Here is a 57,671-nt window from a genome sequence, read left to right as displayed (position 1 = left end):
GCCAAAGGAGATCAGTGGATTGCCGGTTTTGTTCAAAATCTGCATAAAAAATATGGTTTTAATGGAAATATGCTGGTTGCCAAAAAGGGTAAAATCATTTATGAAAAAGCAATTGGATGGGCTGATTACCTGCACCGTGACAGTCTAAAAATAAACTCAGAATTTGAACTGGCCTCCATCACCAAAACTTTTACCGGTACCGCAGTTATGCAATTGGTTGAAGCGGGAAAACTAAAACTCACCGATGACGTCAAAAAGTTCTATCCAAATTTCCCCTATGACGGTATTACCGTAGAATTATTATTATCCCACCGTAGTGGAATGATGAATTACGTATATTTCATTGACGACATCTGGCGCAAAGAAAAACGCAACATGAAAAAAGGCGTATCCAATCAGGAAGTGATGCAGGTTATTGCAGATAAGAAACCCAACCCGTATACCAAACCAAACCGTCTTTTTCATTACAACAATTCCAATTTTATGGTCTTGGGTGCAATTATTGAAAAAGTTACAGGACAACGTTTTTCTCAATATATGATGGAACATGTTTTTAAACCGGCAGGATTAAAACATACCCATGTTTACTCTACTACAGAATACGAGAAAATCCCTGTTGACGTTGTTGGCCACGACCGTACCTGGCGCTATTCTGTTGCACAGAACTTTTTAGATGGGCCAGTGGGCGATAAAGGTATTTATAGTACTTTACATGATTTAGTGCTTTATGATAAATATTTAAAGAACGGCAGATTGCTGACCCAAAAAAGTTTAGACTCTGCCTACAAAGGCCGGAACAAAGCCATTAATGGTCATTTCAACTACGGTTATGGCTGGAGGATGTTTGATGGCGATAAAGGACGTAAAGTGGTATACCATACCGGCTGGTGGCATGGATTCAGACACATTTACGTACGTGATTTCCAACAAGACATTGTGGTTATATTTTTAGGTAATTTAACGAATGGGAGTCTGATGCACCTGGATGAGCTATACAGACACTTGAACATGCCAATCATACGTAAAGGAGCATATTCAGGCTCAGGATCGCTTCCTGGAAGTGACGAGGATTAATCAGGAAATTTTATCGAAAGCAATTCCCGTATTTCTCCTGGAAAGATAAGTTTTCAGGAGGCTATTTTCGGGCCGGTCTACGTGTGGATCTGCTGCAAGAATATCTATTACCGTATTCCTTGCTTCTTGTAAAATCAATTGGTCTTTGGCCAGATCGGCGACTTTCAATTCCATCACTCCACTTTGCTGTGTCCCGGTAAGATCTCCCGGCCCCCGCAGCTGCAAATCAATTTCCGAGATCTCAAATCCATTATTTGTTTTAACCATAGTTTCCAGACGCAGCCGGCCTTCTTTACTCAACTTATCCCCCGACATCAGGATACAAAAGGACTGTTCAGCCCCTCTGCCTACCCGGCCACGTAACTGATGCAGTTGAGAAAGACCAAATCGCTCTGCATTCTCAATAACCATAACAGACGCATTAGGGACATTTACCCCGACTTCTATCACTGTGGTTGCAACCATAATCTGGGTTTTACCGGCAATAAATTGTTCCATCTCATATTGCTTGTCCGCATTACTCATCTTTCCATGAACGATGCTGATCTGGTAATCGGGTCTGGGAAACTGATAACTCATCTGTTCCACACCGGCCTCTAAATGTAACAAATCAAGTTTCTCACTTTCTTTGATCAGGGGATAAACCACATATACCTGCCTGCCTTTCGCAATCTCCTGTTTCATAAAACCGAACATCCTCAAACGTTGCCCTTCAAATAAATGTTTCGTTTCAATAGGCTTACGGCCAACTGGAAGTTCGTCAATGACTGAAACGTCCAGATCACCATATAAGGTCATAGCCAATGTACGGGGAATCGGTGTCGCCGTCATCACCAGGATATGTGGCGGTATACTATTTTTACGCCACAGTTTAGCGCGCTGTTCCACACCAAAACGATGTTGCTCATCAATTACGACCAGGCCAAGGTTCTTAAAAATCACTTTGTCCTCAATGAGCGCGTGTGTTCCAACCAAAATATCGATTTCACCTGCCTCTAATGCCTGATGTAGAATGGTTCTTTGCTTTTTTGTACTACTTCCGGTAAGAATACCAACATTTACCAGATTACCATTTAAAAGTGAGGTAATTGATTCGTAGTGCTGGCGGGCCAGAATCTCAGTTGGAGCCATCATACAGGCTTGATAACCGTTATCATTAGCCAGTAGCATGCTCATCAATGCGACTGCCGTTTTACCACTACCAACATCCCCCTGCACCAATCTGTTCATTTGTATCCCACGTTGAGTATCCAATCGGATTTCCTTTACAACTCTTTTTTGAGCACCAGTCAATTCAAAAGGAAGAATTTCTCTATAAAATGTATTGAGCCGCTCACCTACCCGCTCAAACTGATGCCCTTTGAATTTCAGCTCCCTTAACTGTTTGCTGTGCAACATTTGCAACTGAATAAAAAAAAGCTCCTCGAATTTCAACCTGCGTTCAGCAGCTTTAAGCGTATGGATATCTTTCGGAAAGTGGATATTAAGTAAGGCCTCTTTCTTGGAGACCAGCTGGTATTTATCAAGGATGTAAGGAGGAATATTCTCCCTTACCTCAGAAAGATGCTGTTCGATCAGTAGTGCCTGAAGCTTTTGAATCCCTTTGCTATCGAGGAAAAACTTCTTTAACTTCTCCGTGGAATTGTATACTGGTTGTAACCTGAGGTTACCCGTCACAGTAGCTGGTCTTGGATAAGTTCCCATATCTGGATGCGATATAGAAAAGGATCCGTTAAAGGCATTGGGCTTACCAAAAACGATGTAAACTTTACCACGCATAATATGTTCATCCACCCACTTGAGGCTCTGAAACCAAACCAGCTCAATGGTACCTGTCTCATCTGTTAAACGGGCAACAATTCGCTTTTTATGCTTTTCACCAATCTGCTCTTTACTGGTAATCCGCCCCAGGACCTGCACAAAGGGCAATTCAGCATGGAGTTCATTAATTTTATAGAAACGGGTCCTGTCAATATATCGGAAAGGATAATAATTCAGCAAGTGATCGTAGGTATATATACCCAGTTCTTTCTGTAAAAGCTCTGCACGTTTAGGTCCTACGCCTTTAAGGAATTCTATTGTTGTATCTAAAGTGGAAGCAAACAAAGCTTTAAATATTTTGTATCAATATATTGTCCATTCAATTCATGCCATTCACGGCGCTATAATTAACGCCTGTAGATTTGGCTCATGATGGTTTCGTCTTAAAGATAAGGATATCTTTGATGATGCCCCAATTAAATACGATTACAGACACCAATAGCAACAGATAGGCGAATAACTTATGTGCGTCTACATGTTCTCCAAAATAAAAAATAGCGACCGTAAAAGCGATCATGGGGTTGACGTAGATGATGATGCCCAACGTTGAAGATGGAATACCAATTAAGGAATACAGACTCAGAAAGAGTGGTATAATGGTAAAAAACAAAGCGATTACGGCTATATTTCCCCAAAACCAAATACTTACTGGTACCGGGCCCGCTTTAATGAGGTATAAAGGCAGCATAATCAGCATAGCGATACCAATCTGTACGGCAAGCACATTGAACTTATCCAGGTGCTGCATTTTACGCTGGATAATGAGGTAGAAAGCGTACAACGAAGCAATAATCACAGACCATAAAACTTCGACAAATGAGCCGGTAGCTAAAAGAACAATACTAACCAGCGCTATGCCCAGAGAAATTAATTTTAAGCGCGACAGTTGTTCCTTCAAAATCAGAAATCCGCCAAAAGCTGTGATCAACGGACATACCATATAGGCAAAGGCACCAGACTGCAAACTAACATTATTAACGGCAAAAATATAAGTATACCAATTGGAAGTTAACAATACTGTTGATGCCAGCAATTGCCATAATATGACTCGCTTCTGCTTAACATGAAGCCCCTTGATATAAGCGAGATCTTTACGAAGTTCCTTTTTCCTGAAAAAAAGAATTGCAATCCACAGAAATACCACTGAAGTAAAAATGCGATAATACAAAATTTCTTCGGATGGAAATGCCTGGAGGTTTCTCAGCGGAATAGAAAAGAAACCCCAGATTGCAAATGACAAAATCCCGGCAAAAAAATACTTCAGATTAGATTTCGGCAAAACTTACTTTTTAAAAGCCGTCATTGAAATTTCTACATTGACTCCTTTAGGCAGGCCCTTTACGGCAACGGTTTCACGGGCCGGAAAGTCCTTTTCAAAATAAGAACCATAAACTTCATTTACCGCAGCAAACAAATCCATGTCAGATAGAAAAATAGTTGTTTTGATGACGTCATCAAAAGTATAGGAAGCTTCCAGCAGAACGGCTTTAATATTTCGCATAACCTGGTGTGTTTCCTCAGGTATGGAGGAAATATTTAAATCTCCCGTTTCAGGGTTAATGGCTACCTGTCCGGATAAAAACAAAAAGCCATTTGCAATTACTGCCTGGCTATAAGGGCCGATTGGGGCCGGTGCATTGTTGGTGTTAACGATTTGTTTCATACAAATAATAATTCAGCAGTGGTTAATCTTGTGTAATTACTTTAAAAGGAACCAATCCACCAGCTTCCATAAAATACCCGCAACAAACATGGTAATTGCAATTGCATTGATGACATGCATAATCTTAATGTTGATATTACTGGGGCGGTTTGGATCTTTCTTTCTAAATAAATACATGGTTTGGCAAAGTTATGAATAAAAAAAAGAGGGCTTCAAATTGAAGCCCTCTTTTCTTATCTATTTAGAAAATATTAGTTTCTAGCAGATTCAACACGACGGTTTTGGATACGACCTTCTTCAGTATCGTTAGAAGCAATTGGATTAGCTTCGCCTAAACCTTTAGTTGCAACTTGACTAGCGTTAACGCCAGAGTTAACTAAATAAGTTTTAACAGAGTTAGCTCTATCTTTAGATAATTTCAGGTTGTATGCAGTAGTACCTTCGCTTGAAGCGTAACCTTTAACAGTTACTTTACCACCGTTTTCACGCAATACTGAAGATAATTTATCTAAAGTAGGGTAAGAATCAGTTTTTAAAACTGAAGAGTTGAATTCGAACTGAATAGTTTCGAAACCAGTTAAGTTACCAGCAGTTGGAGCAGTTACTTGAGCTTCTACTTTAGGTAGAGGACATCCTGAACCATCAACAGCAGTACCAGCTGGAGTTCCTGGGCATTTGTCAAACTGATCAGCTACACCATCACCATCGCTATCTTTTTTCAAATCTTCAACAGATTTTTCAACGTTAGCAACACGGTTTTTCAAAGCATCAACTTCTTGACGTAATGAAGGATCTTTCAATTCATCATACATTAAAGCTAAAGGATTAACCCAATCCAAGTTCGGTTTAGATTTAGAACCTAATGAGAACTCAAGACCTGCAGATCCGTAAGAGAATTTATCTTTGTTAGATGCACCATTTGCATAAACTCCGTCTAAATTATCGTTATCTAAGAAGTGCATGGTATAACCTAAGTTAAATGAAACACGCTCAGAAACTTTGAATTTAACACCTACACCAACTGGGATATAAGCTTCTTTTACATAAGTTTTAGCATCATGTTTGTCATTTGCAGGACCGGTTGCTTTATCTTTCCAATCAACAACTGAACCGTTAGCGTTAGTTACTTTTGGCGCAAAAGCGATCAAACCGTAACCAGCACTTACGAAGAAGTTAACTGAATTCTGACGACGTAAGAAATCTACAGTTGCAACATTTACAACACCTCTGATGTCAGCAGCATAACCAACTTCAGTTTCGAATTCTTTAACACCATTTTGAACACCACCAACAGCATCTTTGTTAGTACCAGAGATTTTACCGCGGAAAATGTTACCTTCTAAGCCAAATGCATGACCTAATTGTTTTCTCAATGAAATGCCGTAACCTAAGTTAACATCAGCATTTTTGAAATCGTTAGTACCACCGATAGCAACAAATGGAGATAAAACACCACCGTTAACACCGATTGACCAACTTCTGTACTGGCCTCTTCCACCAAATACCTTGGCTGAAGATGTAGTCGAAGCATCCTGAGCATTAGCAAGAGTAGTTACTCCTATTAATGCTACGAAAGAGGCTGCTAGACCCTTTTTTAAAGTAGAATAATTCATAATTTTCTTTTTTAAGGTTAAACAAATCTTAAATTGTATAATTTTTTTGTGTAGCAAAATTAAACAAATTTTTAAATTCTCAAAACACTTATACAAACTCCGTTCCAAACTTTGAGCACCTTGTAAAATAGATGCATTCAGGAGCTGCAAAAGGCCTAATTTAACACCTCAGGGGCCATTTTAACAACCATTTTAAACATAAATAAATCGCTTCAATATACCGTGTACATCCAAATCGGCGAAAAGTCTACTATTTAAGACAACCTGTCGCTATCCTGTACAACTCACACTATGTCCAGCTGTCAACGAAACGGTAAACGTTAAAATCCGGAGCATTCATCGCTTCTTCCAAAGCCAAACGGAGCTTAGACTTGTCAATATCGGCCATCCGATAGTGTTGAATAATTTTAAATGCTTTTTCAGCCATCAATAGCGGCTTTAATTCATTTCGGATCGCGCTTGGCTTTAATAACCACTGACACAATTCAGCGATCCCTTCTTTTTTGTCTGCCACAGTTTTAAAAACAGGGATATGATGCGTTTGCTGATGTACCATTTTTTTAAGGTTGTTGGCAAAAGTATCCGCACCTTCTCGGTCGGCCTTATTCACAACAAAGCCCTGAGCAATTTCCATCAAGCCTGATTTGATATTCTGGATCTCATCTCCGGATTCGGGCACCAGCACTACAATGGTCTTATCTGCAAGTCCTGCAATTTCAACTTCCGATTGCCCTACACCGACTGTTTCCACAAAAATCAAATCGAAGTCTGCAGCTTTAATCACATCAACAATCTCAATTGTTTTAGCAGAAATACCCCCCAGAGCTCCACGGGTGGCCAGCGAGCGGATATATACATTTGGATTATTGAACTGCTGGGACATTCTGATCCGGTCGCCCAATAAAGAGCCGAAATTGAATGGCGAAGTCGGATCTACTGCCAGGATCGCGATTTTTTTACCTTGCTGAGTTAGATGATCCGCAATGGCATTTACCAGTGTGCTTTTACCTGCACCCGGAGGCCCCGTGATACCTATAACAGGCACAGATGAATTGGGCTTTACCGTTCTTAACAACGTTGCTGCTGGTGGGATTTCATTTTCAACCAATGTAATGGCCCTGGCTAAAGCATTAAATTTTCCTTGTTCAATTCCGGAAATGAGGGACAATGGATCGGTCATCATGATTTAATTACACAAATTAACGCAATTTATTTTATTCCGGATCATGTAGACATTGGACACAATTTGCCCATATTTTAAACAAGCCGTTAAAATAGTTACCTTTGAAAAATTTCAAAACTTTAATGAAAGATTACTTCAGATTATTATCCTTTGCGAAACCTATCGAAAAGTTCGCCATACCTTATGTAATTGCCACTTTATTATATATCCTGTTTAACACCTTAAATTTAGCGCTATTAGCCCCACTACTTGACACTTTATTTAACAGTCATGCAGCCTTAGCATCTGCCAACACCGTTACTGAAGATAAATCCTGGTGGGACGTGATGGCAAAATTCAGAGAGTTAACCAATTATTACATACAAAATTATGGTGCACAGGGTGCCCTAAAATTTGTATGTCTTGTTATTGTTGCATCCGTATTTTTATCAAATATCTTCAAGTACTTTTCTGCCAGGATTATGGAAGATCTTCGTGTTCACACGTTATTAAATTTACGTAAAAAAGTATTCAATAATGTAATGAACTTACATCTTGGATACTTTAACAGCTCACGTAAAGGAGATATTATCTCAAAAGTATCATCTGATGTACAAGTGGTACAGTTTACCGTTACCAATACCTTACAGGTCGTATTCAAAGAACCGGTAACACTGATTGTATATGTAGTATTGCTTTTCTCAATCTCCGTAAAACTAACCTTCTTTTCGCTATTGGTTATTCCGCTTTCCGGATTAATCATTGCAAAAATTGTTAAACGTTTAAGACAACAGGCCACTTTGGCTCATGAAACTTTCGCAAACATGCTGGGCTACCTGGATGAAGCCTTATCAGGAATTAAAATTGTGAAAGCATTCAATGCAACAGAATATGTTAAAAATCGTTTTCATCAGGAGAATGTGACTTATTCCAACCTCAACAGAAAGATGGCACGCCGACAACAACTGGCTTCCCCGGTATCTGAATTCCTGGGTGTAATGATGGTTGCAGGAATTGTGTACTTTGGTGGCTCTCTGGTATTAACGGGAGAATCCTCTTTAACATCTTCTGAATTTATCGCTTATATTGCTGTATTCTCACAAGTGACAAGACCAGCAAAAGCGCTATCAGATGCTTTTAGTGCCATACATACCGGCCTCGCTGCAGGTAAACGGGTACTCGATCTGATTGATATAGAGCCAGAAATTATAGATAAGCCCAATGCAATACAAATCAAAGCTTTTCAAGATAACATCACTTTCAAGGGCATTTCTTTTGCGTATGGGGAACGCCAGGTCTTAAATGGCATCAATATTAAAATTCCAAAAGGAAAAACAATAGCATTGGTTGGTCCGTCTGGTGGAGGAAAGTCAACTTTAATGGATTTAATCCCCAGGTTTATAGAACCTCAGGAAGGCGATGTATTTATTGACGGCATCAACATTAAAGATGTAAATACCGATTCATTAAGGAGCCAGATGGGATTCGTTAACCAGGAGTCGATCCTATTTAATGATACCATTTTCAACAATATAGCCTTTGCAAAGCCCAATGCTAACCCAGAAGAGGTTATAAGGGCTGCAAAAATCGCTAATGCGCATGATTTTATCCTTGAAACTGAAAGTGGCTATGACACCTTTATTGGAGATCGCGGTATTCGTTTATCAGGTGGGCAGAAGCAGCGTCTCTGTATTGCAAGAGCGATATTAGGCAATCCACCTATCATGTTATTAGATGAGGCAACTTCGGCATTGGATGCGGAATCGGAGAAATTGGTACAAGATGCTTTGTATAAACTGATGGAAAACCGCACTTCACTGATTATTGCGCACAGATTGTCTACTATACAAAATGCAGACTTCATTCTCGTGCTTGATCGTGGTAAAGTTGTTGAACAGGGATCACATAATGAACTCATGAAAAATGAAGGACTGTACAGAAGGCTAATCGATATGCAGACCTTTGAAGAATAAACAAAATATGGTAACCGTCGTTATTGTAACCTATAATGCATCTAAAACATTACAAAGATGTCTTAATAGCATTTATAGTCAAATACATCACAACAATATACAAATTGTGGTTATTGACGGTAAAAGCAATGACAGTACTATCGAAATTTTGAATAAGAACTCCGCCCAGCTCTATTATTGGGCAAGCGAACCAGATCAGGGCATTTATCATGCGATGAATAAATCTTTGCTCCAACTGAACACCCCCTGGGTATATTTTATCGGAGCAGATGATGCGCTCCTCCCAGATTTTTCCAAATTAATTGAAGAACTCGAAGACCCGTCAGCCATATATTATGGAAATGTCATGTATAAGGAAAAAAAATGTTCAGGTTTAATACCCCCTTACCAACAGGCAAAACTAGGTGTATTCCATCAATCTATCATTTATCCCACCTCCATTTTCAAAAAATACAAATACGACACACGATATCCAATAGCGGCGGATTACGCATTAAATATGCAATTACACAAAGATCCGGACTATCATTTTGAATATAGAGATTTGATTATCGCAAATTATAACCACACCGGAATTTCCGCAACGAATAAAGACCTTGCTTTTGAAAAAAACAAAAGTAAAATAATTCTTAAAAATTTCGGGTTTGGCATTTGGGCACGTTATATGTTTAGAAAAATCAAAGCGCATATAGCTTTAAAAAAATATTAAATGTCTCAACAAGTCGCTATTGTCATTCCATTTTATAAAAATTCGTTATCATATGATGACGCCTTTGCCCTAAACCAATGTTTTAAGGTCTTAAGTAATTATCCTATTATTGCAATAAAACCTAAATCGCTTAATGTAGATTTCCTAATCAAAAACACGCAGTTTCAATCCATTATATCATTTGAAGACAAGTATTTTAAAGACATACACGGTTATAACGAATTGATGTTATCGAGCATATTTTACAAAACTTTTCTTAATTTTGAATACATACTAATTTATCAACTTGACGCCTTTGTATTTTCAGATCAGCTTTCAGACTGGTGCAAGAAAGATTACGATTATATTGGCGCACCCTGGTTGTATCCTTTTGACAAAAAAAACTCGATCAGCAAGTTTTTCCTAAATATAAAAAGCTTGTTATACAAAAGGTACAACATTTCGAATAACGGCCTACCCAAATCCAAACAGCTTATTAAAGGTGTAGGTAACGGAGGATTATCATTAAGGAGGGTGAAAAAATTTCACGATCTGAGTATTAAATTCAAAGATCTCGCAAATCAATATTTAGCAGAAGGAATGTTGGAGTTTAACGAAGATATTTTCTGGTCTGTTGCGTTAAATCGAAAAAAGAAAAACCTTCATATACCCAATTACAAAATCGCCTTAAAATTCTCTGTTGAAACCTATCCAGAACTAGCTTTTAAGCTAAACCACAACCAACTACCATTTGGTTGCCACGCCTGGGATAAACACTTGGATTACTGGAAGCCTATATTATTAAAATTTAATTATAAGCCTTGACAATTATGAAATCGTATCAATTAAATTCTCCGCTGCTTTTTCTAATTTTCAATCGCCCAGACACAACTTTGGAAGTTTTTGAAATGATCAAAAAAGTAAAGCCGTCAAGGCTATATATTGCTGCGGATGGTCCAAGACGAAACAAAGCCATGGAGGCAAATTTATGTATAGAATCAAGAGCTATTTTGTCAAGAATTGACTGGGATTGCGAGGTGAAGACTCTTTTCAGAAATGAAAATCTTGGCTGTAAATTAGCAGTATCAACAGCAATAGACTGGTTCTTTGAGCAGGAAGAGGAGGGCATTATTTTAGAAGACGATTGCTTACCAGCCTTAAGCTTCTTTTATTTTTGCGACCAAATGTTAGAAAAGTATCGTAAAGATGAACGGATCAGACATATATCAGGCTGCAATTTACACAGCGGCAAAACCTGGGGTGAGGCGAGTTATTATTTCACAGAAAGCACCAATATATGGGGTTGGGCAAGCTGGAGACGTGTGTGGAAAGACTACGACAGGGACTTGGTACAATATCAGGAATCAGACGTAAGAGCACAATTAAGTAAAATTTTTTACGACGACTTTTTAGCAGAGCAGTGGATCAATATTTTTAAAGAACTGAAAGCTGATAAAATCAACACTTGGGATTTTCAACTTGCATTCTTAAATTATTTCAACCATGGGCTATCAGTAAATCCAAACGTAAATCTGATCACTAATATTGGATTTAGAGCGGATGCCACCCATACCCCCAATCCTAATGCTCCTTATTCACGCCTACCGCTTCACGAGATGACAGAAATTACCCATCCAAAATATATGCTTGCAGAAAAGCAAGCTGATTACGAAGTTTTTCAAAAGGAATTTCATTTGGAGGAAAGAAGAAAGAAACATTTTTCTTACCGCAGACGATTTAAAAGGTGGCTAAAAAAAAGATTCTAGATCGCCTTGAGCTTTCTCAACACCCAATTTATTCTATCGGGTATGGGTTGCTTCAATGCAACATAATCTCCAGATACTGCACCGATATAAGCAACCAGCTTTAAAACACTCTTAGGTTTGGAAGAAAAATGCAGTAGAAAATATCGTTTTAAAGTCTTATTGATGAATCTCGTTCGATTCACTAATTGTTTTCTTATCACTTCTTTATATTCAGGGAATACTTCTAGCATGCAGGTACTATAACATACACTAGTTCCATAAGTAAGTCGTTTTAAATACTCAAAAGTAGTCCTTTTGCCAGGAACCATATGCGTCAACTTTAAGTCGGGTGAAACACCTGCGGCAACTCCTTTACTAATACAATATAAAACCATCTGAGTGTCGCCCCCACTGCTTAACTGATTACCTTTTCTATCAGACAAACTGAATCTACCTTGTTCAACCAATGAGATATATTCTTTGAGATATGATTTATTTAAACACAAACCTGTACCAAAAGGATAACAAGCTTGCCAGCTTCTTTGATTGGCATAAGTAATATGAGTTTCATACCGCTCTTGGAAGGCTTCTCTGGCATAATCCTCAATGCCAGAGTCCATAATTCCATCAATGAAATCGACTTCAACATTTCCCGGCCCCCATGCAGCGACGTGATGGTAATCCTGATGAAGTTTACGCAAGCCTTGTAGATAGCAGACATTAGGCTCATTATCATCGTCAAAAAACACCACATAATTTCCTTTTGATTCTTGAATTCCAGCCATTCTAGCATAATTTAACCCCTGAATTTTGACATTGATCAACTTTGAATAGGGCATTTGATTTAAAAACTCACTCACATACAATAAGGTATCTAAAGGAACGTCACTATTATTGTCAACCAAAATGACCTCAGCTATAAAATTATCAACCACCAGCGATTGAACTGCAGCTAAACATCGTTTCAATAAACGATCATCCGGGTTATAAGAGCAGATTATAATAGAATATTCGATATTATAAGCTAAAGACATATATATTTGAGTTTAAATAACGAAGATACATCGATATAAATTAAAATAACAACTTATCCCTTTATCTTAGTGCCTTCGTAAAGCTAAATTCTTATTCATTTCAAATGCCAAAAGTTTCTGTTATTATCCCCAATTACAACCATGCAGATTATCTGGTACAACGTATTGAAAGTGTCCTAAATCAATCTTATCAGGATTTTGAAGTAATCATATTAGACGATTGTTCAACAGACAACAGCAGCCAGGTTATTAATCCATACAGTCAACACCCTAAAGTTAGCGAGATCATCTATAACAAGAAAAATAGTGGTAGCACATTTAAACAATGGGAAAAGGGAATAGCGCTTGCCAAGGGAGAATTTATATGGATTGCCGAAAGTGATGACTGGTGTGAATCCAATCTATTAGCAGAATTAGTCTTTGGCTTAGAGAAAGATCCCAAATGTACCTTTAGCTATTGCCAATCTTATTGTATTCAAAACACCAATGAAATTAGCTGGCAGTCACAGCATCCGCTTCTTTCAGAAGTAATAGAAGGTGACATATTTATTCGTGAATATATGTTACTTAATAATTCCGTTTTTAATGCGAGCATGGTGCTGTGGAAAAAGGAGCAGTTCAAAAATATCTCGAAGGAATTTCTAGATTATAAATTTTGCGGCGACTGGCTATTTTGGATCGAACTATCTCGGCTGGGTAAAGTTCATGTGAGTGGAAAATTATTAAACTATTTTAGAAAGCACGATCAGGATGTTAGTGGAAAAGCAACAAAAACCGGTTTAGATCTTATTGAGAATTTAAAAGTGCTACAGATATTGTATCGAGAAAATTTAATTACCGACTTAGAATATATTAAAGCCTATAAAAGTCAATTTAGAATTTATTGGAAACAAAAATCAAATCTTGATTTTAAGGTAGCAGCAGATATAAAGCTTCTTTTTAAGACTTCTCCAAAAGTGAATTACTATAAAACTTTATCAAGTACCATTTGGCAAATATCAAAAGGAAAATGATGAGATTTAAGCTATTTTTTTCTAGCATTAAAAAACTTTAAGGTAAAATAATTTATTTTAAAATACTGTTGCCAACTCATCAGTCCATAAGCTTTCAACTTCAAAAACAAGGGAAACAAATATCTTTTTGAATATCCCATATCTGTAAGTAAGTAGACTAAACTTCTATACGTTCTTTTCTCGATTAAAAACTGAGTCCTATTAGATAATTTATCTACTGACATTGGAAGCTCTGTCCTCCACTTCCAATGTAATCGGAGTGTGTCCATCCACCAATCTTTCTTAAAATTTCCTTCTGAGAAATGTTCAATCAAAATTTGAAAGGTAACTGCAACATCATATTTCTGCCGTACCTGGAAGCAAAAATCAAGATCATAACAATGAAATCCACTAAACAATTTTTCATCAAATGAGAATTCAGTAAATATTGTTTTTTTAGTACAAAACCACATGCCATCTACTGAAACAACTTTTGAAATTTGAGCATTGTCCGGATTTTCAATAAAATGAGCAGAAGGAGTATTCGTAAATTTATAGTGCTGTATGTAATTATAAAAAAGAAGTTTACTTTCAAGGCTTCTTGCCTCCCATCCGGATGGAGCCATCGATTTATATGAACAACCTACAACACCCATAATACCTAAGTTGTTGTTCTCACTGAAAGATTGAAGAACTATCTTTCCCCAATCAAATGTTTTTATATCTAAATCTTCATGCATAAAGCATAAAATATCGAATTTTGCAGCTTTTGCACCTTTATTGTAGATATTACAAATGCCAAATTCTCCCTTTGGGTTTTCATAACTCAGGATTTCAAAAGGAACACCAATTGTATTTTCTATGTTATTTATTGCTGAAGCTAGAAGCTCTCTACTGGCAGAACATATAATAATTGAAATCATATTCTCGATTTAAATGCAAACTTAGCATTTTTCAGCATTATCTATATCTTTGTCCATGAAGGCAATCCTTAAACCTCCACTGAAAGAATGGAAAAACAACCTTTAGTGTCAATTGCAGTGTGTGTTTATAACGGTGCAAAATATCTTTCCAAACAACTTGATTCCATTTTTAATCAGGATTACAATAATATTGAAGTCATCGTGGTTGACGACTGCTCAACAGATATGTCCAAACTCGTGCTCGAACAGTATGCGGATCAATATCCCAACCTAAAACTTTATTGTAATCACGAAAACTTAGGCTACGTTAAAAACTTTGAGCGAGCAATTTCATTATGTAATGGGAGATATATTGCGTTATCAGACCATGATGACATTTGGAGCCCTAGCAAAATATCAATGCAGGTAAAAGCTATACCAGGTTATGTAATGGTATATCATGATTCACAATATATCGATGAGAATGATAATGAAATGGATATAAAAATGTCAGACTTGTTAAGACTACAAGATTGGACATCTCCTATACCTTTCTTTCTTAAAAATAGTGTATCCGGCCATACAATCTTATTTGACAGAATATTACTTGAGCATGCACTACCATTCAATCCAAGATTATTCCACGATTGGTGGTTAGCCTTTGTTGCTGTAAACCTTGGCCCAATCAAATATCTCCCGATTACTTTAGTTAAATATAGACAGCATTTAAATAACACTATTGACATGTTGAATCTCAGACAAGATAAACTAGACGAAGTCCCTCCTAACCCACTATTATTAAGTAAAGAATGGATGCAACATTGCAGTAATTACAAAGGGAATTATGCCAATTATTTGAAAAAGATATCCTGTCTAATCAAAAAAGAAATCTCGTTCTTAGAAAAGTTAAGGCTGTTCTTTCTTTTGATAAAATATAAAGATGAATTTATGGCAACGAGTAAAGAACCCATGAGAAGAAATTTAAAAAAAATAAGATCGATGGTTTTCAATCTAAATAAAAAATAATGAAAATTAGTTTTGTGATTTTAACCTGGAATCGATATCAGTTCCTAGAAAAATGTTTAGAAGCTTTATTGCTTTCCATAAAAGATCCGTCTTCCTGTGAGATTCTCATTATGGACAATGGGTCAGATGACGCAACATCATCCGTTTTACAATGCTATGAAAACCATCAACAGGTTAAAATCTTCCATCTTAAAAAAAACTATGGGATAGGTGCCTATAAAAAACTGTTCGCAAAGGCTAAGGGGAAATATATAGTCATAGTAGATGATGATGTGTTGGCTTTCCCAGAAGGGCTAGATGAGATCTTTTCTGATTATATGATGACCTATCCTGATTACGGTTTCATTGCCCTTAACGTTATACAAAATGAATTTACAAATGGTGCAAAACCTGGACCTGAACATTATATTAATGATACCAGATCAAATAAATCCATAGAACTTGGCCCTACAGGAGGTTGGTGTACGAGCTTTAGAGCAACCGATTATAAAAAAATAAAATGGCGCTTTCTATTTTCAAAGCTTAGTATGAAGATGGGAGAAGATGGAATGCTTTCTGCACTTTTTGCAAAAAAGCTTCACCTTAAATCCGGAATTATAAAAGATAAATTCTGCTTTCATGCTTCCGGTCCACATTACGCCAGAGCGTATGGACATCTTGATCGTGAAATACAAAAGTACAAGCATTCTGGTTTAGACGATTTTGTAGAAGAATACAAAAAATATGGACAAAATTAGATTTGAATGAATACATGCGGTTAAAAAAGATTTCCTTATAAGTCATAACAAAACTTAAGCGATTATAAAACTTAAAAGGCTGATCAAATACACGGGCATAACCATCTAATCCCATAATTTAACAATAAGTGCCTAAACCTTTTTCCTAGCCAAAATGATTTTATGATAAGGGGGAACGTCGTATTTAAGAACAGTACTCAAATTAAAATAAGAACTGATTTCCTCTAATAAATCGAAAGAAAATACGTGTTGATGTAGCCCTCTTACCGCAAAGTTATCTTCACATCTTTCTTTAAACACCTCAAAATCCATGCCTGCTCCTGGATCCATTATTAAATCATGAAGTCGCAATATTTCCTCTAAGTGTGTTAAATCATCCTCTCCCATATTGGATTCAAAATCTGATAAAATGTGATCAAACGAAGTATAAGGCCTGTTTCTATCAAAAGTAAACCTTTTATCTGGAAGAATAAGTAGCATAAATCCACCTGGTTTTAATACCCTTACCCATTCTTTTATTGCTTTCAAAGGATTTGCAATATGCTCCAAATTATGACATGATAGTAGAAAATCATATTTTTTATCCTCAATTTCTACTAAATCAGAACCGTCCAATATATATTGTTTTCCAGATTTATCTGGATGAAATTTATACTGATCACCATCTATAGCCCCCTCCCAAATTGTATTTTTACTAAAATTACAACCATCTATTCTTTCTACCCAATTATATATTGGGAGTATCTCGGAAGAAAAGAACTTACTTGGTCCTCCAATTTCAAGTCCAATTTTATCAGCAAAAGCATATTTATACTCGATTAGCTTTTTCTTATATGTTTTATTGAATAGCAGTAACAATATTTTTGTCCTCCATTCAACCTTATTAAAGCCTAAGTCGTAAAAAAAATTCATTTTTCAATTAGTTAAGCGTCAATATGAGACATCGGCAAATATGGGTGGCAGATACTATAAAGACAACCTAAGGTAATAAAAAAACGATAAAAAGCTCAAAAACCTTTATTCATCAATAACTTGAAACCATAAGATGACAGGCTAAACCTTGTCCAATTGAATTAGACGAACTATTTTCCTTAAGGCAGAAGACAAGTTATACCTAACATTTATAGGAATATTAGCGAGGTTTGAAAATTCAACGGAGCAGTACTGACCATATTTACAAGCCCACATCTACAGGCTAAAAATTTACAATCTCAAACAATTAATATTATTACTATTTTCTCCTCAGCATCAGATTAGATCGTGCTTTTTTATTTGATTCTTTCAAAAATAAACCCTTTGTCATAAGCAACAATTTTGTTGTCTATCGACATCCTAGCTTCACCTTCAACAAATGAATGGAACTCTGCTTTAAGCGTATAAGATTCAAAATGTTTCAAAAATCTGGATTCATTAAAAAACCATGCGGGATATTTTGCTTCATAAATTTCTGGCGGAACGATCTGCAAAGTAAGTCGGTCTTCTGCATCTCCATTAATAAAAGCAGTACGATCAAATAAAAGATAATCCATTTTATAATTGTTTAATTGATCCAGGAACTCATGAGGCTTCTCAAGATACTGAACCACACTAGAAAGTAAAATCACTTGGATGGTCTTTTTAGTGGCGATACATTCATCTATTGAATAGTAAAAATCAAGCACATCATCAGCAAAGTGTTCTTTACCTTCTTTAATATAAGTCTCCTGTTCAACAATAGACCAACTCACTTCAATTTCCGCAGGAATAAAGTCACGAACCTGAAACCATGTACTACCCAGAGATCCCCCAAAATCTATTACGTTTAACTTATTGTTATTTAGGAGAGCTATGTATAATAAAGCAGAAATAATGGCATAGGGATACTCTTTTTTATCAAATAACACGGAATCTCGCTCATAGACTGCTTCCCCATTTTTAACCTTCAGTAACGACTCCTTTGTTTTCTTCAAGATGTTATCTGCATCATACCCTGGAGCAATGCGTTTGACCTCCTCCCAACTATCGAAATTCCCAAACCAACCATAACGATTTTTTTTGCTGAATTTTTTTGTTATCCAAGACATAAACAGAATTTATTTATCCGCAAAATAAATAAAATAGGGGATTTAAAATGTGTTGATTTATAAAAAATTCTACTAGATGATCCGGTGTATCATTTAGGGAAATTGATAGAATAAATAGCTGAAGAAAGGTTATGCATAATTGATTTATTATGCCCCGCATCATAGAAGATTATTTAAGTCTTGGGATTTACTACAAATTACACTACAGCACATCAGAAAGCAAAAAGACCTGCTATAAAGACAATCCTTCGGTTCAGCCGGCACACTGAAAGGAACATAAAAGTGCTGTAACAAGAGTTGGATAGGATACAAGTTCAATCGAATATTACCTCTTTCTAAAGCCCAGCTCAACTGCTAACACTATAATAATCCCCACCGTATAAGCCAATATATCCCCCCAGGCAAATGAGTTCCCAATAACAATATTAGCCAGTCTAGAATCTGATAGCCCTATTAATCCTACAAAATTAAAGTACTGCAGCGTTTCAACCAGATATGAAAACAACAATACAGCAACCGTCATTTCAAAAACCGGAGCATGGAGAAAGCTCGTCAGCAGATAATACAAAAGGATAACCACCAAAACATCCCCGATATAAGGTCTTATAAATTCGTCATGCACATAAACTGCAATGATCACCTCCACCAGAAACAAAAGGACGGCTACGATCAAATGAGCCAGATTAAATCTAAACTGTATATTCCTAAAATTCATTTTGCTCGCAATATCTAAACATTTTTTTCAATCTATAACTTAAAAGTTAGATATTGATGTCACTTATGAATTTAAACAAAGAAAATTAACGATGAACAAAAGAGAGTACACCCTGAACGAATTTATACAGGAAGCAGCAGAAGATCCAAACGAAAATGACTTTTTTGAATTGGAAAAGCCAGCCATGTTAGAGGTTAATATGCGAAATCAGAAAATTATGGCAAAAGCCGGATCTATGGTTTCTTACATTGGAAATATTGATTTTAAAAGGGAAGGCATGCTAAGCAAAGGTATTGGCGGCCTCTTAAAAAAAGCAATATCCGGCGAAGGAATGTCCTTGATGTACGCCACCGGAAGCGGTAAACTATACCTGGCCGATGAAGGTAAAAAGGTAAAGATTATAAAGCTTCAGAACGAGTCCATCTTTGTAAATGGCAATGATGTTTTAGCCATGGAAGAAAGCATCACAAATGAAATAAAAATGCTGAAGAGTGTCGCAGGAATGATGTCTGGCGGCTTGTTCCAGGTCAGGTTATCAGGCTCAGGATACATCGCAATCACTACCCATGGAGAACCCATTCTGCTCAAGGTAACACCAGGTCAGCCTGTGTTCACAGATCCTAATGCTACAGTAGCCTGGTCAGAACACCTGACGCCTCAAATCAAAACCAATTTAACCTTTGGTTCTTTCATTGGCAGAGGTAGCGGAGAATCTTTTCAGCTTGAATTTGCTGGTCAGGGCTGGGTTTTGGTACAACCCTATGAGGAAGTTAAATATGCACCAAAATCTTAAAATAACGGCTTAACAAAAAAGCCGCTTAAGATTTTACTTAAGCGGCTTTCTAATATAATTATAAGAAATTATAACTTTCTCTTCACTTCAACTTGTTCGTAAGCTTCAACGATGTCACCTACCTCAATATTATTAAAGTTCTGGATGTTCAATCCGCACTCGTAACCTCTTGATACCTCTTTTACGTCATCTTTATAACGTTTCAATGAAGCCAGCTCACCAGTGTAAACCACTACCCCGTCTCTAACAATACGAATCTTGCTGTTACGTGTAATTGTACCATCCAACACCATACATCCGGCAATTGTACCAACCTTAGTGATTTTGAAGGTATCTCTGATCTCCACATTCGCAGTGATCTTCTCTTCAAACTCAGGAGCCAACATACCTTCCATCGCTGCTTTAATCTCGTTAATTGCATCGTAGATGATCGAATACAAACGGATATCAATTTGTTCAGCTTCGGCCAGCTTACGTGCACCTGTTGAAGGACGCACCTGGAAACCGATAATGATCGCATCAGAAGCAGAAGCCAACAATACATCAGATTCAGAAATCTGACCCACTGCTTTACTAATGATGTTAATTTGAATCTCCGGAGTAGACAATTTCAACAATGAGTCAGACAATGCCTCGATAGATCCGTCCACGTCACCCTTAACAATCAGGTTAAGCTCTTTAAAGTTACCGATTGCCAAACGACGACCGATCTCATCCAAAGTAATGTGTTTCTGTGTACGAAGTCCCTGCTCACGCATCAATTGTAAACGTTTGTTTGCAATCTCTCTGGCTTCAACCTCACTTTCCAGTGCATTGAATCGATCACCTGCTGTAGGTGCGCCTTGCATACCCAATACCTGTACTGGTACTGAAGGACCTGCTTTATCTACTTTTTGTCCACGCTCATTGAATAAGGCTTTAACCTTACCACTATAACTACCAGCTAATATCGGATCACCTACTTTTAAAGTACCTGCTTGTACCAGTACAGTAGTTACAATACCACGCCCTTTATCTAAAGTAGCCTCAATTACACTACCAGTGGCGCGCTTGTTAGGATTGGCTTTCAAGTCTAACAACTCAGCTTCTAACAATACTTTCTCCAATAACAAGTCTACATTTAAACCGCTCTTACCAGAAATTTCCTGCGACTGGAAGTTACCTCCCCAATCCTCAACCAGGATATTCATAATGGACAGTTGCTCACGTATTTTATCAGAGTTTGCACCCGGTTTATCAATTTTGGTAAAGGCAAACACCAATGGTACACCCGCAGCCTGTGCGTGATTGATTGCCTCTTTAGTTTGAGGCATCACCGCATCATCCGCAGCAACCACAATGATTGCAATATCCGCCACCTTGGCACCACGGGCACGCATCGCTGTAAAGGCTTCGTGACCTGGTGTATCCAGGAAGGTTACTTTTTTACCTGTAGAGGTCGTTACCATATAAGCACCGATGTGCTGGGTAATACCACCCGCCTCACCGGCAACTACATTTGCTTTACGGATATAATCCAGCAAGGATGTTTTACCATGATCCACGTGTCCCATAATGGTCACAACGGGTGCTCTTGGCAATAAATCTTCCTCGGTATCTTCTTCTTCAATAACGATGTCACTTTCATCATCTGGTTTCACGAATTGAATCTCGTAACCAAACTCATCCGCAACAATCGTTAAAGTTTCAGCATCCAAACGCTGGTTGATGGAAACAAACATACCCAAACTCATACAAGTTGCGATAATCTTTGTCACCGGCTCGTCCATCATGGTTGCCAATTCATTTGCAGTTACAAACTCGGTTACTTTAAGTACCCTTGATTGCAACTCTTGCTCCATTGCCGCTTCATCAGCAGACATAGCAACATCATCACGTTTTTGACGACGCAATTTAGCACGCTGAGCAAATTTACCAGATTTACCAGCTCCACTTAAACGTGCAAGTGTGGCTTTGATCTGATCTTGTATTTCTTTTTCCGTAGGTTCTTCTTTCGGACCACTATGTCCAGGAGCTCCTGGTTTGTTGTTCCTGAAATTAGGCCTGTTGGCTGTATTATTAGTATTGTTCCTGAAATCAGGTCTGTTGGTAAACGTAGGCGCTGCTGGTCTTGCTGTACCACCTTGTGCAGGAGGGTTGCTTCCTTGCTGACCGGCAGGATTTTGATGTCCGCCACCAGCCTGGTTATTACCTTGCTGACCAGGATGTCCTCCCGGAGTCTTTTTACGTTTGCGTTTTTTCCTTGCATCGGCACTATCACCCGAAGAAGCAACAGGTTGCGATTTACGATCCGGAGTTACCGGCAAAGTAATTTTACCAATGATGTTTGGTCCCGAAAGTTTTACCGACCGTGCTTTAATTACTTCAACCTCATCAGGTTTCTCAACCTTAGGTTCAGCAGGGGCCTCTTTTGGAGTTTCTGCTACAGGTGCTGGTGCTTTTACCACAGGTGTTTCAGCTACCGGAGCTTTTGGCACTTCCGCTTTCGGTGCTTCTACAGGTTTAACCGGTTCTGGTTTTACCTCAGCAACAACTGGCTGTTCAACTGGTTTTTCTACTTCCTTAACCACCGGCTCAGGAGCTTTTTCCTGAACAGGCGCTGCCGGAGTTACTGGCGTTTCAGCCTTAACTTCAGCAGGTGCAGGACTTTCCTCTTTTTTCACAGGACGTGTTTTAGCGTTTAAATCATCAAGATTTATCTTGCCTACTATTTTCACTCCTGGTAAAGCACCTTCATCAGCCTTCTCTTCTTCCTTTTCTACCACTGCTGGTTTCACAGGAACTTCCTCTTTTGGTTTTTCTGCCGGAGGCGTATAAGCATGAAGGTTTTTAACTAAAATACCCTCGTTCTCGAATTCAACATTTTTTCTAGGTGCTTCCGTAACTTTCTCTGTTACTTCAGGCTCATCACGACGAATTTTACCAATAACAATTTGATTGGCTTCTTCTTTTACGATTTTATCGCCCTGAAACTCTTTCAACAATGCGTTGTACATGTCGCGAGAGAGCTTAGTAGTGGGTTTATTCTCAACAGAAAAGCCTTTCTTTTCTAAAAACTCAACGGCCGTAGCTATTCCTACGTTAAGTTCCTTAACTGCCTTAAATAAAATTATTGGTTTGTCGTCTGACATTGATTATCCTATTTTTTTTCTTAATTCTTATACAAAAGTAACGTTTATTCTTGTTTATTTCATGTGTATGTGATTTGTTTTTAATTGCCACATAGTTCGCACCTGTTCAAGATTACGTTATTCAAACTCTGATTTTAATATACTCATCACTTCTTTGATGGTTTCTTCCTCTAAATCGGTACGTTTCACCAATTCATCTACAGACAGTGTCAATACGCTTTTTGCAGTATCGCAACCGATAGCTTTCAGTTCATCAATGATCCAGCTATCAATTTCGTCCGAGAATTCTTCAATATCCACATCCTCATCTTCTTCACCGGCTTCACGGTACACATCAATTTCATAACCGGTCAATTTACCTGCCAATTTAATATTGTGCCCACCACGTCCAATGGCCAAAGATACCTGATCTGGTTTTAAATAAACCGAAGCATGTTTAGTTTCATCATCCAATTTAATGGAAGTGATTTTTGCCGGACTCAATGCCCGGGTAATGTATAATGAGATATTGTTTGTAAAGTTAATTACATCAATATTTTCATTTTTAAGCTCTCTTACGATACCGTGGATACGAGAACCTTTCATACCAACACAAGCACCCACCGGGTCAATTCTGTCGTCGTAAGATTCAACCGCAACTTTAGCACGCTCTCCTGGTTCGCGAACAATTTTCTTAATGGTAATTAAACCGTCGAAAATTTCTGGAACTTCGATTTCAAACAAACGTTGTAAAAACTCTGGAGCAATCCGTGAAATGATGATCTTAGGTGTTGCATTAATCATGTCCACCTTCAAAATCACCGCACGTACCGTATCACCTTTTTTGAAATAGTCGGCAGGAATCTGCTCGGTTTTAGGCATCATTAATTCGTTGCCTTCATCATCAAGTACCAAAGTTTCCTTTTTCCATACCTGATAAACTTCACCGGTGATAATTTCACCAACCCTGTCTTTATATTTTTTAAAGATTTCGTCTTTCTCTAACTCCAATACTTTAGAAACAAGCGTTTGACGGGCAGCTAAAATTGCCCTGCGGCCAAAGCTTTCTAACGTGATCTGCTCAATGTAGTCGTCGCCAACCTCCATATCCGGATCCAATTGTTTTACCTCTGCAAGCTCAATTTCAAGATCATCGTCTTCCGAAAAGCCATCTTCCATCACTTTTCTGGTACGCCAGATCTCCAAATCACCGTTATCCGGGTTAACAATTACGTCACAATTCTCATCAGTACCATATTTTTTACGCAACATACTGCGAAATACCTCTTCCAGCACACTAATCACTGTAGGGCGGTCGATGTTCTTGAAGTCTTTAAACTCTTGAAATGAATCGATTAAATTAATATTGCTCATTTTTATTTAAATGAAATTAAAACCTTTGTTTCTGTTATACTATTAAAGTCTATACTGGTTTCAACCAGCTGAACTTTTTTACCTTTTTCTTTAACCTTGGCTTCAATGGTAATGTTTGCATCGTTTACAGCCAGCAATTTACCTTCTTTAATTTCTCCACCGGTCTGCTTAACGCTTACTTCCCTTCCAATATTTTTAACATATTGCCTGTTCAGTCTTAACGGTTCGCCTACACCCGGTGATGATACCTCCAGATTGTATGCTTTTTCAATTGTATTTTCCTCCTCCAGATGAAAACCTACATGCCTGCTTATAGCCGCGCAATCCTGGATACTGATCCCTTCATCGCCATCTACATGCACAATAAGTTTATTGTTTGGCAGCATTTTCACCTCAACAAGAAACAATTCCGGCCTATCCGAAATCTTCTCTTCAACCAATTCTGTTACTCTTTTTTCTACTTGCATAACCAATTTGCCAATAATAGAAAAGAGGGGACATCTGCCCCCTCTTACCCCTATTACGATGCAAATGTACGAATTATTTTTACAAATTAAAAATGCTATAACACAATCAGTTCAGTAATCAATTTTGCAAATTAGAGAATAGTTGTCCGCAAGGGTCTTCTTTCCTGAGACAATTTCATATATAAGCCTCTGCTAATTCGCACTTTCTTCGGTGTTTCTTCGGACATTCTTCGGCTAAAGCCCCTTTTAACGAAGAATGTCCGAAGAAAGTACGAAGGAGGTCAGAGGAATGTATAGTCCTGATATAGCTTTACATCAGTCCTGGAATTACTTGACAGGTTTTGCAGTAAAATATTACCTGCGCAAAACCTTTTCCTCAGGCTTCACCCTATAACTCAATTCATTTTTCAGCATTTTTTTCAAGCTCCCAAACTGGACATTTAAATAAGACACTACCCGGTAATCCTGCCCTTTTACAAGCGGGTGTTCCGGAATAAATACAACAGCAGTATCATTTACGCTAACTTTTCCCACAAGCAAGCGCTCCTTTTTAACCGAATCTGCCGACAATACCTCTTCAGACACATAGACCAGTCGCGATAAAGTTGAATCCCCTGCAGGCAAATTCTGGAGTTGCAATAGCCCGGCTGCATCAATATTTTTAAAAACTACCGCATTACGATCCGCAGAAAAGTCAATTAAAAGTGGCGTATTATTTGCTGATGAACAGCTAAGCAACAGGCTTGAGAGCGCAAACACGCCAAACAAATGAATTGATTTTATAACCATAGCACTAAATTAAGCATTATGAGACTCATTATTGAAATTTTACTAACCGGCCTTGCGGTATTTCTTGGCGCCAGATACCTTGCCCCGGGTGTAAACGTAGACAGTTTTGGCACAGCTGTACTTGCTGCAATCCTCATTGCACTGGCCAATGCAACTATAGGTTTTATCCTCAGGCTGCTCACCTTTCCCATAAATTTTTTAACATTTGGATTGATGTCATTTGTCATTAGTGTACTGATGATTTTACTGGTAAGCCACTGGCTGACCGGATTCCATGTTGACAACTTCCTACATGCCGCAGTGTTTGCCATCATTGTAGCTTTAATCAAGGCGATCTTTGAAGCCATTGCCGGCGTAGAAAAAGCCTGATACACACAAAAAAAGCGGGTGTTCAGTTAACCTGAACACCCGCTTTTTAAATATATTGACAGACTGTGCTACCGAAGTACCTCTCTTGAAATTACCATTTTCTGAATTTCTGAAGTTCCTTCATAAATCTGGGTGATTTTTGCATCGCGCATCAATCGCTCTACATGGTATTCTTTAACAAAGCCATAACCTCCATGAATCTGAACCGCTTCGACCGTAACGTCCATAGCAACTTTAGAAGCATAAAGTTTTGCCATTGAGCCTGCAAGGGTATAAGACTGTCCCTGGTCTTTTAACCAGGCTGCTTTATAAACAAGCATACGTGCAGCTTCAATACTGGTAGCCATATCAGCCAGCTTAAAAGCAATAGCCTGGTGCTCTGCAATGGGCTTACCGAAAGATTTGCGCTCTTTAGCATATGCCAAAGCCAGTTCATAAGCACCTGCGGCAATACCCAAAGCCTGCGCAGCAATACCAATACGCCCACCTTCCAGGGTTTTCATGGCAAACTTAAATCCAAACCCTTCTTCACCAATCCGGTTCTCTTTCGGAACCTTTACGTCATTGAACATCAGTGAATGTGTATCTGAACCACGAATGCCCATTTTATTTTCTTTAGGACCAATGGTAAAACCTTCCATGCCCTTTTCTACAATAAAAGCATTGATGCCTTTATGCTTCAGTGAACGGTCGGTCTGAGCAATAACTAAATACGTTGAAGCAGTGCCCCCGTTGGTAATCCAGTTTTTAGTACCATTTAACAGGTAATAATCGCCTTTGTCTTCAGCGGTAGTTTGTTGCGAAGTGGCATCAGAACCCGCTTCAGGTTCAGACAAACAAAATGCACCGATCTTTTCACCTGCAGCCAGCGGCTTTAAATATTTTTCTTTTTGAAAATCGGAACCATAAGATTCCAGTCCGTAACAGACCAATGAATTATTTACTGAAACAACTACTGAAGCAGACGCATCTACTTTAGAAAGTTCTTCCATAACCAACACATAGGATAAAGCATCAAGGCCGCTCCCATTATATTTTTCTGATACCATCATCCCCAAAAAACCCAGCTCACCAAGTTTTTTAACTTGCTCAGCAGGAAATTTCTGGTGCTCATCTCTTTCGATAACGCCAGGCTTAAGTTCAGTCTGCGCAAAATCCCTTGCAGCCTGCTGGATCATCAATTGTTCTTCACTTAATTGAAATAGCATAATTATATTGTAAAATAATAAGTTATGCCAAATTTATATAAAAGTCAGACTAATTACTATGGATGCATAGCATTTTTATTTCAAAAGATGATTATTATCATCAGGAAACACTAAAATAGGGTGGTATTTTCGCGCTTCATCCATAGGCAATGAACAAAAGGACATGATGATCAGAATGTCTCCAACCTGTACTTTTCTGGCAGTAGCACCATTTAAACAAACCATTCCGCTACCGCGCTCACCCTTTATTGCATAGGTTTCAAAACGCTCGCCATTGTTGTTGTTTACAATTTGCACTTTTTCATTAGGGATAATATTAGCTGCATCCAACAGATCTTCATCTATGGTAATGCTTCCAACATAATTCAATTCTGCCTGTGTTACTTTAACACGGTGTATTTTCGATTTTAGGATCTCGATAATCATGACGCAAAGTTAGGTATTTTTATGAATGAGAGGTTCAGTTAAGTATCATATTGTCGATAAGCCGGGTTTCGCCAACCTTGGCGGCAACCAATGCAACAATATTTTGATGACTTTTATCATATTCCGGTTCAAGCGTCTCACCATTGGCCACCGTAAAATAATCCAGCGCCACACCCGGGGTATGATCAATCATATCCTGCGCGTAAGCCAACAGTTCTGCTACGGGAATGGAGTCAAAATTTGCTTTAACATAATCGAGCGCCCTACTCAAAACCAACGCATTTTTACGGTCGTCCGGACTTAAGTGAATATTTCTGGAGCTCATGGCCAAACCATCGTCCTCGCGGATAATCGGACAGGACACAATCTGAACCGGCAATTGGAAAAAGGCAACCATGTTTTTAATCATCAGCACCTGCTGAAAATCTTTCTGACCAAAGAAGGCAACGTCTGGGTTTACGGCATCAAACAGTTTTTTTACAATCTGTGTGACCCCCTGGTAATGTCCTCTGCGAAATTCCCCTTCTAATAAAAATTCAGCCGGTCCAAGATCAATGTGCCAGGTCTCCGGCCTGGGATACATCTCGGTAACAGATGGCATAAATACAACATCGCAGCCCGCCTCCAACAACATTTTCATGTCATGCTCCAGCGGCCGCGGATACTTTTCCAGGTCTTTTGGATCAGTAAACTGCGTAGGATTTACAAAAATACTGCACACCACCACATCGGCTTGCTGCTTGGCCATATCTATCAGCGATACATGCCCCTTGTGCAAAGCACCCATTGTAGGTACAAGGGCAATTTTCTGTTGAGCCAATTTAATTGGTTCAAGCAACGACTTTAATGCCGCTATTGTATTTATTACTTTCAAACTAGCGTATAAAATTTCAGGGGGCAAAGTTGGTTAATTATACATTCCCAACAAAACATCTTGCGTATTATATTGATAAATGTTATTATTTTGCTTACCTTTGCCCCTTGATAATCTTTTCTTTAACATAAATTTTTATTTAGAATATGGAGATGGCAAAAACGAAGCTACTGATTGTTACACACGAGATGTCGCCTTTCCTTGAACTCACAAAGATTTCTGAAATTACCCGTCAATTACCACAGGCAATGCAGGATAAAGGATTCGAAATCCGCATTTTAATGCCGCGGTTTGGGAATATTAATGAAAGAAGGAACAGATTGCACGAAGTTATTCGTCTCTCAGGAATGAACATCATCATTGACGACAATGATAATCCCTTAATTATTAAAGTGGCTTCTATTCCGGCTGCCCGTATGCAGGTATATTTCCTGGATAACGAAGACTATTTCCAACGCAAATATGTGTTTAGAGATAAAGAAAACAAGTTTTATGCAGACAATGACGAGCGGACTATTTTCTTTTGTAAGGGCGCATTGGAAACCGTTAAGAAACTTGGATGGGCACCAGATATTGTACATTGCCATGGCTGGATGACCGCTTTGGTACCTGCGTACATTAAAACTACCTATAAAAACGATCCTACATTTAAGAATTCTAAAGTAGTTTATTCTATTTATGAGAACTGTTTTACGGAAACCTTAAATGCAGATTTACATAAAAAGGCGGTGATGAACTCAATGACTGCTGAAGATACCAAGATGTTTGAAAATGCAGATTGTAACACTTTGCATATCGGAGCCGTAACTTACTCTGACGCAGTGGTGTTAGCAGACGAAAATATAGCAGCCAATGTGTTAAAATTTGTTAAAGATTCTAATAAACCAACTTTAGCTTATAATTTAACAGAAAATTTTGAAAACTTCTATGCTTTGTATGAGGAGATTTCAAATGAAGAATTGGCTTCAATAGCATAAACTCAGGTAATATTATATGAAATTTACAAAACAAGACTTATTAACCCTGTTGATAGGTCTTTTTCTTTTTGCTTCTTGTAAAGACGAGAACACGATTGGTTTAAACCCCGATACAGATCAGACATTTAGTGGCTCACTGATAGATACAGCAACAGTTACTTCTCAAACCCTTCTGGACGACGTAACTTCCGGCGTAGGATTAACACGTCATCCCCTGGGTTATATCACAGATCCGGTATTTGGAAAATCCTTTGCAAGCATTTCGATGTCGTTAGGCATTCCGAGCGCTGCGTTTAGGTTTGGAACCAATGCAAATATTGACTCTGCAGTATTGGTTTTACCATATGGAACGCAATTTTATGGTGATACCACAACCTCTGTATACGCACTGCAAGTAAAACAACTGGCCAGTGATCTATCTCAGGAAAAATCATTCCAGACCAATATTACCTTTCCAACAACCGGAGCAGCACTTGGAACATACAGTGGAAAAATTCAACCGAACACAAAATTCAAAATTACGAGTATTGTTGCTGGCGGACCTGACACTGCGATCACAGTTGTTCCGCAGATCAGGATCAAGCTGAACAATACCTTTGTGCAAACCAACATCATTAAAGCAGATACACTGAAGTATGATGATTTAAATTCCTTTTTCAGGTATTTTAAAGGCTTACAAGTAACAGCCAGCGCAACCAATCAGGGTGGTATCATGTTCTTTAACTTTACTGGAACCGATGCAAGAGTTGACATTTATTACAAAAGACAAAATGCAACGACAACGACCGCTATTGATACAGTAATGACCAGTTTCCCGATCTCAACCAGCACCGGACCAGTAACGGCCACAGTTGGACACGACTACACGGGTACTGTGATTAAAACTCAGTTAGACAATCCTACAGTTAAATATCAGGTAACTTATTTACAAGCTTTGGCAGGATTAAAGAACAAAATCTCGTTCCCCTATCTAAAAAGCTTTGTTGCCGATTTAAAAGCTAAAAACGGTGCAAATGCAAAAGTATTGGTTAACAAGGCGCAATTGGTTGTAGACCTGAACGACGGAACAGATGTTGCTCCTTTTAATGCCGCACAAAGATTATCTTTATACAACTATGATATCGCAGGCCAGCGCGCCAATTTAATAGACAATCCATCAGGAACCAGTACTACGTTTGGTGGTTATTTTGATTCTGTGAACAAACGGTATATCTTTTCTATAACCGACTATATTCAGTCCCTGGTTAATGGATCTACCGATTACGGTACATTTTTAGCGCCAAGCTCTTTAACTGAATTTAATTTAACGCCTTCAGTAACTTCATCGGCAAGATCGGTGATCAAAGCTTACAAAGCAGGTGCATCATCTGGAGAGAAACGACTTAAACTAAATATTTTCTATACCATAGTAAATTAATTTTTTTAAACCTCATCAATATGTCCCCCGAGATCTTTACTTTCGGGGGATTTATTTTTTTAAAGCATTTACCTTATGTGTGGAATAGTTGGTTATATTGGTCACAGGGAAGCCTGGCCCATAGTAATTAAAGGATTAAAACGATTGGAATATCGTGGATATGACAGTGCCGGAATTGCACTGATCAATGAAACAGGATTAAACATCTATAAAAAAGCTGGAAAAGTTTTGGAACTGGAGAATTTTGCCGAAGGTAAAGACCTTAGCGGAACTTCAGGGATCGGACATACCAGGTGGGCTACACACGGCGCGCCGTCAGACAGGAACTCACACCCCCACACCTCAAACAATGGCAAATTAACCATTATACATAACGGAATTATTGAAAACTACGCCACACTTAAAGAAGAACTGCAAAGCAGAGGGCATGAGTTTAAGAGTGATACGGATACAGAAGTTTTAATACACCTGATCGAAGAAATTTACAAAAACGATCAGACTGATTTACTCGAAGCTGTCAGACTGGCGCTTAGAGAAGTGAATGGCGCTTATGCGATCGTGATCATGGACGAAGATCAGCCAGATCAATTGATTGCAGCCAGAAAAGGAAGTCCGATGGTGATTGGTGTTGGTGATGGAGAATATTTCATTGCATCCGATGCAACGCCGATTGTAGAATACACTAAAAATGTAATCTACATGAACGACAATGAGATCGCTTTCATTAAAAGAGATGAACTGTTGATCAAACGCCTGGACAATGTGGTTCAAACCCCATATATCCAGGAGCTGGAATTGAAGCTGGAAATGCTGGAAAAAGGTGGCTATGAGCACTTCATGCTCAAAGAAATTTTTGAACAGGCACGCTCAATCCGCGATTGTATGCGTGGTCGTATTTATCCCAATGAAGGTAAAGTACAACTTGGTGGCATCAAAGAATATGCAGACAAACTAAAAAACATTGATCGTATTATCATTGTAGCCTGCGGAACATCATGGCATGCTGGCTTGGTTGGAGAATACCTGATTGAGGAATATGCAAGGATTCCTGTAGAAGTAGAATACGCTTCCGAATTCAGATACCGCAATCCGATCATTACAGAAAAAGACATTGTAATCGCCATATCCCAATCCGGAGAAACCGCAGACACGATGGCCGCCATTGAAATGGCCAAAGAAAAAGGAGCAACTATTTTTGGTGTTTGTAATGTTGTAGGATCTTCGATCCCTAGATTAACGCATGCTGGTGTTTATACACATGCAGGCCCGGAAATTGGTGTGGCTTCAACTAAGGCGTTTACTGCCCAGGTAACGGTACTTACGCTAATGGCCTTTTACATGGCTCAGCAAAAAGGAACTTTAACGCATTCTAAATTAAATGAACTGTTAACGGAACTGGATTGCATTCCTGAAAAGATCCAAAAGGCACTGGAGTCCAACGATATCATTAAAGAAATTGCTGCTAAATTCAAGGATTCCAGGAACTGTCTGTTCCTGGGAAGAGGTAGCGGTTTCCCTGTGGCACTGGAGGGCGCTTTAAAGCTCAAGGAAATCTCGTACATCCACGCCGAAGGTTATCCTGCCGCTGAGATGAAACACGGTCCTATCGCCTTAATTGACGAGGAAATGCCGGTAGTAGTGATTGCAACAAAAAACTCATCCTACGAAAAAGTAATCAGCAACATACAAGAAGTAAAAGCAAGAAAAGGAATTGTTTTGGCGATTGTAACTGAAGGTGATACCGAGGTGCGGAAAATGGCCGACTACTGCATAGAGATTCCTGATGCGAGCGAAGCGTTTTTACCATTATTAGCGACTATACCTTTACAACTTTTATCCTACCACATTGCTGTTTTAAGAGGTTGCAATGTAGATCAGCCAAGAAACCTGGCGAAGTCAGTTACTGTAGAATAATTTTTTATCTGCTGGAGTTCATAAACTCCAGCAGATTGATTTCTTTGAGCTTTAATTCAATCAGGAATTAAAAAGGCAAATCCCCTGCAACTTCATTAGAGTCAAGATATTCAGATTCACTTTTTGGTGTAGTATTTTCATTGCTCACCGGCGTTTGCTCAAAATCACTTTTCCTGCCCAGGATCGTAAAGTTCTCCGCAACAACTTCGGTCACATACTTCTTCACCCGTTCCCTGTCTTCAAAAGACCGCGTGCGCAGTTTACCCTCAATGTATACCAATTTCCCCTTTTGTAAATATTTAGACGCAACTTCCGCCAGACCCCGCCATAAAACAATATTATGCCATTCCGTCTGCTCTATTCTTTTGCCGTCCTTGTTATAGGTTTCTGATGTAGCCAATGGAAAGCTTGCAACGGTTACACCTCCGTCTAAATGTCTGACTTCAGGATCTTTGCCTAAATGTCCAACTAAAATAACTTTGTTAATACCTGACATGAAATATGGTTTTACTTTTTAACTGAATAAGCACTCATAAAATCGGTAATCACTTTAGGCTGCGGCAAATCGTCAAACGCCGCCAGAGTTACCCACTTTATATCTGCATTCTGATTAAAGTTAATGATATAATTATCTAAAGCAAAAAATTGAACATATATAGTTTGGTGAGTCAACAAATGTTTTTTTTGCCCCAAATCTGTAACATTACAGTCTTTACCAAAGTTTTGTTTTAATAAATCAAAAAATGTTTCGGGCACTTCGCGATAAAACTGTGCGGTTTCTATCAGGGGAAAATCATACAGCTCCTGCCAGATATCTCCAGGCCCCCTCCTTTTTACCAAAACCATATCATCTTTCATTGCCACCAGGTAATTGAAATAACGGATCCGCTTTTTTAATGTCTTCAGTTTCACAGGAAGTACATTGACCTGAGCATTTAACCTGGCATAACAGTCGGAATTTAACGGGCAAATGTCGCAATTGGGGGACTTGGGTTTACATTGTAAGGCTCCAAATTCCATAATTGCCTGGTTGTATAAAGAAGCCTGCTCACCAACAATTAAAGATTGGGCCAGGTTACTGAACGTTTTTTTGCCGGTGGTACTGTTGATCGGGGTATCAATTCCAAAATACCTGGACAATAATCGAAATACATTTCCATCAAGTACAGCCCTGGATTCATTCGAAGAAAAGGAGGAAATTGCTGCCGCTGTATACTCCCCAACTCCTTTTAACCGGATCAGATCCTCGTACTTTACAGGAAAGGTCCCTTCGTATTCGTCCTGAATTTGCAATGCTGTAAATAGCATATTCCTGCCCCTGGAGTAATACCCCAGTCCCTGCCACAATTTAAGCACCTGGGTTTCGGTAGCCGCGGCAAAATCACCTATGGTAGGAAAAGCTGCTAAGAACTTATTGAAATAAGGCATGCCCTGCTCAACCCTGGTTTGTTGCAAAATGATTTCCGATAGCCAAATGACATAGGGATCAGTCGTATTTCGCCAGGGCAGATCGCGTTTATTGGTCAGATACCAATTGATAAGTGTAGACTGGAAACTCATAGCCTGCAAAAGTACACCGATTTTTGAGTTTATCTGCGTTACATTTTATAGCCACTAAGGTTTATACATGTGTTGTTGATCGAGTTTTTGAGAAAACTTGCAATACAGTGATTATAGTTCGAACAAATAAATCATCTTTTATTTTCCTATCTCATTAAAAAGCAATACTTTTGCAACCCCAAAACATATATAATAACGTAGCACACAGTAAATAAATAAATATAAAATATGACTAAGGCAGATATTATTTCAGAAATATCAACGAAAACAGGAATTGAAAAGGTAGATGTACAAGAAACCGTTGAGGCATTTTTCAAGGTCATCAAAAACAGCATGATTGGTGGAGAAAATGTATATGTAAGAGGTTTTGGTAGTTTTGTTGTAAAAAAGAGAGCACAAAAAACTGCTAGGAATATATCAAAAAACACTGCGATTATTATCCCAGAACATTTTGTTCCAAGTTTTAAACCAGCAAAAGTTTTTGTTGATAAAGTAAAAAGCAACTCTAAGAAACTTAGCGTAGAAGCATAATCAGCTATGATAAAAAGTATCCGGAATAAACAAATAATCGTTATAGGAGCAATCGTATTGCTCATTGCATTTTTGTTTACCCGTGATATTAAGGGTTTAGTTAAGCCAAAAGAAGAAACCAGTACCACAGCAATGCCACCATCAGGGGGCGAAATGTCTGAAAAACCTGCTGTACCGGAAATTAGCTTAGTACAAGTTTCTTCTTCGGCTAAAAATGTAATCAATGCCAGCCTTGCTGCAGAAATCACCACATTAGAAAACACATATAATACCGCTTCTGAGGATAAAAAATCCGCAGCGGCAAAGTTATTGGCTCAAAAATGGGATGATATCGAACAACCGATTCCAAGTGCATTATATCTTGAAATTATTGCAAAAAAGGAGGCTTCATTGAAAAACTGGATGTCGGCAGGCGACCAGTTTATGAAAGCGTTTGACAATACCCGCGACAGTTTGATGCTGCCAGCACTGTTGCAAAAAGCGCACACTGCGTATACCAATGCAGTTGCGATTGATTCCAGTAATGCGGCCGCAAAAACCGGGTTAGGTATTACAATCGTAAACGGAATGGGCATGCCAATGCAGGGGATTGCCATGCTGCTTGATGTGGTTAAAAAAGATCCTAAGAACTTAAAAGCAAATATGAGTTTAGGTACTTTCGCCATCAAATCAGGTCAGTTTGACAAAGCGATCACCCGATTTGAGTCCATCGTTGCAACAAATCCATCGCCAGACGCCTATTTTTACCTGGCTACAGCGTACGAAAATCTTGGACGAAACCAGGAAGCTATTGATGCTTATTTAAAAAGCAAAAAACTAGCTGCAAATGCTAAACTATCTCAGTTTATTGACGAGAAAGTGATTGCATTGAAGAACAAACACTAATAAACAGATTTATCAAAATATTTAAAATTTAAAGTTATGCCAAGCGGTAAAAAAAGAAAAAGACATAAAATGGCCACCCACAAACGTAAAAAACGTTTAAGAAAGAACAGACATAAGAAAAAATAGTTTTTCTTGGAAAAAACTAACAATTAAGGCTAGGATTAAATCGTAGCCTTAATTGTTGGTTTCCAATGTTTTTATTTTGTCCATGTGTTAATAAGGCATTAGCCTTAAAATCTGTAGCTTTTGGTAAAGGAACTAATTATAGATTCATCTCCTTTGGGAGTAACCATAGCTTTAGTTGAAGATAAACAACTTGTAGAACTTCATAAGGAACAGATCAATAACAACTACGCCGTTGGCGACATTTATTTGGGCCGCATAAAGAAAATTATGCCGGGCCTGAATGCTGCGTTTGTTGATGTTGGTTATGAAAAAGATGCATTCTTGCATTACTTTGATCTTGGTCCGCAAGTCCAATCTTTAATAAAGCTTACTAAAATCAAGCGTAATGGCTCTGTTAACGGCACTTTATTAGATAATTTCAAATTAGAGGAGGACATTAACAAAGCGGGTAAGATATCTGAAGTGGTGGGCAAAAACCTTGTTTTGCCAGTTCAGATTGCGAAAGAACCCATCTCCACAAAAGGACCCAGACTAAGCTCTGATCTTTCTATTGCAGGAAGGTATATTGTATTGGTGCCTTTTTCTAACGTGATCTCTATCTCTAAAAAGATTAAGAGCAATACCGAACGTAATCGATTAAAGAAGATTATCGAAAGCATCAAACCTAAGAATTTTGGTGTAATCATCAGAACAGTTTCTGAGGGTAAAGGTGTTGCAGAGCTTCAAAAAGATTTACTTGACTCGGTAGCGAAATGGGAAAATTTCATTAAGAAATTACCTGATGCTGAGCCGTCCAAACGTGTTTGGGGAGAAATGGACCGTACATCTACGCTGATACGGGACATTTTGAGTACTGACTTTACCAATGTTTACGTAAATGACAGTGGCCTTTTCGAGGACATTCGCTCTTACGTTCACGAGATCTCTCCGGAAATGGAGAAAATTGTAAAGTTTTACAAGCATAAAGAACCGATCTTTGAACATTTCGGTATCGAAAAGCAAATCAAAAATGGCTTTGGAAAAACGGTAAACCTGGCCGGTGGTGCTTACCTCGTTGTAGAACACACCGAAGCATTACACGTTGTTGATGTAAACAGTGGAAACAGAACAGCAAGTAAGGAAAATCAGGAAGAGAATGCCTTACAGGTAAACAAAGAGGCGGCAAAGGAAATTGCCCGTCAATTGCGTTTACGTGATATGGGTGGTATCGTTGTCATCGATTTTATCGATATGCACAAGCCTGCCAATCGTAAGATGTTGTTTGATTATCTGCGCGACCTCATGCAACTGGACCGTGCCAAGCACACCATTCTGCCACCAAGTAAATTTGGTCTTGTTCAGATTACCCGTCAGCGCGTGCGCCCGGAAATGAACATCGTAACCAGTGAGAAATGCCCAACCTGTGATGGTACGGGCGAAATTAAGGCTAGCATCGTTTTGATGGATGACATCGAAAATAACCTAACCTATATTTTGCAAGAGCAAAACGAAAAAAATATTACGCTTTGTGTACATCCTTACATTGAGGCATACATTAAAAAGGGACTCATTTCTTTACATTGGAAATGGTTCTTCAAATTCGGACAACGAATTAAAGTCAAGGCAGTACCATCGTACAACCTAACTGAATTCCATTTCATTTCTTCTAAAGACGAAGAGATCAAGTTATAATAACGATCACGTTTACTTACACAAGCCTGGGTTCTGAATAGAACCCAGGCTTGTTTTTTTTACCGGGTGTTTATTTCTGGAATTTAGCCTAAATTCGTAAAATGAACCAAGCTTATAGCTCGTCATTCACTAAAATTAAATCAATTGGCTAAAACTAAATCAGCATATTTCTGTCAAAGTTGCGGATATGAATCGGCAAAATGGCTAGGTAAATGTCCTTCATGTAATGAATGGAATACATTTGTAGAGGAAATCATTGAAAAGCCGACTTCCAAAGTCCCTTCCTGGAAAACCAATTCCGGAACGCAACGCTTAAACAAGCCGGCCAAAGTAGATGAGATACAATCGATCAAAGAAGAACGAATAGCTACCGGCGACAAAGAATTAGATCGCGTTCTTGGCGGAGGTCTGGTCGCAGGTTCTGTGATCCTCATTGGCGGAGAACCGGGAATCGGCAAATCAACACTGATGCTGCAACTTGCTTTAAACATCTCCGATAAAAAAATATTATATGTATCCGGTGAAGAAAGTGAGCAGCAAATTAAAATGCGCGCAGAAAGAATTACGGAAAAGCCTAAGGCGAACTGCTATATCCTGACAGAAACATCTACCCAGAATATATTCAAACAAATTGAACAACTTGAGCCAGATATCATCATCATCGACTCCATACAAACACTGCATTCAGCTCATATAGAATCCACTCCTGGCAGTGTATCCCAGGTGAGGGAATGTACTGCAGAACTGATGCGCTTTGCCAAGGAAACCGATACACCAGTATTTCTAATCGGTCACATCACCAAAGATGGTACCATAGCCGGACCAAAGATATTGGAACACATGGTTGATACCGTATTGCAATTTGAAGGCGATCGTCACCATGTATACCGAATCTTAAGGGCCATAAAAAATAGATTTGGGGCTGCTGCCGAACTTGGTATCTACGCCATGCATGGAACTGGCCTGAGGCAGGTCTCCAATCCTTCAGAAATTTTACTGTCGCAAAGAGATGAAGAGCTGAGTGGAATTGCGATATCAGCCACACTGGAAGGTGCCAGGCCGATGTTAATCGAAACGCAGGCACTTGTTAGTGCCGCAGCCTACGGAACACCACAGCGCTCTTCTAATGGCTTCGACACAAAGAGAATGAATATGCTATTGGCCGTTCTTGAAAAGAGATGCGGATTCAGACTGAGCACCCGGGACGTATTTCTAAATATAGCGGGTGGTTTGAAGGTTGAAGATCCCGCGATTGATCTGGCTATTATGGTGGCAATCATTTCTTCCCATGAAGAAATCGCCATTTCATCAAAAATATGTTTTGCGGCGGAAGTGGGACTTTCTGGTGAAATCAGAGCAGTAAATCGCATTGAACAGCGTATTTCTGAAGCAGAAAAGCTAGGTTTTGAGAAGGTATTCATTTCCACTTACAACATGAAAGGCTTAAATCTAGAACGTTATCAGATTGAACTGGTCGCAGTTAGTAAAATTGAAGATGTCTTTTCCAGTCTATTTGGCTAAAACTGGCACAACCATCAAAGTGAGTATGTTTTTACTCACTTTTCTACAACAAGGGCATAAAATTCCCCATAAACACTAATCAAGATTGATTACGTAAAAACATAAAGCCTTCAAATAAAGACAATTACAACTATAAGTATATGATTTTAAAAACGGCCTGGTAATTGGATATGTCTAATCGTTGAGCGTCATTTATGATTCTCGACAAACAATAGGGATGATTATCCTCGTTATCGTTAGGTAACGAGGATTTTTTTTTGATATATTCGCTATATTAGGCTTAAACAAATAAATCAACATGATCATAGTCCCAATTATCGTTATCGCAATCCTTTTCTTTATTGGCCTAGGCTATTACAACGGGCTTATCGGCAAAAAAAATCAGGTTGACAATGCATTTTCAGCAATAGATGTCATGTTAAAAAAACGTTTTGACTTGTTGCCAAATTTAGTTGAGACTGTAAAACAATATATGCAATATGAGGAAAGCGTATTGACTAAAGTAGTAGAATTAAGGTCAAAAGCGATGAGTCCGGGCATTAGTAACGAACAAAAACTGGATTTAGACAGACAGCTTAGCAACAGCGTGAAAGGCTTAATGGTAAATGTAGAGAATTATCCGGATCTGAAAGCCAACCAAAACTTCCTGAACCTGCAAAGTACCTGGACCGAAAGCGAAGAGCAAATTGCCGCAGCAAGAAGAACTTATAATGCTTCGGTAACAGATTATAACAATGGAATCATGATGTTCCCGGGAAGTATTTTTGCAGGCATGCTCAACTATCAACCAATTGCTGTATTGGCCAATACAGAGGAGGAACGTAAAAACATCAGCGCAAAAGACCTATTTAACAACTAATGGATAGCAACAATCCTGTTTCAAGCTCCTTACAGCATGCACTCAACACCTTAGAACAACAAAGAAAAGAAGTCTCTTCACTGAAGATAAAAAGCTACCTGCTCCTGGCAGGAGGCGTATTATCCATTGGAACCGGGATTGCTACAGGCTTACTAATTGGGGCAGGAATAGCCGGCGGAGCTGCACTCATTGCCGGGTTTATTTTTATCGGTAAATCCAGTACTAAGTTCAACCATTACAGGTACGACTATAAACAAAATGTCATCTCACTGGTATTAAAGTCTGTTGATGATAGTTTGGAGATAGACTATATGTCTGGTCTGTCAGAAAGAGATTTTATCGACTCACAATTATTTACGCAAGAACCAGATCGGTATCGTAGTGAAGACCAGGTGCATGGAGTTGCAGGAAAGACAAGATTTTCTTTTTCAGAAGTCCATGCGGAATATAAGACCGTAACGCAGACAAAAAATGGCAGACAAGAGCATTGGCATGATATCCTTAAAGGAATCGTTTTCACCGCGGATTTCAACAAAAACTTCAATGGCATTACTGTGGTCAGACCTAAAGACATTAGCAGTAGCATTGGTGCCTGGATATCCAGTGCAATCCCATTATTTTCTGCTTCAGGTAGAAATCTTGTTCAATTGGAAAACCCTGAGTTTAGCAAAACGTTTATCACCTATTCGACAGATCAGGTAGAAGCCAGATATATCCTCACACCGAGCCTCATGGAACGTCTATGTGAACTCAATAACCGTTGCAATTACACCATTTCATTGTCTTTTATTGACTCTAGTGTATATATTGCTTTCCCATTGGATAAAGATTATTTTGAACCACCTGTACATAAAAGCCTGTTGGGAGCAGAGTTTATCAGTGAAGACCTGGAGGTCATCAGATTTATGTACAACATTATCCGTGAATTGGATCTGAATACCAGAATCTGGACTAAAACATAAAAGCAAGATGATATTAAACAACAATGGCCTCTTTTAAGGAGGCCATTGTTGTTTATGTTATTTAGATAAATACATGGATTTATCTTTAATGAGCTTTCTGAAGTAAGGATCTTCCGTGTCCTTGATAAATCTGATCGACTCACCTGTAGACTTCATTTCCGGGCCTAATTCTTTAGTTACCTCAGGGAATTTATAGAATGAGAATACAGGCTCTTTGATCGCATAGCCTTCCAGTTTACGTTCAATTGTAAAATCCTTTAGCTTGTTCACCCCTAGCATCACTTTAGCGGCAATATTAATGTAAGGAACATCATAAGCCTTAGCAATGAAAGGAACAGTTCTTGATGCTCTAGGATTCGCCTCAATTACATATACTTTCTCATCTTTAACTGCAAACTGGATGTTTAACAAACCAATTACATTCAAAGCTCTGGCAATCTTTTTAGAATAAGTTTCCATGTCGTTCATAACCTTTTCAGATAAACTGAAAGGCGGCAGTACGGCACTGGAATCTCCCGAGTGAATACCTGCTGGTTCAATGTGCTCCATTAAGCCAACAATATGTACATCTTCACCATCACTGATCGAATCTGACTCGGTTTCTTCTGCTCTGTCCAGGAAGTGATCAATCAATACACGGTTACCAGGAAGGTCACCTAGTAATTTAACAACAGCCTTTTCAAGATCTTCATCGTTAATCACGATGCTCATCCCTTGTCCACCCAACACATAACTTGGTCTAACCAATACCGGGTAACCCACTTCATTTGCCACAACAATTGCTTCTTCAGCATTTTCTGCAACACCATATTTTGGATAAGGAATATCCAATTCTTTTAGCAGGTCAGAGAAACGTCCCCTGTCTTCTGCAACATCCATATCGTTATATGAAGTACCGATGATCCTTATGCCATTCTCCTGAAGCTTTTCAGCCATTTTCAAGGCTGTTTGACCACCCAACTGAACGATAACACCTTCCGGCTTTTCTAATTCGATAATTTCGCGTACATGCTCCCAGAATACCGGCTCAAAATATAATTTATCAGCCATGTTAAAGTCGGTAGACACGGTCTCCGGATTACAATTGATCATGATCGCCTCAAAACCACTTTCTTTAGCAGCAAGCAAACCATGTACACAAGAGTAATCGAATTCGATACCCTGACCAATACGGTTAGGTCCGGATCCCAATACAATTACTTTCTTTTTATCAGATGGGTGAGACTCGTTCTCCTCCTCAAAAGTAGAGTAGTAATAAGGTGTTTGCGCAGCAAACTCAGCAGCACAAGTATCTACCATTTTATAAACACGTTTGATGCCTAATGACTTTCTGCGTTCATAAACTTCGTCCTCAGTTACATTTCCAAGCAGATAAGCAATCTGAATATCAGAGAACCCTTTTTGCTTCAAGGTAAAGAAGAAATCTTTAGGGATATTATTTAGCGAATAACGTTTCAATTCTGTTTCCAGCTGAACCAATTCATGTATTTGTGACAAGAACCATTTGTCAATGCGCGTAACTTTACGGATTGACTCTAATGGTACACCCATGCTCATGGCATCTTTAATCAGGAATAAACGATTCCAGCTTGGGTGCTCAAGGCCATGCATGATCTCTTCGATACTGCGGTTATGTTTACCATCAGCACCTAAACCAGCTCTGCCAATTTCTAAACTCTGACAAGCTTTTTGTATCGCCTCAATAAAAGTACGTCCAATTGCCATTACTTCACCTACAGATTTCATCTGTAAACCCAGCTCCATATTGGCTCCTTTGAATTTATCGAAGTTCCAGCGCGGAACTTTCACAATCACATAATCAAGTGTTGGCTCAAAATATGCAGAAGTAGTTTTTGTAATCTGGTTTTCCAGCTCATCCAGGTTATAACCGATAGCCAGTTTAGAAGCTATCTTTGCAATTGGATAACCCGTTGCCTTACTGGCCAATGCCGATGAACGTGAAACCCTTGGGTTAATCTCGATTGCAATGATCTCGTCGTTATCAGGATTTACTGAAAACTGCACATTACAACCGCCCGCGAAGTTTCCTATTGCACGCATCATTTTGATGGCCTGGTTACGCATATCCTGGTAGCAACGATCAGACAATGTCATTGCAGGTGCCACAGTGATCGAATCACCTGTGTGGATACCCATCGGATCGAAGTTTTCTATAGAGCAGATAATGATTACATTGTCATTGCTATCTCTTAACAACTCCAATTCGTATTCTTTCCAACCCAAAACAGCTTGTTCTACCAATACCTCATGTGTTGGAGAAGCCTCAAGTCCACGTTTTAAAGCCTGGTCAAATTCTTCTTTCTTGTGTACAAAACCACCACCAAAACCTCCCAATGTATAAGAAGGTCGGATTACCAGTGGGTAACCAATTTCCTGAGCAGCTTCTTTACCTTCAAGGAAAGAGTTGGCAATTTTTGAAGTTGCTACCCCTACCCCTATATCAACCATTAACTGGCGGAAGGCTTCACGGTTTTCTGTTTTCTCGATTGCAGCAACATCTACACCGATCACCCGCACTCCGTATTTCTCCCAAATTCCACGTTCAGAAGCCTCAATACAAAGATTCAAAGCCGTTTGGCCACCCATGGTAGGCAATACAGCATCAATTTGACGTTCTTGCAAGATCTGTTCGATAGAATCTACTGTCAATGGCCACAGGTAAACATGATCACCGATTACTTTATCGGTCATGATGGTTGCAGGATTGGAGTTGATGATCGAAACTTCGATTCCCTCTTCTTTTAAAGATAAGGCGGCTTGCGATCCTGAGTAGTCAAATTCACAAGCTTGTCCGATGATAATAGGACCCGATCCGATGATTAGTACCGAGCGTATGGAGGTGTCTTTAGGCATAAGGCTTTAAAAAGTCTAATGATATATGAGTAAAAAAATGCAATTTTATAGACGGAGCGTCTGAAGATTTTCCTTGCTTATAGCATGATGATCCCGACTCTTCTGTCGGGATGCAAAGATACATTTTTACTCATTAATTTTTAGGTATTTTTTTAAAAAGCCTGATAAATAAAAAAGGAAAGTATTTTTCCTTTCAATAAGCTCACAATCTGCTTTTTATTGCTGAAACTTCAACGTTCCAACATCCGTAGTCGTACTGTCAATTACAGCAACGTCTTTAACTACAATGTCCTGATAGGGCGGCTTAGCTTTCGCCAATAGGGTATAGGTTCCGGTTTTTATGTTTTTAAAAATAAAACTCCCGTTTACAGCATTCAACCTCAAGGTATCCGCACCATTTATTGCCATAACCTCAATAGCACCGTCTGCAGGCATTAATTTCCCTTGAATAGAGCCGGTTTTAATCATTGTAAATGCCGAAAGGCTAAACAGCAAACCAGTAATAAAAAACAACCTGACACTTATTTTTTTCATTAAAAAGCTTTTTAATTGTGATGCTTAACAAACACCGAAGTTGGGATATTGTTTTTTTTATCCTTATTTGCATGTACTTTTGGCCATGTTCCTACTCGAATCTACCTTTATCCGATTCTTTATCGACCAGTTTGAACACACTGGCTGGCCAGAATGGCTGGGCGTTGTCAGCGGACTCATCTGTATTTACCTTGCTGCAAAAGAGCGCGTCTTAAGCTGGCCAATCTCTATCATTAGCGTAATCGCTTATGCCTGGGTTTTCTTTTCAGCCAAAATGTATGGCGACATGTCGTTGCAGTTCTACTTTTTGTTTACGGCATGCTATGGCTGGTATTTTTGGGTCAGCAAGAAATCCCAAACCCAGCAGCCAATTACTTTGATCAAACCGCGCGACTGGCTCTACGTCATTTTTGCCGTTGCCATACTTACTGTTTTGTTGGCTCTCTTTTTAAAACATTTTACAGATACAGACGTCCCCTATGCTGATGGTTTTTGTACAGCAATGAGTTTTGTAGCGCAAATTCTGCTCACCAGAAAAGTCCTTCAAAACTGGATCGTCTGGATTATAGTAGACATTTGCTATATCCCCCTGTATATTTACAAACATTTAAATCTGAGCGCAGTATTTTACGCGGTTCTTGTTATTATCGCAATCAAGGGCTATTTAGACTGGAGGAAAACCTATCGTGGACAAACAAATTAAAAAAATAGCTGTAGTTGGGCCTGAAAGCACTGGAAAATCGACCATTACGCAACAATTGGCCAGACATTATCGTACACATTGGGTTCCGGAATATGCCCGTTATTATTGTGATGCTTTAACCAGCCCTTGTGATTTACAAGACGAAATTAACATGTTCCATGGACAACTGGCATTGGAAGAGTCGATACTTACTGTTGCAGAAAAAGATCTTATCTTCTGTGACACGACCTTCCTGACTGTAAAAATATGGAGTGATGAGGTTTTTGGAGAAACCCCACAGATTGTTCTGGACGCGCTGCCAAAGCACCACTATGATTTATATCTGCTTATGGACATCGATTTGCCATGGCAGGATGACCCCTTACGTGATTTCCCGCATAAGCGGGAGCATTTTATGCAGGTATGGCAAAACGAACTTAAATTGCTTAGTGCCAACTATCATCTGATTAGCGGAGTAGAAAACCGCCTAAGCAATGCCATTCAAGCCGTTGATAAATTCCTTGCGACGGTATAAGCAAAACACTTCTCTTGTTATTAACAAAATAAGCAGGTACCTTTGCCCCATCAAAAGGGGGTGCCTTGTTTTGTCAAAAAACACAAATACAGGCTGAGAACATACCCAATACATGCGCTAAGCGTGTATGCACCTGATCCGGATAATGCCGGCGTAGGGATGGAGTTATGGAGTTTAACTGGGCTATAAGTACCCCTTACTTATGGTGGTTTAACTAAAAAAACAATGAAAAAATTAATGATCGCAGCATTTGCTGTGCTGTTCATGCCTTTATTTCTTAAAGCGCAATTTACCATTTCAGGTACTGTTGCCGAAAATGGTAAATCTTTACCCGGTGCTTCAGTTCGATTAAAAAGCAATGGCAATGGCGTTGCTACAGATGCAAACGGAAAGTACCAGATCAACAATCTCAAAGCTGGAAAATACATCGTTTCAGTAAGCTTTATTGGTTATCAATCCATTGAAAAAACGATTAGCATTGATAAAGATCAAACCCTGGACTTTGATTTAAAACAGTCGGCATTTCTTGCAGATGAAGTTGTAGTACGGGCAACGAGGGCAACAGAAAAATCAGCCACGACTTATAAAAACTTAAGCAAGGAAGATATCGCACAAAATAATTTTGGCCAGGATCTTCCCTTCATCTTGAATAATACCCCGGGCGTAGTGGTTACCTCTGATGCTGGCGCCGGTGTAGGCTACACTGGGATTCGGATTAGAGGCAGCGATGCAAGTCGCGTCAATGTAACCATAAACGGCATTCCTTATAATGACAGTGAAAGTCAGGGGATATTCTGGGTAAACATGCCAGACTTTGCCTCTTCTGTAGATAATATTCAAATCCAACGTGGCGTAGGTACCTCTACCAACGGCGGTGGCGCCTTCGGCGGAAGCTTAAATATACAAACCAGTGCACCGGCACAACATGCTTATGCAGAAGTAAACAACACTTACGGCTCGTTTAACACCCTTAAAAACACAGTTAAAATTGGAACAGGTTTAATAGATAACAAATGGAGTTTCGATGGCCGTTTATCCCGGGTAACTTCAGATGGTTTTGTTGACCGCGCTGCATCTAAACTTAAATCCTATTTCCTTTCTGGCGCTTACTACGGAAAAACAGATTTGTTACGCATTAACGTGTTTTCCGGAACCGAACAAACCTATCAGGCCTGGAATGGCGTACCGGAAGCCAAATTACGCGGAGACCTGGAAGGATTAAAAAAACATTATGAAAATAATCTGGATTACCTGTATTATACAAAAGCAGATTCATTAAACCTGTTCAATTCAAACAACAGAAAATACAATCAGTTTACCTATAAGGATCAAAACGACAATTACGCCCAAAATCATTATCAGGCCTTATACGCCAAGCAGTTCAGTGAAAAGTTTTCATTCAACGGAGCGCTGCATTACACCGATGGAAAAGGATATTATGAGGAATACAAGAACAAGCAAAAGTTAAGTAAATATGCCCTTCCACCAGCAAACGTGGGTGGTGTTGATGTAACCAAAACGGATCTGATCCGTCGCCGTTGGTTAGACAACGACTTTTACGGATTAACTTACGCTTTCAATTATATTCCATCATCTGACTTAAACATTACCCTGGGGGGTGCATACAATCAATACCGGGGCAAGCACTTTGGCCAGGTAATCTGGGCACAATATGCTTCAACTGCAACAAATGATTACCACTATTATGACGGCAAAGGAAACAAAGACGATTTTAACAGCTATGTTAAAGTTAACTATAGCCCTGCAAGTCAATTAAGCCTATTTGCCGACCTCCAATACAGAAATGTAAACTATGACATTACTGGTCTTGATAAAAACCGCAATACGCTTGATTTCCATAACAAATACAACTTCTTTAACCCTAAAGTTGGTGCTACTTATTTCATCAATGACCAAAGTAATCTTTATGCTTCATTTAGTGTAGGTAACAAAGAGCCAAACAGGGATGACTTCACCAATCTTAAAGCGGGATTACCAGTACCAAAGTCAGAGCATTTAAACAATATCGAAGCAGGCTACCGCATTACACAGAAGGACTTCAATATAGGCATCAATGCGTATGGGATGTTCTATAAAGATCAGCTGATTTTCACCGGAGAGGTAAATGATGGTGGAGATCCTTATCGTCAGAATGTAGACAAAAGTTCTCGTTTAGGAATTGAATTAGATGGTTCATACACCATTAGTCCGAAGTTTATCATCAATGCCAATGCTGCTTTAAGCAGAAACAAAATTAAAAATTATGTAGACTACGTTTCCGTATATGACGAGAACTATGAGCTGATTAAAGTTCAGGCTACAAATTATGCCAGTCCAGACATTTCTTTTTCACCCAATACTGTACTTTTCGGAGAACTGGTTTATAAGCCACTGTCCGGGTTTGCCATTGCACTACAGGAAAAATATGTGAGCAAACAGTTTATGGACAATACCCAAAACGATACACGAAAATTAGATGCCTACTGGGTAAGTAATGCCCGAATAGGCTACGACTTCAGCCTGAAAGGCATTAAAAACATCAATATCGGATTGCTTGCAAATAATATTTTAAACAGAAAATATGAAAGTAATGGCTACACTTACAGCTCAATATATCCATGGGGCACAGTAACCGAGAACTTTTACTTCCCTCAGGCCGGAACTAATTTCTTACTTTCGCTAAATCTGAAATTTTAATACAACATGAAGAAGTTCATCGAAAAACTACATTTTATTACGCACGATATTCCACAGCATAGTCATATCGGACAGGCGCAAATTGCCTGTAGCGCTGGCGCCAAGTGGATTCAATATCGCTGTTTAACAAAAGCTGATGAACAACTTCTGGAAGATATTCATGCCATTGCAGAGATCTGTGACGATTGGGGGGCTACCCTGATCGTTACAGATCATATTCATTTAAATGGCAAAGCCGATATCCAGGGTTTTCATATCGAAGATATGGATGCTGATTTCACCAAAATACGTGAACAGTTAGGAGAAGCGGTAACCATTGGAGGTTCTGCCAATACGATTGAAAATCTAATCAGAATCGCTCAGGAAGGTGCTGATTATGCGGGATTCGGCCCATTTTATACAACGATAACAAAACCCAACGACTATCCGCTTTTAGGCATCGAAGGTTATCAACAAGCCATATCTGCATTAAAAAAACAGGGAATAGATTTTCCTATACTCGCAGTAGGCGGAGTTACCAGAAACGATATCGATCCACTGATGGCTACTGGAGTTTTCGGCATCGCGGTATCTGCTGCAGTCAACCAGGCCGAAAATATGTATGAGGCATACCTCGACTTTTATGACAGGATTATGTAATTGTAATTCCAAAAAAACAAAAAAGATATTGCCCTAAAACCTACATTTGTCTAAAATATTCTCCCTTTGGACAAGCCCGAAATCATAGAGAAACCAGATCCTTACGCGGCCTTGCGGTTCCGGGAATTCCGTTCCTACCTTGGCATGCGATTCTTTTTCACATTTGCTTACCAGATGCAGGCCGTAATCATTGGCTTTCACATTTACCATTTAACCAAAGATCCATTGGCATTGGGATTGGTTGGCCTCTGCGAAGCCATTCCGGCCATCGGCATTGCCCTATATGGAGGATATGTAGCTGATAAATCTGAAAAAAGAGGCCTGCTGATTAAAATTTTCAGTGGTGTGTTTTTATGTTCTTTGGTGATGCTCATCGTCACCATGAAACAGATGCATCCTTATATTCCTGAATCCTATATCATTCCGGTGATGTATTTCATGGTCTTTGGAATTGGACTGGCGCGCGGTTTTTTCGGCCCGACCTCCTTTTCCATTATGGCCCAGATTATTCCTAAAAAACTGTATCCAAATTCCAGCACATGGAATAGTTCATCCTATATGTTAGCCTCCATCGTTGGTCCTGCTGCAGGGGGATTGATCTATGGCTTTTTTGGAATTACAGTCACCTATATGGTGATTATCTTTTTTATACTCATTGCACTCACCTGCATCTTCTTTTTAAAAGAACATCCACCGCGATTCATTCCCAAGGAAAGCATTGTTAAAAGTCTTACAGAAGGCGTTCAGTTTGTATTTAAAAACAAAATGATGCTCGGCGCCATGAGCCTCGATTTATTTTCCGTGTTTTTTGGCGGAGCTGTGGCTTTGTTGCCCGTATTCGCCAATGACATTCTTAAAGTAGGCCCTGAAGGCCTGGGTTATATGCGTGCGGCAGCATCAGGCGGAGCTGTACTTACCATGCTTGCTATGGCAAAGATCTCTCCAATGAATAAACCCTGGAGAAACCTTTTAATTGCAGTTACAGGTTTTGGCCTCAGTATCATCTGTTATGGCTTATCCAAAAACTTTTATGTAACCTTATTTTTTCTGTTTACAGAAGGTGCGTTTGACAGCATTAGTGTATTGATCCGGTCTACCATTATGCAATTACTTACCCCCGATGAAATGCGGGGCCGTGTATCCGCAGTAAACAGTATGTTTATTGGCTCTTCTAATGAAATTGGGGCATTTGAATCGGGTCTGACAGCCAAACTCATGCGTACAGTCCCCGCAGTAGTGTTTGGAGGCGGTATGACCATTATTGTAGCTGGCATCACGTACTTAAAAACCAAAAGTCTGTTAACGTTAAGCATCCAGGAGATCAACGAACAAAAAACACAATAGCAGATTAAACTTCCTGCCTTTCTCCGATTTGCTGTCTCCACATGGCGTAATACAGCCCGTTAAGCTGTAGCAACTCATCATGCTTGCCCTGCTCAATAATGTGACCTTTCTCCAATACAAAGATTCGGTCGGCATGTTTGATCGTTGACAATCGATGTGCAATCAAAATCGTGATGTGATTGGTATGAACAGAAATGTCACGAATGGTCGCTGTAATTTCCTCTTCGGTTAAAGAGTCCAAAGAAGACGTTGCCTCATCGAAGACCAGAATATCCGGCTGTCTCAGGAGCGCTCTGGCAATCGATAAGCGCTGTTTCTCTCCACCAGATACTTTTACCCCACCTTCACCAATTACAGTATCTAGGCCGTTCTCTGCCCGGGCCATGAGGTTATGACAAGCCGCTTGTTTCAATACACGCAAACACTCTTCGTCAGTAGCTCCCGGACGCACAAACTGCAGGTTTTCCCTGATCGTTCCTGAAAACAGCTGCGTATCCTGGGTGACAAATCCGATTTTCTCTCTCAACAAATCCAAATCAATTTCTTTACTCGAAGTATTGTTATAAAAGACTTCCCCTTCAATTGGCTGATAAAGGCCAACCAAAAGCTTAACCAGGGTAGTTTTACCTGAACCAGAAGGCCCAACAAAAGCAATGGTTTCACCATTATGGGTACTGAAAGTGATGTCATTCAGCGCATTGTGCTTTCCAGTAAGGTGCTTAAAATTAACATCTTCAAAGGCCAGCTTAGTAATTTTATCAAGTTTAACAGGGTTTAAAGGTTTCTGATCAATTGGGGTACTTAAAATCGCTTTAAAATTACCCAAAGACACTTCGGCCTCTCTCCAGGCTAAAATTACGTTACCAAGCTCCTGCAGTGGTCCAAACAGGAAAAATGAGTAGAACAGGAAGGAAAAATATTGACCTGGCGAAATCGTATTTTCAAAAATAAGAATCAATAGGACAACCACCATACTACTCCGCACAAAGTTTACTGTTGTACCCTGCACAAAACTCATGCTGCGCACATATTTGACTTTTCTAAGCTCCAAGCCCAATATTTTATATGTCGTTTTATTGAGACGCTCTATTTCCTGATTGGCCAGGCCCAAACTCTTAACCAATTCAATATTTCTTAAAGATTCAGTTGTAGATCCGGCCAATGCCGTAGTTTCTGCAACGATACTTCTTTGGATGGTTTTAATCTTCCGACTTAAAAACCAGCTCACAAAGCTAATGATGGGTATCGCGGAGAAATAGATCAAGGTAACCTTATAACTTACCGTAACTGAATAAACAATGACAAAAACCATCCCGATCAGACTGACGAATAAAATACTGATGAACGAAGTAATGAACTTCTCCGAGTCTAAACGAACCTTTTGCAGTATCCCCAAAGTTTCACCGCTACGCTGATCCTCAAACACCTGGTAAGGCAACTCTAAAGAGTGCTTCAAACCATCAGCGTACATCTGGGCACCAACTTTCTGAACGATGATACTCGTAAAGTAATCCTGAAAGTTTTTGGCAATTCTGGATACCATTGCGGCGCCAACACCCAAACCAACAAGCCCAAGTACACCCCAGATAAATTCACTACGCGCTAAAACATCTTTTTTTTCAATAAACCGATCCACTATTCTTCCTGTAATGTATGGATCTAGCAGAGAGAAGCCGATATTAATGGCAGCAAGCAACAGCGCCAGAACCACTATCCACTTGTAGTTCTTCAAATATTCAATCAGTAAATTCATTAATCAGAGTTTTGTTTTGAGGGATCAAAAATAAAGAAAGGGAATGAAGCATTTGCCTCATTCCCTTTAATTGACTTATAAATTATAAATGACCAGGTTATACTGTCATGATATCTTTTTCTTTCGCTTCAGAATGTTTCTCCACCTTGATGATATAAGCATCTGTTATTTTCTGAACTTCAGCCTCACCGGTTTTGATCTCATCATCAGAAACGCTTTCTCCTTTTAGTTTTTTGATCTTTTCATTGGCATCTTTACGGATGTTACGAACCGTGATTTTACCACGCTCAGCCTCTTCTTTAACCTTTTTAACCAAATCTTTTCTACGCTCTTCAGTCAATGGTGGAACTACCAAACGGATTACAACACCATCATTTTGTGGATTAATGCCAATATTAGCCTCCATGATCGCACGTTCTATAGGAACAAGCATGTTTTTTTCCCAAGGCTGAACAAGAAGCGTCCGCGCATCCGGAGTATTGATACTCGCAACCTGAGACAGCGCAGTAGCACTACCATAATAATCTACAAATATGCCGTCTAGCATTCCTGCAGAAGCCTTTCCTGCACGAATTTTAGTCAATTCAGCTTCACAATGGTCAATTGCCTTGTCCATGTTAGCTTGGGCATCTTGTAATTGTTTCTTTATGAGGTCATTCATGTTTTGTAAAATTTAACCAAAAATATAAAATATATTAGAATCAGGCTTTAACCAGGGTGCCAATTTCTTCTCCCTGGGCTATTTTCATAAAATTGCCTGTTTTATTCATATCAAATACAATAATAGGCAGTTCGTTCTCTTCACATAAAGTAAAGGCAGTCATGTCCATGACATTTAAACCCTTGGAATAAACTTCTTTGAAAGAGATTTCCGAATACTTAACTGCTGCCGGATCTTTTTCAGGATCGGCTGTATATATACCATCTACCCGTGTTCCTTTTAAAACAACATCGGCTTTAATTTCGATCGCTCTTAAAGCTGCCGCAGAATCGGTGGTGAAATAAGGATTACCAGTACCAGCACCAAAAATCACTACACGTCCTTTTTCCAGGTGGCGAACTGCTCTTCTACGAATAAATGGTTCACAAATCTGCTCCATTTTTATTGCTGTAAGTAACCGGGTTTTCAAGCCTACTTTTTCCAGCGCATCCTGTAAAGCCATACTGTTAATTACTGTGGCCAACATCCCCATATAATCAGCCTGTGCGCGGTCCATTCCAGATTTTTCAGCGCTCAAGCCTCTAAAAATGTTACCACCACCAATTACAATTGCAATTTCAAGGCCCTTATCATGTACTGCTTTGATATCCTCAGCATATTGCCTAACACGTTCGTTATCAATACCATATTGCTTTTCGCCCATCAGCGATTCGCCGCTGAGCTTTAGTAGAATGCGCTTATACTTCATGACCTCAAAAATATTAACAATTTTTTACTTACCCGCTATCGTTTTAACAATTGATGTAAATATTTGACAACTACACTTTTTGCCCCTTCAACCAGACTTCTTTAAGGTTTAACTCATTATCCAGAACAAGCAAATCAGCGGTATAGCCTAAGGCTACTTTTCCAATCTGGTCCGATAAACCGATCAGCTTGGCTGGGTACAGAGCAGCCATCTTCAAAGCATCTGATAAACTGATCCCACAATGCGCTACACAATTTTTCACTGCTTGCAGCATGGTTAATGAAGAACCGGACAAGGTAACCGCCCCACCCGCATTGCTTACGTCAGGAACCACAAATTTATCGCCCATCTGCATATGCTGATACGGTCCATGATCACAGGCAGCCACCGCGTCAGTAATCAGGAACAAACGCTCCTTCAAAATTTTCTGACTAAACTTAACCACTTCGAAATCGACATGCTGACCGTCTGCAATAATGCTTGCCTTTGCCTCATCGTGATTAAATACAGCAGTAGGAATTCCCGGCTCACGGTGGTGTATGGGAGTCATGGCGTTAAACAGGTGGGTTGTTGTAGCAATCCCCTTGTTGTATGCCGCTGTTGCCTGTTCAAAAGTGGCATCACTGTGCCCTAACGACAGCAATACACCGTGATCAAGCAGGTATTCAATCACTACATCATCTTGTAATTCCGGTGCAATTGTCATCATTTTGATCACCCCATCTCCAAAATCCAGTAAGGCTTTGATTTCATCCAAAGTTGCTTTTCGTATGTAGGCTTCTACGTGTGCACCCCTACGTTTTGCATTCAGAAAAGGGCCCTCTAAATGTAAACCTAAAAAATTCCTTGCCTCGCCCCGATGCGCTTTCGCAGCCTCAATGCAGCTGTTAAAAACCTCAGGAGTGTTTGTCGCCATGCAGGCTAAAAAGCCTGTAGTCCCCTTGCTCAGTAGGTCATCTTCCATCATCCTAAGCGTTTCGACACTTGGTTCTGCGGAAAACAACCTACCGCCTCCCCCATAAATCTGCAGATCAACAAAGCCGGGAACCACCAGATGATGGGCGTTATCCTGTATTTCTGTAACGCTAAGTGCGCTGATCCTTCCTGCTTCGATGTGTAAGTCATGGCGCTGGGCTAGCGTGTCTTCTTCAGTATAAAATCTGGCGTTTTGAATTGTAACTGACATATGTTTTTTATAGATATTAAAGGCGAGTAAATCAAAGTTACCGAATTAGCCCATAAATAATTAAACCTGCGCAATCAAAATAATAAGAAACAAAAAGCCCGATCATGAATCATGACCGGGCTTTCCAATTTATTTAAATGCTAATTAAGCACCCAATTGTACACGTTTAAATGCAACAACTGTTAGGTCTTTTGAAACATCATTTAAGAATTTACGAACATCTTTAGATGAATCTTTAACAAACTCCTGGTTTAATAAAGTACTGTCTTTGTAGAATTTGTTCAATTTACCAGCAGCAATTTTCTCAACCATTTCTTCAGGTTTACCTTCAGCACGGATTTGTTCTTTAGCAATTTCAGTTTCACGCTCGATAGTTGTTGCGTCAACATCAGCTTTGTCTAAAGCAACAGGACTCATTGCAGCGATTTGCATAGCTACATCTTTACCTGCTTCTTCCACACCTGCACCAGCCTGGTTTAATGCAACCAAAACACCTAAACGGTAGTTACCGTGAATGTAAGGAACAACCAATTCACCAGTAACGGTTTCAAATTTAGAGATACCGATTTTCTCGCCGATTTTACCAGTGTTTTCAACAATGATATCCGCAACTTTTTGTCCGTCGATTTCTAAAGCCAATAACTCCTCTAAAGAAGCTGGATTATTTTCAATCGCTAAATCAGTGAATTTGTTAGCCAAAGCTACGAAGTCAGCATTTTTAGCAACGAAGTCAGTTTCGCAGTTTAATTCAACTACCACACCACGTTTGCCATCAGCTGTAGCTTTAGCAATTACAACACCTTCGTTAGAATCACGATCCTGACGAGAAGCTGCTACTTTAGCACCTTTTTTACGTAAATAATCAACCGCTGCTTCGAAATCACCGTTTGCTTCGATCAATGCTTTTTTGCAGTCCATCATACCAGCACCGGTTTGTTGGCGTAATTTGTTTACATCTGCTGCAGAAATTTGTACTGTAGACATTTTAATTTCTTTTTAAGTTTTTATCAAAAAATAAAGGGTTGTATACGAGTTGTTGTAGTATAACCGCAACGCATCATATACAACCCTGATTATATTATTTAAGCTTCTTCGCTAGTACCTTCTTCGGTATCAGCCTCTACTTTTTTTCTTCTTGCACCAGGAGCAGCAGCTTCAGGAGCATCAGCAGCAGCTTTCGCAGCTACAGCTTCTTTTTCAGTTTCCTCGTCTTTTTCGCGTTTGCGCTCATCTAAACCTTCTTCAATTGCTTTGATGATTACATCAGTAATTAAAGAGATCGATTTAGTAGCATCATCATTCGCTGGAATTGGGAAATCGATGTTAGAAGGATCAGAGTTGGTATCAACCATTGCAAAAGTTGGAATGTTTAATTTCAACGCTTCGCTAACAGCGATATGTTCTTTTTTAACGTCAATTAAAAAGATTGCAGCTGGTAAACGGTTTAAGTCCGCGATACCACCCAATAAGCTTTCCAATTTGATACGCTCACGTTGGATCATCAAACGCTCTTTCTTAGAAAGAATAGAGTAAGTACCGTCTTTAGTCATTTTATCGATGGTAACCATCTTTTTGATTGACTTACGTACAGTAGCAAAGTTGGTTAACATACCACCTAACCAACGCTCAGTTACGAAAGGCATGTTTACTTTTTTTGCTTGATCAGCAACGATTTCTTTAGCTTGTTTCTTAGTCGCCACAAACAGTACTTTACGTCCTGATTTTACAATCTGTTTGATTGCTGAAGCAGCTTCTTCAGTTTTAGTTAAAGTTTTATTTAAATCTATAATGTGGATACCATTGCGCTCCATGAAAATGTAAGGCGCCATTTTTGGGTTCCATTTACGGGTAAGGTGACCGAAGTGTACACCTGCATCCAATAAGTCTTGATATGTAGTTCTTGCCATTGTGTTTGTCTCCTTAGATTAACGTTTACTGAATTGGAATTTCTTACGTGCTTTCTTACGTCCTGGTTTCTTACGTTCAACCATACGCATATCACGGGTCATTAACCCTTTAGCGCGTAATGCTGGTTTTTTCTCAGCATCTAATTCAACAATAGCTTTAGCGATAGCTAAACGAACTGCTTCTGCCTGACCTTTGATACCACCACCTGCTACGTTTACATTTACATCATACTGACCAACCAATTCCGAAACTTCGAATGATTGATTAACGATGTATTGCAAAGGTAATGTTGGGAAATATACTTTATGGTCTTTACCATTTACGGTAATAGTGCCGTTGCCTTCTTTTAAATAGATACGTGCAACAGCAGTTTTTCTTCTTCCTGAAGTGTTAGTAACTGACATTTCTTCTTTAATTAAAGTTTAATGGTTTTTGGTGATTGAGCTGCATGCGGATGCTCAGCACCTGCATAAACAAAAAGGTTTGTGTACAATTTAGCACCTAATTTAGTTTTAGGTAACATACCTCGTACTGCTTTTTCAATAACACGTTTTGGATGTTTAGCCATTAACTCTTTTGGAGAAATGAAGCGTTGACCACCTGGATATCCAGTGTATGAGGTATAAACCTTATCATTGAATTTATTTCCGGTCAACTTAACCTTGTCTGCATTAATAACGATAACGTTATCACCGCAGTCTACGTGTGGGGTATACTCAGGCTTGTTTTTACCACGGATGATCATAGCGATCTTCGATGACAAGCGCCCCAAAATCTCGCCTTGTGCATCAACAACAACCCACTGTTTGTTAACAGTTTTAGCATTGGCAGAGACAGTTTTGTAACTTAACGTATTCACTTGCTTGTATTTAATTTGTTTAACAATTATTTATTACCCCTCAAATTTAGGGACTGCAAAGATAGACAGAAATATTTAATTATCAAACGGTTGAGCCAATAATAATTAAAATAAATGCAGATAAACCAGATTATGACTATAAATTCCTATATAACGGAGTGATGTTATACCGGGGCTGTGCTAAACTATAAAGGTGAAACTGTTGTAAAT

General features: G+C 39.1%; 54 protein-coding genes (1 of these 54 running past the window's edge). 24 read left to right on the top strand and 30 right to left on the bottom strand.

All coding sequences use genetic code 11. The annotated features are described in order from the left end of the window. Nucleotides 1–1,074: the 3' portion of a serine hydrolase gene (locus tag IM797_RS05870; protein ID WP_194126181.1), read on the top strand. Its footprint begins 159 nt before the window's first position; the window shows 1,074 of its 1,233 coding nt (coding positions 160–1,233); its start codon lies off the left edge, out of view; the stop codon is at nt 1,072–1,074. Here the strand turns inward: IM797_RS05870 and recG are convergent, their stop codons facing one another. From recG to meaB, 6 genes are all read right to left on the bottom strand, one after another. Further along, complete coding sequence (gene recG / locus IM797_RS05865) at nt 1,075–3,180, bottom strand: ATP-dependent DNA helicase RecG (RefSeq protein ID WP_194126180.1); 2,106 nt, start codon at nt 3,178–3,180, stop codon at nt 1,075–1,077. An 82-nt stretch (nt 3,181–3,262) separates the two neighbouring features. Then, nucleotides 3,263–4,174, bottom strand: a complete 912-nt coding sequence (locus IM797_RS05860) for an EamA family transporter (protein ID WP_194126179.1) — start codon at nt 4,172–4,174, stop codon at nt 3,263–3,265. Between the two features lie 3 nt (nt 4,175–4,177). Then, entirely contained in the window at nt 4,178–4,558 is a 381-nt protein-coding gene (locus IM797_RS05855) for a RidA family protein (RefSeq protein ID WP_194126178.1), read from the bottom strand. Nucleotides 4,559–4,594: 36 nt separating this feature from the next. Next, nucleotides 4,595–4,735: a DUF6728 family protein gene (locus IM797_RS05850; protein WP_194126177.1), complete on the bottom strand. Its 141-nt coding sequence runs from the start codon at nt 4,733–4,735 to the stop codon at nt 4,595–4,597. A 74-nt stretch (nt 4,736–4,809) separates the two neighbouring features. Next, nucleotides 4,810–6,171 (bottom strand): OmpA family protein, encoded by a 1,362-nt coding sequence (locus IM797_RS05845; RefSeq protein ID WP_194126656.1) that lies wholly within the window; start codon nt 6,169–6,171, stop codon nt 4,810–4,812. 289 nt (nt 6,172–6,460) lie between these two features. Further along, nucleotides 6,461–7,354 carry a methylmalonyl Co-A mutase-associated GTPase MeaB gene (gene meaB / locus IM797_RS05840; RefSeq protein ID WP_228098736.1) on the bottom strand — a complete coding sequence of 298 codons (894 nt, stop codon included), beginning with the start codon at nt 7,352–7,354 and terminating at the stop codon, nt 6,461–6,463. Between the two features lie 122 nt (nt 7,355–7,476). Between meaB and IM797_RS05835 the strand changes: the two genes are divergently transcribed. From IM797_RS05835 to IM797_RS05820, 4 genes are read left to right on the top strand one after another with little or no spacing between them, the layout of a single operon-like run. Continuing rightward, complete coding sequence (locus tag IM797_RS05835; RefSeq protein ID WP_194126654.1) at nt 7,477–9,306, top strand: ABC transporter ATP-binding protein; 1,830 nt, start codon at nt 7,477–7,479, stop codon at nt 9,304–9,306. After that, nucleotides 9,296–10,015 (top strand): glycosyltransferase, encoded by a 720-nt coding sequence (locus IM797_RS05830; RefSeq protein ID WP_228098735.1) that lies wholly within the window; start codon nt 9,296–9,298, stop codon nt 10,013–10,015. The genes IM797_RS05835 and IM797_RS05830 overlap by 11 nt, the downstream gene beginning before the upstream one ends. After that, nucleotides 10,016–10,819, top strand: coding sequence for a DUF5672 family protein (locus IM797_RS05825; RefSeq protein ID WP_194126176.1), 804 nt, complete (start codon nt 10,016–10,018; stop codon nt 10,817–10,819). A 5-nt stretch (nt 10,820–10,824) separates the two neighbouring features. Beyond that, nucleotides 10,825–11,760 (top strand): nucleotide-diphospho-sugar transferase, encoded by a 936-nt coding sequence (locus tag IM797_RS05820; RefSeq protein ID WP_194126175.1) that lies wholly within the window; start codon nt 10,825–10,827, stop codon nt 11,758–11,760. Here IM797_RS05820 and IM797_RS05815 read toward each other — a convergent pair. Next, complete coding sequence (locus tag IM797_RS05815) at nt 11,757–12,773, bottom strand: glycosyltransferase family A protein (protein WP_194126174.1); 1,017 nt, start codon at nt 12,771–12,773, stop codon at nt 11,757–11,759. The genes IM797_RS05820 and IM797_RS05815 overlap by 4 nt on opposite strands. 104 nt (nt 12,774–12,877) lie before the next feature. On the opposite strand from IM797_RS05815, the gene IM797_RS05810 reads away from it, so the two are divergent. Beyond that, on the top strand, nt 12,878–13,786 hold the full coding sequence (locus IM797_RS05810; RefSeq protein ID WP_194126173.1) for a glycosyltransferase: 909 nt from the start codon (nt 12,878–12,880) through the stop codon (nt 13,784–13,786). Nucleotides 13,787–13,797: 11 nt separating this feature from the next. Here IM797_RS05810 and IM797_RS05805 read toward each other — a convergent pair whose 3' ends face one another. Next, the gene (locus IM797_RS05805; protein WP_194126172.1) at nt 13,798–14,688 is read right to left on the bottom strand and encodes a glycosyltransferase; all 891 of its coding nucleotides are present in this window, start codon (nt 14,686–14,688) and stop codon (nt 13,798–13,800) included. A gap of 87 nt (nt 14,689–14,775) precedes the next feature. On the opposite strand from IM797_RS05805, the gene IM797_RS05800 reads away from it, so the two are divergent. Together IM797_RS05800 and IM797_RS05795 are read left to right on the top strand one after the other, a co-directional pair. Next, the gene (locus tag IM797_RS05800) at nt 14,776–15,693 is read left to right on the top strand and encodes a glycosyltransferase family 2 protein (RefSeq protein WP_194126171.1); all 918 of its coding nucleotides are present in this window, start codon (nt 14,776–14,778) and stop codon (nt 15,691–15,693) included. Next, complete coding sequence (locus IM797_RS05795; protein ID WP_194126170.1) at nt 15,693–16,430, top strand: glycosyltransferase; 738 nt, start codon at nt 15,693–15,695, stop codon at nt 16,428–16,430. The genes IM797_RS05800 and IM797_RS05795 overlap by 1 nt, the downstream gene beginning before the upstream one ends. 132 nt (nt 16,431–16,562) lie before the next feature. Here IM797_RS05795 and IM797_RS05790 read toward each other — a convergent pair whose 3' ends face one another. The 3 genes from IM797_RS05790 to IM797_RS05780 all read right to left on the bottom strand — a co-directional run bounded on the left by IM797_RS05790 (nt 16,563) and on the right by IM797_RS05780 (nt 19,166). Continuing rightward, complete coding sequence (locus IM797_RS05790; RefSeq protein WP_194126169.1) at nt 16,563–17,342, bottom strand: methyltransferase domain-containing protein; 780 nt, start codon at nt 17,340–17,342, stop codon at nt 16,563–16,565. 356 nt (nt 17,343–17,698) lie between these two features. Further along, the gene (locus tag IM797_RS05785; protein WP_194126168.1) at nt 17,699–18,493 is read right to left on the bottom strand and encodes a methyltransferase, TIGR04325 family; all 795 of its coding nucleotides are present in this window, start codon (nt 18,491–18,493) and stop codon (nt 17,699–17,701) included. 325 nt (nt 18,494–18,818) lie between these two features. Then, complete coding sequence (locus IM797_RS05780) at nt 18,819–19,166, bottom strand: DUF2809 domain-containing protein (protein WP_228098734.1); 348 nt, start codon at nt 19,164–19,166, stop codon at nt 18,819–18,821. A gap of 133 nt (nt 19,167–19,299) precedes the next feature. Here IM797_RS05780 and IM797_RS05775 point away from each other — a divergent pair, with 133 nt between their 5' ends. Then, on the top strand, nt 19,300–20,001 hold the full coding sequence (locus tag IM797_RS05775; protein WP_194126166.1) for an AIM24 family protein: 702 nt from the start codon (nt 19,300–19,302) through the stop codon (nt 19,999–20,001). A gap of 68 nt (nt 20,002–20,069) precedes the next feature. On the opposite strand, the gene infB is transcribed toward IM797_RS05775, so the two are convergent. From infB to IM797_RS05755, 4 genes are all read right to left on the bottom strand, one after another. Then, the gene (gene infB, locus IM797_RS05770; protein ID WP_194126165.1) at nt 20,070–23,132 is read right to left on the bottom strand and encodes a translation initiation factor IF-2; all 3,063 of its coding nucleotides are present in this window, start codon (nt 23,130–23,132) and stop codon (nt 20,070–20,072) included. A 117-nt stretch (nt 23,133–23,249) separates the two neighbouring features. After that, complete coding sequence (nusA, locus tag IM797_RS05765) at nt 23,250–24,485, bottom strand: transcription termination factor NusA (protein WP_194126164.1); 1,236 nt, start codon at nt 24,483–24,485, stop codon at nt 23,250–23,252. A gap of 2 nt (nt 24,486–24,487) precedes the next feature. Then, nucleotides 24,488–24,952: a ribosome assembly cofactor RimP gene (gene rimP, locus IM797_RS05760; protein ID WP_194126163.1), complete on the bottom strand. Its 465-nt coding sequence runs from the start codon at nt 24,950–24,952 to the stop codon at nt 24,488–24,490. A 354-nt stretch (nt 24,953–25,306) separates the two neighbouring features. After that, nucleotides 25,307–25,741 (bottom strand): hypothetical protein, encoded by a 435-nt coding sequence (locus IM797_RS05755; RefSeq protein ID WP_194126162.1) that lies wholly within the window; start codon nt 25,739–25,741, stop codon nt 25,307–25,309. Nucleotides 25,742–25,759: 18 nt separating this feature from the next. On the opposite strand from IM797_RS05755, the gene IM797_RS05750 reads away from it, so the two are divergent. Next, complete coding sequence (locus IM797_RS05750) at nt 25,760–26,110, top strand: phage holin family protein (protein ID WP_194126161.1); 351 nt, start codon at nt 25,760–25,762, stop codon at nt 26,108–26,110. 68 nt (nt 26,111–26,178) lie between these two features. Here IM797_RS05750 and IM797_RS05745 read toward each other — a convergent pair whose 3' ends face one another. From IM797_RS05745 to panC, 3 genes are all read right to left on the bottom strand, one after another. Continuing rightward, entirely contained in the window at nt 26,179–27,318 is a 1,140-nt protein-coding gene (locus IM797_RS05745; protein WP_194126160.1) for an acyl-CoA dehydrogenase, read from the bottom strand. 75 nt (nt 27,319–27,393) lie between these two features. Next, nucleotides 27,394–27,744, bottom strand: a complete 351-nt coding sequence (gene panD / locus IM797_RS05740) for an aspartate 1-decarboxylase (protein WP_194126159.1) — start codon at nt 27,742–27,744, stop codon at nt 27,394–27,396. A gap of 34 nt (nt 27,745–27,778) precedes the next feature. Beyond that, nucleotides 27,779–28,570, bottom strand: a complete 792-nt coding sequence (panC, locus tag IM797_RS05735; protein WP_370583071.1) for a pantoate--beta-alanine ligase — start codon at nt 28,568–28,570, stop codon at nt 27,779–27,781. 200 nt (nt 28,571–28,770) lie between these two features. Between panC and IM797_RS05730 the strand changes: the two genes are divergently transcribed. From IM797_RS05730 to glmS, 3 genes are all read left to right on the top strand, one after another. Next, nucleotides 28,771–29,595, top strand: coding sequence for a glycogen/starch synthase (locus IM797_RS05730; RefSeq protein WP_228098733.1), 825 nt, complete (start codon nt 28,771–28,773; stop codon nt 29,593–29,595). 16 nt (nt 29,596–29,611) lie between these two features. Next, nucleotides 29,612–31,012: a DUF4270 family protein gene (locus IM797_RS05725; RefSeq protein ID WP_194126156.1), complete on the top strand. Its 1,401-nt coding sequence runs from the start codon at nt 29,612–29,614 to the stop codon at nt 31,010–31,012. A 75-nt stretch (nt 31,013–31,087) separates the two neighbouring features. Continuing rightward, a complete protein-coding gene (glmS, locus tag IM797_RS05720) occupies nt 31,088–32,926 on the top strand; it encodes a glutamine--fructose-6-phosphate transaminase (isomerizing) (RefSeq protein WP_194126155.1) in 1,839 nt (612 codons plus the stop codon). Nucleotides 32,927–32,993: 67 nt separating this feature from the next. Here glmS and IM797_RS05715 read toward each other — a convergent pair whose 3' ends face one another. After that, the gene (locus tag IM797_RS05715; protein WP_194126154.1) at nt 32,994–33,422 is read right to left on the bottom strand and encodes a single-stranded DNA-binding protein; all 429 of its coding nucleotides are present in this window, start codon (nt 33,420–33,422) and stop codon (nt 32,994–32,996) included. A gap of 11 nt (nt 33,423–33,433) precedes the next feature. Continuing rightward, on the bottom strand, nt 33,434–34,486 hold the full coding sequence (gene mutY / locus IM797_RS05710; protein ID WP_194126153.1) for an A/G-specific adenine glycosylase: 1,053 nt from the start codon (nt 34,484–34,486) through the stop codon (nt 33,434–33,436). Between the two features lie 228 nt (nt 34,487–34,714). On the opposite strand from mutY, the gene IM797_RS05705 reads away from it, so the two are divergent. From IM797_RS05705 to IM797_RS05680, 6 genes are all read left to right on the top strand, one after another. Further along, nucleotides 34,715–35,017, top strand: a complete 303-nt coding sequence (locus IM797_RS05705) for an HU family DNA-binding protein (RefSeq protein WP_084288493.1) — start codon at nt 34,715–34,717, stop codon at nt 35,015–35,017. A 6-nt stretch (nt 35,018–35,023) separates the two neighbouring features. After that, on the top strand, nt 35,024–35,902 hold the full coding sequence (locus IM797_RS05700; RefSeq protein ID WP_194126152.1) for a M48 family metallopeptidase: 879 nt from the start codon (nt 35,024–35,026) through the stop codon (nt 35,900–35,902). Between the two features lie 246 nt (nt 35,903–36,148). After that, entirely contained in the window at nt 36,149–37,699 is a 1,551-nt protein-coding gene (locus tag IM797_RS05695) for an Rne/Rng family ribonuclease (RefSeq protein WP_194126151.1), read from the top strand. A gap of 144 nt (nt 37,700–37,843) precedes the next feature. Next, a complete protein-coding gene (gene radA / locus IM797_RS05690) occupies nt 37,844–39,220 on the top strand; it encodes a DNA repair protein RadA (RefSeq protein WP_194126150.1) in 1,377 nt (458 codons plus the stop codon). A gap of 298 nt (nt 39,221–39,518) precedes the next feature. Further along, a complete protein-coding gene (locus IM797_RS05685) occupies nt 39,519–40,079 on the top strand; it encodes a LemA family protein (protein WP_194126149.1) in 561 nt (186 codons plus the stop codon). Then, nucleotides 40,079–41,041, top strand: a complete 963-nt coding sequence (locus IM797_RS05680) for a DUF3137 domain-containing protein (RefSeq protein ID WP_194126148.1) — start codon at nt 40,079–40,081, stop codon at nt 41,039–41,041. The genes IM797_RS05685 and IM797_RS05680 overlap by 1 nt, the downstream gene beginning before the upstream one ends. A 57-nt stretch (nt 41,042–41,098) precedes the next feature. On the opposite strand, the gene carB is transcribed toward IM797_RS05680, so the two are convergent. After that, complete coding sequence (carB, locus tag IM797_RS05675) at nt 41,099–43,915, bottom strand: carbamoyl-phosphate synthase large subunit (protein WP_194126147.1); 2,817 nt, start codon at nt 43,913–43,915, stop codon at nt 41,099–41,101. 216 nt (nt 43,916–44,131) lie between these two features. Further along, nucleotides 44,132–44,449, bottom strand: a complete 318-nt coding sequence (locus IM797_RS05670) for a carboxypeptidase regulatory-like domain-containing protein (protein WP_194126146.1) — start codon at nt 44,447–44,449, stop codon at nt 44,132–44,134. Between the two features lie 85 nt (nt 44,450–44,534). On the opposite strand from IM797_RS05670, the gene pnuC reads away from it, so the two are divergent. The 5 genes from pnuC (at nt 44,535) to IM797_RS05645 (ending at nt 50,346) form a co-directional block, all read left to right on the top strand. After that, nucleotides 44,535–45,152: a nicotinamide riboside transporter PnuC gene (pnuC, locus tag IM797_RS05665; protein ID WP_194126145.1), complete on the top strand. Its 618-nt coding sequence runs from the start codon at nt 44,535–44,537 to the stop codon at nt 45,150–45,152. Further along, nucleotides 45,136–45,666 (top strand): ATP-binding protein, encoded by a 531-nt coding sequence (locus IM797_RS05660; RefSeq protein ID WP_194126144.1) that lies wholly within the window; start codon nt 45,136–45,138, stop codon nt 45,664–45,666. Before pnuC ends, IM797_RS05660 begins: the two co-directional genes overlap by 17 nt. 225 nt (nt 45,667–45,891) lie before the next feature. After that, a complete protein-coding gene (locus IM797_RS05655) occupies nt 45,892–48,363 on the top strand; it encodes a TonB-dependent receptor (protein ID WP_194126143.1) in 2,472 nt (823 codons plus the stop codon). Between the two features lie 6 nt (nt 48,364–48,369). After that, nucleotides 48,370–49,002, top strand: a complete 633-nt coding sequence (locus tag IM797_RS05650; protein ID WP_194126142.1) for a thiamine phosphate synthase — start codon at nt 48,370–48,372, stop codon at nt 49,000–49,002. Between the two features lie 66 nt (nt 49,003–49,068). After that, complete coding sequence (locus IM797_RS05645; protein ID WP_194126141.1) at nt 49,069–50,346, top strand: MFS transporter; 1,278 nt, start codon at nt 49,069–49,071, stop codon at nt 50,344–50,346. A 4-nt stretch (nt 50,347–50,350) separates the two neighbouring features. Here IM797_RS05645 and IM797_RS05640 read toward each other — a convergent pair whose 3' ends face one another. From IM797_RS05640 to rplM, 8 genes are all read right to left on the bottom strand, one after another. Further along, a complete protein-coding gene (locus tag IM797_RS05640) occupies nt 50,351–52,099 on the bottom strand; it encodes an ABC transporter ATP-binding protein (RefSeq protein ID WP_194126140.1) in 1,749 nt (582 codons plus the stop codon). Between the two features lie 97 nt (nt 52,100–52,196). Continuing rightward, on the bottom strand, nt 52,197–52,760 hold the full coding sequence (gene frr / locus IM797_RS05635) for a ribosome recycling factor (RefSeq protein ID WP_194126139.1): 564 nt from the start codon (nt 52,758–52,760) through the stop codon (nt 52,197–52,199). A 40-nt stretch (nt 52,761–52,800) separates the two neighbouring features. Next, nucleotides 52,801–53,508 carry a UMP kinase gene (gene pyrH, locus IM797_RS05630; protein ID WP_194126138.1) on the bottom strand — a complete coding sequence of 236 codons (708 nt, stop codon included), beginning with the start codon at nt 53,506–53,508 and terminating at the stop codon, nt 52,801–52,803. A gap of 70 nt (nt 53,509–53,578) precedes the next feature. Beyond that, on the bottom strand, nt 53,579–54,694 hold the full coding sequence (nagA, locus tag IM797_RS05625; protein WP_194126137.1) for an N-acetylglucosamine-6-phosphate deacetylase: 1,116 nt from the start codon (nt 54,692–54,694) through the stop codon (nt 53,579–53,581). A gap of 144 nt (nt 54,695–54,838) precedes the next feature. Beyond that, nucleotides 54,839–55,678, bottom strand: a complete 840-nt coding sequence (gene tsf / locus IM797_RS05620; protein WP_194126136.1) for a translation elongation factor Ts — start codon at nt 55,676–55,678, stop codon at nt 54,839–54,841. A gap of 98 nt (nt 55,679–55,776) precedes the next feature. After that, a complete protein-coding gene (gene rpsB / locus IM797_RS05615) occupies nt 55,777–56,601 on the bottom strand; it encodes a 30S ribosomal protein S2 (RefSeq protein WP_194126135.1) in 825 nt (274 codons plus the stop codon). 18 nt (nt 56,602–56,619) lie between these two features. After that, nucleotides 56,620–57,006, bottom strand: coding sequence for a 30S ribosomal protein S9 (gene rpsI / locus IM797_RS05610; protein WP_008240172.1), 387 nt, complete (start codon nt 57,004–57,006; stop codon nt 56,620–56,622). A gap of 11 nt (nt 57,007–57,017) precedes the next feature. Beyond that, entirely contained in the window at nt 57,018–57,461 is a 444-nt protein-coding gene (rplM, locus tag IM797_RS05605; RefSeq protein WP_194126134.1) for a 50S ribosomal protein L13, read from the bottom strand. Nucleotides 57,462–57,671 lie beyond the last annotated feature (210 nt).

The sequence above is a fragment of the Pedobacter sp. MC2016-24 genome (assembly GCF_015223055.1).
In the GTDB taxonomy this organism is placed as follows: domain Bacteria; phylum Bacteroidota; class Bacteroidia; order Sphingobacteriales; family Sphingobacteriaceae; genus Pedobacter.
Note: the sequence above shows the minus strand (reverse complement) of the source record. Positions and strands in the feature narration are given on the sequence as shown.

What these genes read in the sequence shown, in the direction of transcription:
- IM797_RS05650 (WP_194126142.1), top strand. Translation starts at nt 48,370, where the DNA reads ATGAAGAAGTTCATCGAAAAACTACATTTTATTACGCACGATATTCCA.
- IM797_RS05835 (WP_194126654.1), top strand. Translation starts at nt 7,477, where the DNA reads ATGAAAGATTACTTCAGATTATTATCCTTTGCGAAACCTATCGAAAAG.
- IM797_RS05855 (WP_194126178.1), bottom strand. Translation starts at nt 4,558, where the DNA reads ATGAAACAAATCGTTAACACCAACAATGCACCGGCCCCAATCGGCCCT.
- glmS (WP_194126155.1), top strand. Translation starts at nt 31,088, where the DNA reads ATGTGTGGAATAGTTGGTTATATTGGTCACAGGGAAGCCTGGCCCATA.
- IM797_RS05800 (WP_194126171.1), top strand. Translation starts at nt 14,776, where the DNA reads ATGGAAAAACAACCTTTAGTGTCAATTGCAGTGTGTGTTTATAACGGT.
- IM797_RS05670 (WP_194126146.1), bottom strand. Translation starts at nt 44,449, where the DNA reads ATGAAAAAAATAAGTGTCAGGTTGTTTTTTATTACTGGTTTGCTGTTT.
- IM797_RS05815 (WP_194126174.1), bottom strand. Translation starts at nt 12,773, where the DNA reads ATGTCTTTAGCTTATAATATCGAATATTCTATTATAATCTGCTCTTAT.
- IM797_RS05750 (WP_194126161.1), top strand. Translation starts at nt 25,760, where the DNA reads ATGAGACTCATTATTGAAATTTTACTAACCGGCCTTGCGGTATTTCTT.
- IM797_RS05680 (WP_194126148.1), top strand. Translation starts at nt 40,079, where the DNA reads ATGGATAGCAACAATCCTGTTTCAAGCTCCTTACAGCATGCACTCAAC.
- pyrH (WP_194126138.1), bottom strand. Translation starts at nt 53,508, where the DNA reads ATGAAGTATAAGCGCATTCTACTAAAGCTCAGCGGCGAATCGCTGATG.
- IM797_RS05825 (WP_194126176.1), top strand. Translation starts at nt 10,016, where the DNA reads ATGTCTCAACAAGTCGCTATTGTCATTCCATTTTATAAAAATTCGTTA.
- IM797_RS05820 (WP_194126175.1), top strand. Translation starts at nt 10,825, where the DNA reads ATGAAATCGTATCAATTAAATTCTCCGCTGCTTTTTCTAATTTTCAAT.
- pnuC (WP_194126145.1), top strand. Translation starts at nt 44,535, where the DNA reads ATGTTCCTACTCGAATCTACCTTTATCCGATTCTTTATCGACCAGTTT.
- IM797_RS05805 (WP_194126172.1), bottom strand. Translation starts at nt 14,688, where the DNA reads ATGATTTCAATTATTATATGTTCTGCCAGTAGAGAGCTTCTAGCTTCA.
- IM797_RS05655 (WP_194126143.1), top strand. Translation starts at nt 45,892, where the DNA reads ATGAAAAAATTAATGATCGCAGCATTTGCTGTGCTGTTCATGCCTTTA.
- IM797_RS05745 (WP_194126160.1), bottom strand. Translation starts at nt 27,318, where the DNA reads ATGCTATTTCAATTAAGTGAAGAACAATTGATGATCCAGCAGGCTGCA.
- IM797_RS05700 (WP_194126152.1), top strand. Translation starts at nt 35,024, where the DNA reads ATGATAAAAAGTATCCGGAATAAACAAATAATCGTTATAGGAGCAATC.
- IM797_RS05640 (WP_194126140.1), bottom strand. Translation starts at nt 52,099, where the DNA reads ATGAATTTACTGATTGAATATTTGAAGAACTACAAGTGGATAGTGGTT.
- IM797_RS05715 (WP_194126154.1), bottom strand. Translation starts at nt 33,422, where the DNA reads ATGTCAGGTATTAACAAAGTTATTTTAGTTGGACATTTAGGCAAAGAT.
- IM797_RS05850 (WP_194126177.1), bottom strand. Translation starts at nt 4,735, where the DNA reads ATGTATTTATTTAGAAAGAAAGATCCAAACCGCCCCAGTAATATCAAC.
- IM797_RS05730 (WP_228098733.1), top strand. Translation starts at nt 28,771, where the DNA reads ATGGCAAAAACGAAGCTACTGATTGTTACACACGAGATGTCGCCTTTC.
- infB (WP_194126165.1), bottom strand. Translation starts at nt 23,132, where the DNA reads ATGTCAGACGACAAACCAATAATTTTATTTAAGGCAGTTAAGGAACTT.
- IM797_RS05725 (WP_194126156.1), top strand. Translation starts at nt 29,612, where the DNA reads ATGAAATTTACAAAACAAGACTTATTAACCCTGTTGATAGGTCTTTTT.
- meaB (WP_228098736.1), bottom strand. Translation starts at nt 7,354, where the DNA reads ATGATGACCGATCCATTGTCCCTCATTTCCGGAATTGAACAAGGAAAA.
- panD (WP_194126159.1), bottom strand. Translation starts at nt 27,744, where the DNA reads ATGATTATCGAGATCCTAAAATCGAAAATACACCGTGTTAAAGTAACA.
- IM797_RS05785 (WP_194126168.1), bottom strand. Translation starts at nt 18,493, where the DNA reads ATGTCTTGGATAACAAAAAAATTCAGCAAAAAAAATCGTTATGGTTGG.
- rimP (WP_194126163.1), bottom strand. Translation starts at nt 24,952, where the DNA reads ATGCAAGTAGAAAAAAGAGTAACAGAATTGGTTGAAGAGAAGATTTCG.
- IM797_RS05795 (WP_194126170.1), top strand. Translation starts at nt 15,693, where the DNA reads ATGAAAATTAGTTTTGTGATTTTAACCTGGAATCGATATCAGTTCCTA.
- nusA (WP_194126164.1), bottom strand. Translation starts at nt 24,485, where the DNA reads ATGAGCAATATTAATTTAATCGATTCATTTCAAGAGTTTAAAGACTTC.
- mutY (WP_194126153.1), bottom strand. Translation starts at nt 34,486, where the DNA reads ATGAGTTTCCAGTCTACACTTATCAATTGGTATCTGACCAATAAACGC.
- IM797_RS05755 (WP_194126162.1), bottom strand. Translation starts at nt 25,741, where the DNA reads ATGGTTATAAAATCAATTCATTTGTTTGGCGTGTTTGCGCTCTCAAGC.
- IM797_RS05790 (WP_194126169.1), bottom strand. Translation starts at nt 17,342, where the DNA reads ATGAATTTTTTTTACGACTTAGGCTTTAATAAGGTTGAATGGAGGACA.
- carB (WP_194126147.1), bottom strand. Translation starts at nt 43,915, where the DNA reads ATGCCTAAAGACACCTCCATACGCTCGGTACTAATCATCGGATCGGGT.
- frr (WP_194126139.1), bottom strand. Translation starts at nt 52,760, where the DNA reads ATGAATGACCTCATAAAGAAACAATTACAAGATGCCCAAGCTAACATG.
- IM797_RS05775 (WP_194126166.1), top strand. Translation starts at nt 19,300, where the DNA reads ATGAACAAAAGAGAGTACACCCTGAACGAATTTATACAGGAAGCAGCA.
- tsf (WP_194126136.1), bottom strand. Translation starts at nt 55,678, where the DNA reads ATGTCTACAGTACAAATTTCTGCAGCAGATGTAAACAAATTACGCCAA.
- rpsI (WP_008240172.1), bottom strand. Translation starts at nt 57,006, where the DNA reads ATGTCAGTTACTAACACTTCAGGAAGAAGAAAAACTGCTGTTGCACGT.
- IM797_RS05845 (WP_194126656.1), bottom strand. Translation starts at nt 6,171, where the DNA reads ATGAATTATTCTACTTTAAAAAAGGGTCTAGCAGCCTCTTTCGTAGCA.
- rpsB (WP_194126135.1), bottom strand. Translation starts at nt 56,601, where the DNA reads ATGGCAAGAACTACATATCAAGACTTATTGGATGCAGGTGTACACTTC.
- IM797_RS05705 (WP_084288493.1), top strand. Translation starts at nt 34,715, where the DNA reads ATGACTAAGGCAGATATTATTTCAGAAATATCAACGAAAACAGGAATT.
- nagA (WP_194126137.1), bottom strand. Translation starts at nt 54,694, where the DNA reads ATGTCAGTTACAATTCAAAACGCCAGATTTTATACTGAAGAAGACACG.
- IM797_RS05685 (WP_194126149.1), top strand. Translation starts at nt 39,519, where the DNA reads ATGATCATAGTCCCAATTATCGTTATCGCAATCCTTTTCTTTATTGGC.
- IM797_RS05810 (WP_194126173.1), top strand. Translation starts at nt 12,878, where the DNA reads ATGCCAAAAGTTTCTGTTATTATCCCCAATTACAACCATGCAGATTAT.